The following is a 57054-nucleotide window of genomic DNA, read 5'->3' as shown; positions in this document are numbered from 1 at the left end:
AAATCATCTGATTTTTTGCCTAAATCGGAAATAAACCATACAAAAGCAAAGTCATTATCGCCCCACACTGCATCAGGTTATCTTATCCCAAACTTCTGCACTGTATTTACTAAGGTAAATGTTCCAGCGCCAGATAGTCATGGGATTGCATTTCGATTAATCGCGAACGACAACGCCTAAATTCAAAGTCGAGTTGCCCCTGGGTATAAATTTGTTCAAGTGAGACTTGAGCTGAAATAATCAGCTTTACGTTACGTTCATAAAATTCGTCGACCACGGCTAAAAAACGTCTGGCAATATCATCACCGGTTTGTTGGGCCCCCATTTGCACTAAGCCGCTGAGCAATACAGTGTGATATAGACGGGCAATTTCCATGTAATCACGTTGTGAACGTGGGCCATCGCATAGGGCCCTGAAATCCACTAACAATACCCCTTGGGATTGCTGCCTAATGGCAATCTTACGGCCATCAATATCCAAGGCGTGAGTGAAGACTTCAGATTCCGGCGCCAGTTGCTTGAAATACTGCAGTAAATTCACATCGGCTTGAGCATCTAATGGATGATGATAAATTTCTGCTTGTTCTAAGGTACGTAAACGATAATCTATACCTGAGTCGACATTCAAAATCTGACAGTGTTGATTAATCAGCGCAATGGCGGGTAAAAAACGTGCCCGCTGTAAACCATTTTTATACAGTTCATCGGGGATAATATTTGAAGTCGCGACCAGCACCACACCTTCTTTAAATAAGGCTTGAAACAGGGTCCCCAGTAGCATGGCATCTGTGATGTCAGACACAAAAAATTCATCGAAACAAATCACTTGATATTGCTTCGCCATCTTTTTGGCAATCGTCAGTAACGGATCCTGAACCCCTTTTAACTCACCCAAATCATGATGCAATTGATGCATAAAACGATGAAAATGCGCCCTCAGTTTATCCTCTGTCGGCAAGGCATCGAAAAAGGTATCCATCAGGTAAGTTTTGCCGCGTCCCACACCACCCCAGAGATATAAACCTTGCACACTGGCGCGCTTGTTCTTTCCTGTCACAGCCTTGAGTAAAGCAGCAATCCCTGACGCTGGTTTAGTCGCAGCAATCAGCTCTTCATACACGCGCTGAAGTGCTGTTACGGCTTGCTCTTGTGCCAAATCATGGGAAAAATCATCTCTTTTAAGGTCTTGCTGATAATGTTGCCAAGGGCTTAACTGTGACACTGCTTCACTCACTTAAACTTTTGATAAGCTGCGATCATAACATGAGAGCCTAGTACTCAGTAAGGTGTCAGCATTGCTAACTCACAGTTAAAATTAAGCTTTGTTAATAATGACTGAACCTTTTGAAATAAAAACCGCTCCGAATGTATAGTAAAACCATGAACCGATTTAGCAATTCTAGCAGCTTGTATTGAACTGACTGCCACCCTAATACAACTGCCTGCACTGCCACAAACACAATTAACCATATTATTGTATTTAACGCAGTCATTGCGAATAATATAAAGACGATAGGAGTTAGGAACTGATGAGAACCAAATTAACACTACTTTCAGCCGCATTATTAACGGCCAGCTTATCCAGCCCTTTTATTCCCGTGAGTGCCAGCGCCGCCATCCCCCAAAGCGTTAATGGCCAAATGCTACCAAGCCTTGCCCCCATGCTGGAAAAAACAACGCCTGCTGTGGTCTCAGTTGCCGTCTCTGGCACCCATGTCTCTAAGCAAAGAGTACCCGACATTTTTCGGCACTTCTTCGGCCCTAATGGCCCACAAGAACAAACCCAAGAACGGCCGTTCAGAGGATTAGGCTCTGGCGTTATTATTGACGCAAACAAAGGTTACATAGTCACAAACAATCACGTCATTAATGGGGCCGATGACATTCAAATCGGTTTGTACGATGGCCGCGAAGTCAAAGCTAAACTCATTGGTACCGATCCTGAGTCTGACATCGCCTTACTGCAAATTGAGGCTAAGAATCTCACCGCTATCAAACAGACTGATTCAGAAGAGATCCGTGTGGGTGATTTTGCCGTCGCCATAGGAAACCCCTTCGGCTTAGGTCAAACCGTGACCTCTGGTATTGTCAGTGCCTTAGGTCGCAGCGGCCTAGGCATAGAACAACTGGAGAACTTCATCCAAACCGATGCGGCGATTAATAGCGGTAACTCAGGCGGTGCCTTAGTGAATTTAAACGGCGAATTAATGGGGATAAACACCGCCATTGTCGCCCCAGGCGGTGGCAACGTAGGTATTGGTTTTGCCATCCCAGCGAACATGGTCAACAATTTAGTCGCACAGATCATAGAACACGGTGAGGTTAGGCGTGGGGTATTGGGAATTTCAGGTAGAGACCTAGATAGGGAGCTTGCTAAAGGCTTTGGTCTAGATACTCAGCATGGCGGCTTTATTAATGAAGTCATGTCAGGCAGTGCCGCGGAAAAAGCAGGCCTTAAAGCTGGGGATATTATTACTAGTGTTAATGGCAAAAAAATCAAAACCTTCCAGGAGCTTAGAGCCAAGGTTGCCACCCTTGGCGCAGGTGCCAAAGTTGATTTAGGCATCATTCGCGACAATAAGACTAAGAGTATCACTGTGGTGCTCGGTGAAGCCGATGCTACCGTGAGCTCAGAAGCTGGCGGGATCCATCCTATGCTACAAGGGGCTAATTTAGAAAACAGCAAAAAATCCGGCATAGTGATCACAGAAGTAGCCCAAGGTTCACCCGCTGCCATGAATGGTCTTAAGAAGGGTGATGTGATTGTTGGCATTAACCGCGACAGAATAAGCGATCTTAAAACCTTAAAAGAACAGCTTAAAGACCCTAAAGGCTCTGTGGCACTTAAGATTTTACGGGATGGCAGCCTGCTTTATCTCATCTTAAGATAAGGACGTCACTCAGGTGATGCTCGTTAAGATGTGACAAGCATTAACCCTGACGGAGCGATTTAAATCATAAAGCATCTAATTGATAAGCATCGAATTCACTCTTCGATGCTTATCTTTTTTAATCATGTTAATCTAATCCCCCCTAATTGCTGTTGAAACTGCTATGAACATAAAAGCGCTCCTTCTGTATTTAACTAAAGCCGTATTGTTCGGTCTAGTCATGGCCGCCGTTTTCTTAGGTGCCACTAGCATCATCAATGGCGACGGTTTTGGCAGTAACCTTACGGGCAATAATCACAGCAGTAAAACACTCTCCTTTGCTGCGGCAGTGCGTAAAGCCGCCCCTGCCGTGGTCAATATCTACAGTTTGAGCATAGCCGAAGACCAACCGCTAAATTCAGGTTCACTCCAAGGTCTTGGCTCTGGCGTTATAATGAGTAAAGAGGGTTATATCCTCACCAATTATCATGTGATAAAAAAAGCCGATGAAATTGTGGTCGCGCTGCAAGATGGCCGCAAATACACTTCAGAAGTCGTAGGCTCAGATCCAGAAACAGATTTAACCGTGTTAAAAATTGATGGCGATAACTTGCCCGTAGTCCCACTTAATCTGTTAACTCCGGTGCAAGTGGGCGATGTGGTACTCGCCATAGGTAACCCTTACAACATAGGCCAGACCATCACCCAAGGGATCATCAGTGCCACGGGCCGTAACGGATTGAGCTCAGGGTATCTCGATTTCTTACAGACAGATGCCGCCATCAATGCCGGAAATTCAGGTGGTGCACTGATAGACACAGATGGTGAATTAGTGGGCATTAACACAGCGGCATTTCAGGTCGGCGGTGAGGCCAGCGGCAATGGGATTAGTTTCGCCATTCCAATAAAACTGGCCCATAGCATCATGGGCAAATTGATCAAAAATGGCCGAGTGATCCGCGGAGCCATTGGCGTTTCCGGTGAAGCCTTAAGTCCAGTATTGGCGCAAATTTTAAACCTGCCGAACCAAAAAGGGGTTGTAGTTACCGGCGTCGATCCCACAGGTCCTGCCGCACGAGCTCAACTTAGGGCTAGAGATGTCATCATTGCCTACGAGAATGAAGAAGTGCCAGGGGTTGAAATGCTAATGGATAGAATTGCCGAAACGCCTCCCGATTCCAGAGTGACCTTGACCATTATTCGTGAAGGCAAAGTTCAGGCCTTGCCTGTGGTTATTGCTGAGAAGCCCTTGCCTGAATAATACCAATCACAGCGAGCATAAAAAAAGCCATTCCCAAGGAATGGCTTTTTTGTTGTTGACCTTTATTGTCCGTCACGGCATCAATAGCTAATGACTGAAGTCAAAGTCCTAGAGTTATTTCACTCGAATTACTTCAGCACCTAGGCCTTGGAACTTAGATTCAATATGCTCATAGCCGCGATCTAAGTGATAAATACGATCGACCAGCGTGGTGCCTTCAGCCATCAAACCTGCGATAACTAAGCTTGCCGATGCGCGTAAATCTGTTGCCATCACCTGAGCACCGTTAAGCTTGTCTATCCCTTGAATGATGCAAGTATGGCCTTCAAGCTCCATGTTTGCACCCATTCGAATAAGCTCAGGGACGTGCATAAAACGATTTTCAAAGATGGTTTCAGTGACACGTCCCGTGCCTTGAGCTAAGGCATTCAGCACACAAAACTGAGCCTGCATATCCGTTGGGAATGCCGGATAGGGCGCCGTTTTAATGTTAACCGCTTTAGGCTGCTTGCCATGCATATCAAGCTCAATCCAATCCTCACCACTCGTGACGGTAGCGCCAGCATCTTCAAGCTTGGCAAGCACGGCTTCCATTGAGGCAGGATCTGCATTTTCACAGCGAATTCTCCCCCGCGTTACAGCCGCAGCGACCAAGAAAGTACCGGTTTCAATACGATCTGGCATCACGCGGTATTCACAACCTTGTAAGCGCTCAACACCTTCTATCTTTAAGGTCGCTGTGCCCACACCGGTGATTTTTGCTCCCATGGCAATCAAGCAGTGAGCTAAGTCTGTGACTTCAGGCTCTTGAGCGGCATTTTCAATGATCGTTATGCCATCGGCTAATGCAGCGGCCATCAGTAAGTTTTCGGTAGCACCTACGCTTATCATGTCCATAAAGATGTGCGCGCCTTTAAGACGACCATCCACTCTGGCTTTGATGTAACCTTCTTTGACTTCGATTTTTGCGCCCATTTGCTCCAAACCATGCAAATGCAGGTTCACCGGACGTGCACCTATGGCGCAGCCTCCAGGGAGAGAAACATCAGCGGTACCAAAACGGGCCAATAATGGGCCTAAGATAAGAATGGAAGCGCGCATGGTTTTAACTAAATCGTAAGGCGCACAAAACTCATTCAAATTGGTGGTCGAAATACGAATGCGACCCCCACCCAGTTCATCAACTTCAGCACCTAAACAGCGTAATAATTTACAGCTGGTGCTGACATCTCTAAGCTCAGGTACGTTAGATAACACAAAGTCAGTTTCGGCGAGGACGCCGGCCATTAAAATAGGTAGTGCGGCATTTTTAGCGCCAGAGATCACTACACTGCCAGTTAACGGCTTGCTGGCTTGAATCGTTAATTTATCCACACTATTTCTCTAGGCTTACATGTTAAAAATTTTTTCACGCTTCCACTGGGTCGGCGTAAAGGTTTTGATTGTCAGTGCGTGCAATTCACCGCTGGCGATATACTCGTTCAAGGGGCCGTAAATCGCCTGCTGCTGTTTCACCCGGCTCATGCCGTCGAAACACTCGCCAACCGCAACCACTTTATAATGGCTACCATCTGCACTGGCATGGGCCTCTTCTAGCCCTAAAGCATCAATTAAAATCTGTTCTATCTGTTTGCAATCCATAAAATCTTTTTACCTTAAATACTACTGTCTATTGGGGTAATTGCATCATCAAGCCATAAGTTTATGGCTGCACAAATACCTCTAAATCATAAAGCTCAATCATCTTACTCAAGTGTTTACTAGGATTGGTGAGCATCCTTGGCATTTTACGTTTAGGTGAACCTTTGTGGGACAGACGTGCCAGTTCAAGCAACAAGGCAACGCCCGCACTGTCCACATAGGTTATCCCAGATACGTCTAGGGCCTGAGTGTCTGAATTAAACAATTTGCGTCTTTTAGGCCAAAGTTCAATCACCTGTTGCTGACCTAATGATCCTTGGATTGCGCAGGCATCACCTTGCTGAGTAAATTCAATCACGCGGCATCGGCTCCCGCTTTACGATCAATTTTTTCTTTGGTCTTCTCATTCAATAACACAATAACGGCATCTATGCCGTCTTTACGGATCAAATTAGAAATCTCTGACTGCTTAGACGCGAGTAAGCTTATGCCTTCGGCAATCAAGTCAAATGCCTTCCATGAGTCATCTTTAAGGCGGCGCACTTTGAAGAGGATCTTAATGGGTGGACGCCCCTCTTCAATAATCTGCACATTCACTTCAACCATCTTCTCTTTACTGAAATCAGTACCAGGGTCGTACAGCACTTTTTGATCTGTATATTGAGTAAATGCTTGGGCATAGGTCGCCACTAAATAGCCTTCAAAGGCGGTAACAAAACGCTCTCTTTGATCAACACTGGTATCACGCAGATACTGGCCCATGACTTTATAGGCGGCATATTTGTAATCCACATAAGGCATTAGCTCTTCTTTGACTATGACCTTTAAATGATTCAAGTCAGCATCAATCAGGGCTTTATCTGCTCGAAAGCGCGCAAAGGTAATATTGGCGGCTTGCTCAATTAAGAGGTATGGGTCCGTCGTGTTAACTTCCTCAGCCATGGCGAATGACTGCACACCTAATAACATGATTAAACCAGTAAAAAATCCACCTAAACGTGTTTTCATTGCACCTGCTCCTATTTATCTTTTGAGGACATGCTATAGAGTAACTGACCGATTAAATCTTCTAAAATCAAAGCTGAACGTGTATCTTGAATTTTGTCGCCATCCCCAAGCATGGCGATATCATCATCGACAAAACCTGGCGTTAAGCCTAAAAATTGCTCACCTAATAACCCTGCGGTTTGAATCGATAAACTGCTAGTCTCAGGAAATTGATTAAAACGCTTATCCATGGCTAAGGTCACAATCGGCACCAGTTTATCTGAATCCAAACTAATGTCAGTCACGCGGCCAACAACAACCCCACCGACTTTCACCGGAGAGCGTACTTTCAATCCGCCAATATTATTAAACTCGGCCACTAAAACGTAGCTGTTATCGTCAGCGTTGATTTTTACATTCGCCACGCTAAAGACTAACAAACAGAAGGCTACCAATCCAGAGAGCAAGAACATACCCACTAATAGCTCGATTTTCCGTGTTAACATAATTTAAAACCACTCATATATTAAGTTATCTATTATAAAATTCTGCGGCTCAATAGCGCCGATATTGTCATTCACACACTTAACGCTTTACTGGCCGAACATAATTGCAGTTAGCAAGAAGTCCAATCCAAGTACCGCTAAGCTCGCCTGCACCACAGTCGATGTGGTAGCGCGGCTAATTCCTTCAGGATTTGGGTTCACTTCATAGCCTCGATAGAGGGCAATCCAAGTGACGACCACTGCAAATACTGTGCTCTTGATAAGGCAATTAACTATGTCTTGGCGCCATTCGATAGAAGCCTGCAAGATAGACCAAAAAGTACCACTGTCGATGCCTTTCCATTCCACCCCAACCAAATGCCCGCCGTAAATACCCACCAAGCTAAACATCACAGCCAATAATGGCATGCTAATCACCCCCGCCCAAAAGCGTGGCGCTATGACTTGCCTTAACGGGTCTATCGCCATCATTTCAAGGCTAGATAACTGCTCAGTGGATTTCATTAAACCAATTTCAGCCGTTAAGGCTGAACCTGCACGACCGGCAAACAGTAGTGCTGTCACCACAGGTCCCATCTCACGTAGCAAACTTAAAGCCACCATAGGCCCAAGGCTTTCTTCTGTGCCAAAACCCACCAACACATTGTAACCTTGCAGCGCCATCACCATGCCGATAAACAAGCCCGACACTATGATGATGATCATAGAGCGTACACCTAGCACATAAATTTGCTTGAGCAACAAAGGGCCGCCCTTACGCACATTCGGTATATGAAACAGTGCGCCCCACAACATCAAACCCGCCTTACCAAAGCCACGCATAAAGGCGATTGCACTTTGACCGACTAAGGCGATTTGATTGAGTAATTGACTCATCTTATCCACGCATCAGCTCCTGTTGATAATTACCCGCTGGATAATGGAAAGGAACGGGCCCATCTGGCGCTCCCTGTATAAATTGAACTAGCTGCGGATTGTCAGATTGCTTTAATTGCTCAGGGGTGCCGTGAGCAACCACTCGCTTGTCGGCAACCACATAAACATAGTCAGCAATACCTAGCACTTCAGTCACATCGTGTGACACCACGATAGAAGTCAATTTCAATGAATCAGACAACTGACGGATCAGTTTCACCAACATCCCCATGGATATTGGGTCTTGGCCGGCAAAGGGCTCATCGTACATCACCATTTCAGGCTCCAGAGCGATGGCGCGGGCCAATGCTGCGCGGCGCTGCATACCCCCTGATAATTCATTGGGCATCATATAAGCGGCGCCTCTTAACCCCACGGCTTGCAGCTTCATGATCACAATTTTATGGATAATGGCTTCTGGTAGCCCCGAATGTTCACGCAGGGCGAAGGCGACATTATCGAACACATTCATGTCAGTAAACAGCGCACCACTTTGAAATAACATGCTCATACGCTTACGCAAATTAAATAATTCACTTCGCGATAGTTGGTGTACGTCGTGACCATCGAACAGGACTTGGCCGCTATCTGGGGTCAACTGACCACCAATGAGTTTCAACAAGGTGGTTTTACCAATACCGCTCGGCCCCATGATGGCGGTGACTTTACCTTGAGGTATGCTTAATGAAATGTCCTCGTAAATCACTCGAGAACCGCGACTAAAGCTGAGGTTTTTAATTTCAACCAAAGATGTAGGTTTGTTAGGCATGGTTAGCTCAGACATGGATGGTGAGGAGATGATAGCCTTCCTGGCAAAAAAATTAAGAAGGGAATTGTACGTAATTGTTGCTAAACCTACAACCAAATCCCATTGGCAAACCAGAATCTCACATCAATTGCTCCAGAGACTTTCAATTTGGGCTAAATCCAGCGAAAATGCTCCCCAATATCGACAATAGAGAATCCCATGTTAGTTAACATTTTATATTTAGTGGTCGGTTTAGCCGTTTTGGTCTGGAGTGCCGATCGTTTCGTCTACGGCGCCGCCGCCTTTGCCCGTAATCTTGGCCTTCCGCCAATGTTAATCGGCTTAACCATAGTGGCCATGGGCAGTTCAGCTCCTGAAATGTTTGTCGCTGCCACCGCATCCATGGAAGGCATGAGCGACACAGCCATAGGTAATGTCCTCGGATCTAACGTCGCCAATATTACCCTGATATTAGGTATTACCGCGCTACTGGGTGCACTTTCTGTCACCTCTGAAACGCTAAAACGTGAAATCCCACTTATGATAGCCGCCACAGTATTGGCAGGCTTTTTACTCCATGATGGTGTTCTCAGTCGCATCGATGGCTTAATTTTACTCGGCGCATTCTTCGCCCTCATGGGTTACTTAATTTATCAAGCCCTCAGTAATAAATCCGCCGATGCCTTTATCGATGAATCCGATGCTGAAATACCCAAAGGCGTACCGACATTGCGCGCCGTATTCTGGATAGTGGTTGGCATGGTACTCTTACCCTTATCGGCGGATTGGATGGTCGATGGTGCGGTAGGTATTGCCAAAACCTTTGGTTTATCGGATCTTGTTATCGGCTTAACCATTATCGCCGTCGGCACTAGCCTGCCTGAGCTAGCCGCTTGTGTGGCCGGCGTCATGAAAAAAGAGCACGACCTTGCCATAGGCAACATAGTGGGCTCTAATGTTTTCAATATTTTAGCTGTTATGGCCCTGCCAGGATTGATTGCCCCTGGCGAAGTGGATGCCCAGGCCAGCAGCCGAGATTTTTACATGGTATTAGCCACGAGCTGCGCGTTAGCCATATTAGTCTTATCCAGTGGCGCTAAAAAACAGCTCACTCGCTGGCATGGCGTGTTATTGCTGCTGACCTTTATCGCTTACCAGATCGTTATTTTTAGCTCAAACTAGTTTCTAATAAGCGCGTTGCCAGCAATGGTCTGTTTATTCACCCTTTAGCAAAAAAGAGAGCAATATGGTCAATCAAAACCAGTGGCGCCAATGGGGCTGCAAAGTCATTGATATAGAGAAAGCTGCCCTAGAGCACCTCTACCAGTTTGTCGACTCTGATGCGTTTAGTCAGGCCTGTGAATTGATCTTACAGTGTAAAGGTAAGGTCATCGTCATGGGCATGGGGAAATCAGGCCATATTGGCAATAAAATATCGGCAACGCTGGCCAGCACGGGCACCCCCGCCTTTTTTGTCCACCCGGGTGAAGCCAGCCACGGCGACTTAGGCGCACTGGCCAAAGAAGACATCATTTTAGCCATTTCAAACTCGGGTGAGTCCAGTGAGATCTTAACCTTACTGCCAGTCATTCAACGCATGGGGGTTCCGGTTATTGCCATCACAGGCAAGCCTGAGTCCAACATGGCCAAGCTTGCCAAGATACATTTATGCATCCAAGTGCCCGAAGAGGCCTGCCCCCTAGGACTCGCGCCGACGTCAAGCACCACGGCAACCTTAGTGATGGGCGATGCCCTCGCCGTTGCTTTACTGCAAGCTAAAGGCTTTACTCAGGACGATTTTGCCCTTTCACATCCTGGCGGCTCCCTAGGTCGTAAATTGTTATTGAAAGTCAGTGATGTCATGCATCAAGATGACAGGCTACCTTGCGTACCTCACGATATTTGCATCACTGAAGCCCTGTATGAAATCTCCAAGAAAGGTTTAGGCATGACAGCTGTCGTCGATGCTAACCAATGCTTAGTGGGGATTTTCACCGATGGCGATTTGCGCCGAGTCATAGACGCCGAAGTGAACTTGCGCACCACCCCCATAGAGCAAGTCATGACCAAGAACTGTGTCACCACCACGGCAGGCATTTTAGCGGCCCAGGCGTTGCAAGTGATGGAGAGCAAGAATATTAACGGCCTAATCGTGGTCAATGAACAGCAGCAACCGATTGGCGCATTGAATATGCTCGATATGGTCAAAGCAGGAGTGATATAGCATGGCGCAACAAGGTTTGTATGGCCCAGTTTCAGATTTAGTCTGGAACAAAGCACAGAAAATTAAATTGCTCATCTGCGATGTGGATGGAGTCTTCTCCGATGGTCGCATTTACATGGGTAACAATGGCGAGGAGCTCAAAGCCTTCCATACCCGCGATGGTTATGGGGTACGTTCACTGCTAACCAGTGGCTTTGCGGTTGCAGTCATTACTGGGCGTAAATCTAAAATTGTCGAAAACCGCATGACAGCCCTTGGGATCAGCCAGATTTATCAAGGCATAGACGATAAGTTTGTGCCATTTAATGCCCTGATGCAACACTACCAAGTGAGCCCAGAAGAAGTCGCCTACATAGGTGATGACATGGTGGATTTACCCGTCATGAAAGCGGTCGGCCTTGCCGTGTGTGTTGCCGATGGTCACCCCTATGTTAAACAACATGCTCATATGGTGACTCAAATCAATGGCGGTCATGGTGCACTGAGAGAACTGGCAGATTTACTGTTATTAAGCCAAGATAAGTTCAACTCGGCTCACGGTATGAGTATATGAATCGCGTTACCTTAGCCATTATTGCCTTTTTTAGCGCCTCGCTGTTCTTGTACTGGCAAGTGCAAGTCAAGCGTAACGCCATGGAACAAATTCAAGTTGATGTTATCGAAAGGCCCGCATTTATTGCCGATGAGCTACGAAGCGCCGAGTTCGACAAGCAAGGCTTGTTAGTCAGCAAAGTCACCGCAACCCACATGGAACACTATGAGTCGACTCAGGTGACTCATTTCACTGAGCCTGTGTATTTGGTTTATCCTGAGTCGGGTAAGGCCCAATGGCAGTTACAAGCCAATAAGGGCAGATTAAACAAGCAGACTGGCAAAATGCTTTTAGAGAACAATGTAATAATTGATGCTATTAACATCGAAGAACCAGTACAATCAATCTCAACTCAGTCATTGGCATTCGACATGAATACCATGATAATGACCTCCGATGACATGCTATATGTCAAAGGGAAAGACTTTATTATTCAAGGCTTAGGCCTGTATGCTGACCTAGAAGCAGAAGAATTGACCTTACTAAGTCAGGTAGAAGGAACATATGAAGCAAAGTAACATACTCTTGATAGGCCTATTAATGGCAACTTGCCATAGCGTTCACGCTAAGCAAGGCGATTTACAACAAGAGCTTAAGGTTGAAGCCGTTAGCCAGAAAGCCGATATCAAGAACAATCAAATTATCTTCTTTGGCCCAGTTAAGGTAGTGCAAGGCAGTATCAATATTCATGCCGATGAACTGCGCGCATTTAGCACGGCTAAGAGCCCAAGCAAAGTGATGTTGGCCATAGGAAATCCTGCGACTTTTAGCCAAGAGTTAGATGATGGCAGCACAGGTACCGCTAGCGCTAAAGAGATCCGCTACGATCTTGCTTCCCGTACCTTGACGCTAACAGGCGAAGCCAAGTTAGATCAAGCCGGCAACCAAGTCACAGGTAACAGTATTCGTTACAATATCAAAGATCAGCAATTGATTGCAGAGAGTACGGGTAAGGGACAAGACAGGGTTATCACCATTATTCAGCCTGAAAATTATCAGGATAGCAATATCAAACCTAGCCTACCTGAAATCCCAGTTAAGAAGCAGGATGAGCAATGATCCAATCTAAGTTGACCGCTGAAAATCTTGCTAAGAGTTACAAGAATCGCCAGGTGGTAAAAGATGTCAGTTTATCCGTTAGCACGGGGCAAATTGTCGGTCTACTGGGCCCCAATGGTGCAGGCAAAACCACGACCTTTTATATGGTGGTGGGTTTAGTTAAGAGCGACAAGGGCCGCATTCTGATTGATGATGACGATCTCACCGGCGATCCCATGCATTTGCGTGCCCGTAAAGGCATAGGTTACTTGCCCCAAGAGGCCAGTATTTTTCGCAAGCTCACGGTCAGAGACAACATCATGGCCGTATTGCAGACCCGTAAGTCGTTATCAAACGACGAGCGTGAGGAGCAACTCGAGCATTTGTTAGAAGAATTTCACATTACCCATATTCGTGACAGCCAAGGCATGTCATTATCTGGTGGTGAACGTCGCCGGGTTGAGATAGCCCGCGCACTAGCCGCCGATCCCCAGTTTATTCTTCTGGATGAGCCTTTCGCTGGTGTTGACCCTATCTCAGTTATAGATATAAAAAAAATAATCCAACAGCTCAAGAGTCGCGGCCTTGGCGTATTGATTACCGATCATAATGTCAGGGAAACCTTGGATGTTTGCGAACGCGCTTATATCGTCAGCCACGGCAATTTGATTGCCGAAGGCACACCTGCTGAAATCTTAGATAATCAGCAGGTTCGGGCAGTGTACTTAGGCGAACAATTCAAGCTATAGTTAATTAAAATGACGTTCAGGGGCACAGATAATGCTCCACCAAGATCTGTCGCACTCATGGAATAGACACTAGGGATATGCGGTAAATGAAAGCGTCACTCCAACTTAAAATGGGTCAACATCTGACTATGACCCCTCAGCTGCAACAGGCGATTCGCCTGCTGCAACTTTCTTCATTGGAGCTACAGCAAGAAATTCAACAAGCCCTTGAGTCCAATCCCTTATTGGAACTAGAAGACGAGTTCTCACAAGAAAAACCCCCTAAAAAAGATGACATCCAAGGTGATACCGATTTCAGCGACAATAGCCAAGTCAGCGTCGAGAAAGACACCTCCTCTGTGGACACAGCAGAATCCTTAACCAAGGAATCCATGCCCGATGAGTTACCCATGGATACCACCTGGGATGAAGTCTTCACCGCAGCGCCCAATTCAGGTTCAGCCAGTGGTGGCAGTTTCGATGATATGCCCTTTCAAGGGGAAACCACCGAAGGCTTATACGAGCATCTAGAGTGGCAAAAAAATCTCACCCCCTTCTCTGAAACCGATCGGGCCATCGCCACCGCCATCATAGATGCCATCGATGAGCGCGGTTATCTCACTCAGTCCACCCAAGATATTCTCGAAGCCATGGGCAACAGCGATGTTGAACTGGATGAAGTCGAAGCCGTATTAAAACGAGTACAGCATTTCGACCCTGTGGGCATAGCCGCGAGAGACCTGCGGGAGTGTTTGTTGATCCAGTTGGCCCAATATGCCGCCGACGTGCCTCATTTAAACAATGCACGTATGCTCATCGATGAGTATTTAGACTTGATCGCAGGCCGCGATTTTAGATTGTTAATGCGTAAAACTCGCCTTAAAGAAGACGAACTCAGGGACGCCATCGCCTTAATCCAATCCTTAAATCCAAGGCCTGGGCTTATTGTGGCCCATAATGAAGATGAATACGTGATCCCTGATGTGACTGTACTCAAGAAGAATGGCCGCTGGATGGTTGAGCTCAATCCCGATTGTATGCCAAAAATCAGCGTGAATCAGCAGTATGCCGCTATGGCTCGCAGCAGCAAGAGCCAAGTCGATAGCCAATTTATTCGTGGTAATTTGCAAGAGGCCAAATGGTTTATTAAAAGCTTAGAGAGCCGTAACGATACCTTGCTCAAAGTGGCTAATTGCATAGTTCAATATCAACAAGGGTTCTTCGAGTTTGGTGAAGAAGCAATGAAACCTATGGTTCTCAATGACATAGCAGAAGCCGTTGAGATGCATGAGTCGACCATTTCTCGTGTTACCACCCAAAAATACATGCACACCCCCAAAGGCTTGTTTGAACTCAAGTACTTCTTTTCAAGCCATGTGAGTACCGATGATGGGGGTGAATGCTCATCTACCGCAATCCGCGCTTTCATTAAAAAGCTGGTTGCCGCAGAAAACCAGAAAAAGCCATTAAGCGATAGCAAAATGGCTCAACTTCTGGCGGAACAGGGGATTAATGTTGCCCGTCGTACGATAGCAAAATATCGTGAAGCAATGCTCATCCCCCCCTCAAACCAACGTAAGAGTTTATAACCTACTAGGCTATTGGAGGATGTGTAATGCAGATCAATGTAACTGGGCACCATATAGAGATAACCGAATCACTGCGCGAATACATTAGCGGCAAATTTTCTAAACTTGAACGCCACTACGATCAGATCAATAATGTCCATGTGGTGCTAAATGTTGAGAAATTACAGCAAATTGCTGAAGCAAGAATTAGCTTAAGTGGTACAGAAGTGTTCGCAACATCAGAGCATGCCGACATGTACGCTGCCATAGACATCCTGATCGATAAACTCGATCGCCAGGTCATTAAACACAAAGAGAAGTTAACAAAACACTAACAATGGAACTTTGTAGCATACTGCAGCCGGAATGCACCACCTGTGCCACACCGGGCAGTAAGAAAAAGGTACTGGAACTCATCAGCGAACTTGTCGCTGCCCAGTACCCACCCCTCTCTGCGCAAGCAGTTTTCGAAAGCCTAGTGGCCAGAGAAAAAATGGGCAGCACAGGAATTGGGAATGGCATTGCGATACCACATGGCCGTTTAGACAATATCACTCAACCAATAGGCGTATTTATCAAATGCGATGAAGCCATAGCATTCGATGCTATCGATAAGCAACCTGTTGATCTACTATTTGCCTTATTGGTACCCGAGGATCAATGTAAGCAGCATTTAAGCACCTTAGCGGCCATGGCTGAAAAACTATCGGACAAACACATTTTAAAACAGCTGCGTAAAACCCAAGATGCAGCCGAACTTTACCAGGTAATAACTCAATGAAACTTGTGATCGTATCGGGGCGTTCTGGCTCAGGAAAATCCGTCGCCCTTAGGGTATTGGAAGACCTAGGTTATTACTGCGTCGATAACCTACCACTGCCTTTAATTGGTAGCCTGCTGGCACAACTCAAGAGCAGTAATGACTTAGTGGCCATCAGTGTCGATGTGCGTAATATTGCCGAGCAGGGCAAAGTACTCGAGCAGCAACTGGCCCTACTGCCTCCTGAAACAGAAATCAGCAGTTTCTTCTTAAATTCAAGTGACAAAGTATTACTTAAACGCTTCAGCGAAACCCGCAGACTGCACCCACTATCGAGAAGCCAGATGTCGCTGCAAGAGGCGATTAAACTCGAGGGCCGCCTACTTGAGCCTATCGCCAAGATGGTCGATCACCACATAGACACCTCTTTACTCAATGTGTATGAATTAAGCGATCAAGTCAGGCAAATTTTACTGGGCAGCGTCGATAAGGAACTGGTGATCAACATAGAATCCTTCGGTTTTAAACATGGCATGCCCACCGAAGCCGATTTCATGTTCGATGTGCGTTTCTTGCCAAATCCTCATTGGGAAACCGAGCTGAGACCACTCACAGGGCTCGATGTCCCTGTGCAAGAGTTCTTAGCGCGCCAGCCCCTAGTGCATAAATTAATTTGGCAGATTGAAAACTTATTCGAAACCTGGATGCCACACCTTGAGCGTAATAACCGCAGCTATTTAACCATAGCCATAGGCTGTACGGGTGGCCAGCACAGATCTGTCTACATTGCCGATCAGCTCGCCAAACGCTTTGCCAATGGCAAACATGTGGTCAACGCGCGTCATCGTGAATTAGGTGACGTCAAAGCCTAATGCCAGCAGGGAAATTGCGCTATGCCTAGACTCGAACGCAAGATAACCATAGTCAACAAGCTAGGTCTTCATGCCAGAGCGGCCACTAAGCTTGCTGTTTTAGCATCTGAATTTGAGGCAGAAATCAGTTTGTTTCAGGGTGATAAACAAGCCAGCGCCGCCAGTGTGCTTGGGCTATTAATGCTAGAAAGCGCCATGGGTAAGGAAATCACTATCGTCGCCCAAGGCAAAGATGCACAAGCTGCACTCGATGCCATCTGCAGTCTTATCAATTCAAAATTTGATGAAGCCAGCTAAACCTCTCTTTTTCCCCTAGCTCTTGCTATAATACTTCCTTGATTTTTGGGAGGGTTAATGGACGTATCAAGATTACTAGACGGCTTAAATGATGAACAGCGTGAAGCCGTAGGCGCACCACTATCGAACATGTTAGTGCTCGCTGGCGCAGGCAGTGGTAAAACCCGTGTATTAACCCATAGAATTGCTTGGTTAATGCAGGTTGAACAGCAAAGCCCCTACTCCATCTTAGCCGTGACCTTCACCAATAAAGCCGCTGCAGAAATGCGCGAGCGCGTTGAAAAAGTGGCAGGCTCTAACATGGGCCGCATGTGGATAGGTACCTTCCATGGCCTAGCCCATCGTCTACTGCGGACCCATTTCCAAGATGCTAACCTGCCCCAAAGCTTTCAAATAATCGACTCTGACGATCAGCTTCGCTTACTTAAGCGCATTTTAAAAAGCCTAAACCTCGACGAAAAACAATATCCACCCCGTCAAGCCCAAGGCTATATCAATGGCAAGAAAGACCAAGGACTGCGCCCTAAGCATATCGATGCTGGCGGTTTCCCCATTGAACAAAACCTGCTAAATATCTATAAAGTTTACCAAGAGTCTTGCGATCGCGCGGGCTTAGTAGACTTTGCTGAAATCCTCTTGCGTGCCCACGAGCTGTGGCTCAATAAACCCCATTTACTGGCGCACTACCAAGAACGCTTCAAACACATCTTAGTGGACGAGTTCCAAGACACTAACGCCATTCAGTATGCGTGGATCCGTGTATTGGCAGGTAACAGTGCTAATGTGATGATAGTGGGTGATGACGATCAGTCCATCTACGGCTGGCGTGGCGCTCAGGTTGAAAATCTACACAAGTTCCTACAAGACTTTCCAGGTTCTAGCACCATACGCTTGGAACAAAATTACCGTTCTAGCGCCAATATTCTGAATGCATCCAACGAATTAATTGCCAATAACCCAGACAGGTTAGGCAAAAAGTTGTGGACCGAAGATAAAGACGGCGAACCCATTTCCATTTATTGTGCCTTTAATGAAATGGACGAGGCCCGTTATATCGTTAGCCGTATCCAAGACTGGCAAGAAAAAGGCGGCGCCTTAACTGATTGTGCTATTCTCTACCGTTCAAATGCCCAATCTCGGGTATTGGAAGAAGCTTTCTTACACAAGGGCATGGCTTACCGTATTTATGGTGGTCTGCGCTTCTTCGAACGCCAAGAAATCAAAGACGCCATGGGTTACATGCGTCTTATCAATAATCATAATGATGATGCAGCCTTTGAGCGTATCGTTAACACCCCCACTCGCGGGATTGGTGATCGCACCTTAGATATTATGCGCACCACCGCCAGACAACACCAGCTCACCCTATGGCAAGCGAGTTTACGTTTGTTGGAAGAGAAAGTCTTAGCGGGTCGTGCGGCCAATGCGGTGCGCGGCTTTATGGACTTAATCGTTGACCTTAAAGTCGACACAGAAGCAATGCAGCTGTTCACTATGGTCGATACTGTAGTGAATACTTCTGGCCTTAGAAGCATGTATCAAGCCGAAAAAGGCGAGAAAGCCCAATCTAGGATCGAGAACTTAAACGAACTCGTGACGGCGGCCCGCAGCTTTGAAATGCCAGAAGAACTTGAAGACATGGGCGAGCTCAATGCCTTCTTGTCCCACGCCGCGTTAGAAGCGGGTGAAGGTCAAGCCGATGCTTTCACTGATGCGGTACAGTTGATGACACTGCATTCTGCCAAGGGACTCGAGTTTCCCATGGTGTTTATGGCTGGCGTCGAAGAGGGAATATTCCCCAGTAAAATGGCGTTGGATGAAGGCGATAGACTCGACGAAGAACGTCGCCTTTGTTATGTGGGCATGACCCGCGCCATGGAAAAATTGACCATTAGTTACGCCGAATCACGACGCATTTATGGTCGTGAAGATTACGCAAGTCCATCACGCTTCATTGGCGAAATTCCCGCTAAATATGTTGAAGAAATTCGCCTTCGGGCAAAGGTAACAACCCCAACCATGAGTTCTAAAATTAGCAAACCAAGAGCCACCATAGCCCAAGACACAGGCTTTAAAATAGGTCAAACGGTTAAGCACTTTAAATTCGGCCAAGGCGATATCACCAGCTTTGAAGGCATGGGGGATAAAGCTAGGGTTCAAGTAAACTTCACCGATGTAGGCAGTAAATGGCTGCTGGTCACACTTGCCAAGCTTGAGGCCTGTTAAACGGCAACATTTAATTTATAACCGACAAAGTTAACATTGGAAATGACGGGCATGACCTTTGGAAGAAATATGACAGCACAGACTCAGCAAAGCATAATGGCTAAATTAGCCCTCTATGCCCAGTTGTCTCGCATCGATAGGCCCATAGGCACATTACTGCTGTTGTGGCCTTGTCTGATGGCGCTGCTCTTTGCTGCCAAGGGTATGCCCGACATCAAGGTCTTGCTCATTTTCATCTTGGGTGTGGTCATCATGCGCGCTTGTGGCTGTATCATTAATGATTATGCCGACCGCAACCTCGATGCCCATGTCGAGCGGACCAAACAAAGACCGTTAGCCTCAGGCGCCATCAGCAGCAAAGAGGCGTTAAGCTTGTTTGCGCTGTTAGGTCTGCTCGCTTTCGCCCTAGTGTTACTGCTCAACCCCTTGGTGGTAAAACTCTCTGTGGTTGGGATAGTACTGACCATAATGTACCCCTTCATGAAACGGGTCACCAATATGCCACAGATGTTTCTTGGCATAGTCTGGAGCTGGTCAATTCCCATGGCCTACGCCGCACAGCTAGGTGAAGTCCCTGTTGAAGCTTGGTGGTTATTTGCCGCCAACTGGTGCTGGACTGTGGCTTACGACACCATGTACGCCATGATCGATAGGGATGACGACCTTAAGGTCGGGATTAAATCTAGCGCTATTTTGTTTGGTAGATTTGATAGGCAATGGATAGCTGTGTTTCAACTCATGGCCTTTGGCTGCTTTTTGATGGCAGGGCTTAGCGCCGAACGTGAGTTTATTTATGCCTTAGGTTTATTGGGGTTTATCGCCTTTAGCGTCTATCAACAGCGGCTAATTTTCAGCCGAGAACGCCCCGCCTGCTTCAAGGCCTTCCTTAATAACAACTGGGTCGGCATGTTGCTGTTTCTGACGTTAGCCGCAGATTACCTGCTTTATTAGCCCTATTAATCCAAACTAAACCCTTGGCATTGAATGTCTCTTTCTATGCCTGATATAGGGTCAACAAATTTAAGCCTTTGTGCCAACAATTTCAGCGGCTTATCAAAGTTATCCACGCCTTTAGGTTGCAGTTGTGGGTAAAACCTATCATTGAGGATCGGCACCCCTAAGCTTTGCATATGTACCCTCAGCTGATGGGTCTTACCGGTAATGGGGCTTAAGGCGAATAAGCCCATATCCTCTTTTATGGCAATCAATTGAATTTCTGAGTGACTGTTAGCCTCCCCCTCCACCAGCTGCATTAAAAAGCTCGGTGTGGCAGGGCCGAGACGATTTTTAACCGTCCAAGTTAATGGAAGACGCAATCCTCCCCCTTGATGTGCGGCGTGGATCTCAGGGGTTAATTTAGCTAAGGCATGATAGTGCTTACTTATCTGGCCTTGAGTAAATAAATTATGATATTGATGGCGAACCTCAGGGTTTAGGGTCAATAGCACTATGCCTGCAGTATCCTTGTCTAGCCTATGGGCAGGCGCTATGGTGTCTATCCCGGTTTTAATCCTTAATCTGTGCACTAGGCACTCATTGACATAGTTTCCACTTGGAGTGACAGGTAAAAAGTGCGGCTTATAGGCTATGATGGCATGCTCATCTTGGTGCAATATGACTTCATCAAACGGCACCTTAGTTTCCAAGGCCACTTCACGATAATAATAAACCCGCGCCATAGGCCGATAGGCGGTGTGCTCATTAATTAACTCACCATCTTTCCAATGCACTTTACCCTCACTTAAGCGCTGCCTCCAAACCTGTGGCGCAATTTGTGAAAAATGCTGCATAAGAAAATCAGCCACGGTAGCGGGTGCCAGTTCATTTTTGGGGAGAACTACATAGGAAGGCTGAGCGGCGCGGGCGGCATTATTTGTCATAGTCAATGTAGGCATTTAAAAGCGGCTAAGGTAAGCCGCCCATAATAACAAGCTGATAATCTTGACTCAAGCCATACACGCAACAGTGGCTCAACCGCTAAGCCCCTACATGAGACTTAAGCAATTGCAGTACAAAGTTCATCGTCTTATGGCAGTTGGGCTGCTCCACCAAAATCAACTTATCTTTATTGTACATGGGCAAGACCTCTAACCAACGCTGGCTCACCCAAGTGGCATCTTCAAGGTGTGTCTGGCTGTATAAGCCCAAGAGATCGGGATTCACCTCATAGAATTGTTCCAGTGCCGCACTGATGATTTCAAATTCACCGGCAATAGGTTCATTGCGCCAATTCGCACAAGGTAAGGTTCTGGCAATCCATATCTGGTTACGTTGCTGCGCCGCCGATAATATCTTCACCCTCTGCCTACCCTCGAGCACTATGCTAAGGGAGTCATCTTCCAGTTGATTAAAATCAATAATGTCGCACTGGGTAGCAGTAACATAACAAGGCAGTGGACTGTGGGCTTTGGCGGCTGCGAAGGCCAAGGGGTATTGGCCCTTGAATACATTAGCAATCATGGAGAGCTGGCTTGGGGAGGCGATACGCACTTCAATACGGCCATCGGGCAGCAAGACAGCATCTTGAACCAGTAATGCCATTTCTGTTGTTTTCATAGCAACCTCCCTCACCACAGGTGGTACTTTTCACGCTCATTGTCATATGAGTGTAGCAGTTAGGTTTTTATCGAACATAAAACCTCTGCAATATAATGCTTAATTATTAGACAGGCCTCAGTGTGAATTTGTTGCACATGAAGTGAATATTTTTACAGTCGCTCGAGTTTCTGCATAATATTGCCACTGGCCACCAACTTGGCAAATTCATCGGCCAAACTTTCACTCCACTTGACCGCCTCACGCCAGTAAGTCATTCGACTGGCACTACTCATGGTACTAAAATCCTCTCTATCGGGAATTTTTCCAAAGGGCAGATTGGCGATATGCTCACTGGAAGGGGCTAAAATCAAGGCATTGTGATAATTGGCCTTAGCCTTGCGCCAACCTAAGGACTTATCGAACCAGCCCGGGCTCATATGAGGATAAAAATGGGGGTAAAGCGTGAGCCCTTTCGGCAACTTTAAATCGAAGTGGTAATCGGTTAGGCCGCCATCATAATAATGACCCGCTGCCAGCCCCTGTATCTGTTTTACCGGAGCCAGTAACAAGGGAATCGAGCCACTTGCCAACAAGGCTTGGCTCAGATTCTGCTTATTCAGCAAGGCTTGATGTGTGGGTAAATCCTTGAGCGCACCAAAGGGTGAATGCGGGTCTTGATGCCCAAGCACCACTCGCTCAAAATGCCAGCCTAGGCTACGACGACTGAACATATTAGTCATGGCTGTGGTGGCAAGCCCCGCTGCTAAGGCTAATCTATGATTACTGCGATTAAGGTGTCTAGCGCGGCAGACCACAAAGTGGGAGCGGATCACCCTATTATCGACAATATCTTGCCCCGCCTTAGGGCCCAAAATAGCGCGAATAACATCTTGAACTTGCTCGGTAACGGCTATGGGTGACGGCCGGTTCTCATAGCGCTGGCCGATATAAAACTTCTCCAATCTCTGATAGGCCGCCAAGGGATCTTCTTGCGCAAAACACGCGAGTCGCCATGCGCCAGATGACGCTCCTAAAGTGTATAAGGGAGTTGTTCTATCCTTAAAAAACTCACTGAATAGATACTTATCGAGTCCCGCTATGCTTAACCATTTAGGACCACCTGATGCGGCGAGTATTTGACTAAAAAGCTCGGGGTTCAAGCCATGTTCACTGATAGCCTTAAAGGCTGTGGGACCGGCAATCAATCTAAGGGCAGACAAGAGGTTTTCCTTAACATCATAAGAGATCGAATAAATATAGCATCTAATCAGCGCATTGCAGCGGCAACATTGTCAGATAGAAGACTGACTTCTACACTTGCAAGCAGACCATTATCGGCAGCGCTGATGATTACTGAAGCTGGCTGTTACTCCCTTGAATCATAATTTGCAACGAGCTTACCTAGAAGCTAAATACACTTATTAACTACAAAGTTATTCATATTGCGTGTGTTACAAACCATCATTGATGGCCTGTTTTTTTAGTTCGGGTTATGATTTGCGCAAATTGACAGCAGCAAGAGCATTCCATGATAGTAGATACCTTAGCCAACCATCATTTATACCATGGCCTTCACCCAAGGCTTGAGGTTGCATTGAACCATATCGCCAGCACGGATTTTAGCCCGCTGCCAGTGGGGAATTACCCTATCGATGGCGACAACATCTTTGTTATCGTCAATGACTACCACACTAAACCTAGGCAAGTTGAACCCTTCGAAGTGCACCAAAAATATATCGATGTGCAGTTTGTAGTGAGCGGTGAAGAAGAGTTTGGCTATTTGCCATTAGCAGATCAAACCCCCTCTAAACCTTATTATGAGAAACACGACTACGCCGAGTTTGATTACGAGTCCAACAAAGCCAATGCCGCCTTTATCCCATTAAAAACCGGCATGTTTGCGCTGTTTTTCCCTGGTGACATGCATATGCCAGGCACCAGCAGCGAACCCGCTCTTGTGCGTAAAGTGGTGATCAAAGTGAAAATAGACTAAACCTCGGCACCTAAGCCCAGTTTTAGCAACAAATAAACCCAGTTATCATTTTTGAGTATTTCCGAATTGGCTCAATACTTGATAAAATCGAGCCAAATCTATAGGAGAGAATTTACAATGCCGATGTATGTAGTGGGTCACAAGATCCCAGATTCTGATTCAATTTGTGGCGCCATCGCCCTAGCTTACTTAAAGAACCAAATCGACGAGCCAGCCATTGCTGCACGTCTTGGTGAACTGTCCCCTGAAACTGCCTTTATTCTCGAGCGCTTTGGCTTTGAAGCACCGCTTTTTAAAGAAAGCTACGCTGGCGAAGAAGTCTATATTGTCGACCATTCAGAGTTAACCCAAGCCCCTGATGACATAGCCGAAGCCACAATTGTGGGTATTGTCGATCACCACAAGTTAGGTGATTTAACGACGTCTACGCCGCTTGAATGCTGGATCCGCCCAGTGGGTTGCAGCAACACTGTCATTAAAATGATGTATGACTTCTACAAGGTCGACATTCCAGCCGATATCGCAGGCATCATGATGTGCGCCATTTTAAGTGATACTGTGATATTCAAATCACCAACTTGCACCACGGCTGACATTCGCTGCGTCGAAGCACTAGCTGAAATCGCCGGCATTGAAGACTTTAAAGCACTGGGCATGGAAATGTTCAAGGTTAAGTCTGCCGTTGAAGGCACGCCGGCGCGCGACTTAGTCATGCGTGACTTTAAAGACTTCAATATGAATGGCAATCTAGTGGGCATAGGCCAACTTGAAGTCATCGACTTAGCGGTATTTGATGCCATCAAAGCCGATTTAGAGGCAGATATCAAAGCCCTGAAACAAGAAGGTAAGCGCCATAGTGTATTGTTATTGCTCACAGACATTATGAAAGAAGGCTCAGAAATGTTAGTCATCAGTGATGACAGCGAGCTGACTAAAAAAGCCTATGGCAAAGCCACTGTCGATGGCAAAGTGTGGCTAGATGGCGTACTTAGCCGCAAGAAACAAGTGGTGCCTCAGCTGCAAAAAGCCTTCGCTTAACACAGCTCCCTTAGATCTAAGCCCTAGTTAAGTTTAATTTGAGTAAAAACCGGAACTCAGTTTATTGATTTCCGGTTTTTTTGTGCCTCATAAATTAATAATGTAATCACGCCTTCAGCGTTAACTCACAGAATGCAACAAGATAAATCCTTCGCATCAAAGGGGCAAGGCCAGATCGTGAACGTTATTTGAGCGATTTTAGAAGAATATTGACCTGATCACGTGCTTGTGATCTTATACTCCTTTTTCAGGAGTCAGCTCATGTATATCGAATCATTCAAGCAGCATTTTAGTGCCATTGACGACCATCGCCAAAGTGCAAAAGTTACCTATCCCCTGTTCGATGTACTGTTCGGTTCGCTGTGCGCTGTTATTGCGAGTTCCAATGGCTGGTTCGAGATCCGAGAATACATTCTTGGTCACCATTCTTGGTTCAAAAAACAAAAAATGTTCATCGATGGGATCCCTGCTGACGATACCATTGCTAGGATAGTTTCTATGATTGAGCCAGATAGCTTTAATGCGTGCTTTCTCGCATGGATGAAGTCGGTTCATCAGCTGACTAATGGAGAAGTCATTGCGATTGATGGAAAGACGCTACGTGGGTCATATAATCGCGATGATCGAAGCAGTACTATTCACATGATAAGCGCTTATGCCTCAGCGAATAAGTTGGTACTTGGTCAATTAAAAGCAGAGCAAAAAAGTAATGAAATCACAGCCATTCCAACCCTATTAAAAATGCTAGACCTGCGCGGAGCGCTAGTGACAATCGATGCTATGGGCTGTCAAACGGCTATTGCTACAACGATTATCGACAAAGGTGGTGACTACCTATTGGCGGTAAAAAACAATCAAGGCAACTTAGCTAAAGCAATAAATAAAGCCTTTAGTTCGCATCGTTCGGCTGGCTTAAGTGATGACCATGTCAATATAGAAAAAAGCCATGGTCGTATAGAAAATCGAGCCTGTTTTGTGTTGAGCTCAGCAGAGCTTGACGGTGATTTTACACATTGGGAAGCACTCAAATCCATCGTTATGGTTGAAAGCTTTAGGGCTGTTAAAGGTAAGACGGCGAGCCTTGAATATCGTTACTATATCAGTTCGAAAGTGTTATCAGCAGAGCAAGCCTTAAGTGCGACTCGCGAACATTGGGGGATCGAGTCAATGCACTGGGTCTTGGATGTCAGCATGAACGAAGATGAATGCCAGATCTACAAAAATAACGGCGCTGAAAATCTCGCTTACTTAAGGCACATGTCGCTAAACATGCTGCAAAAAGAACCGACAAAGCTCAGTATTGTTGGTAAACGAAAGCGTTGTTTAATGAATCCAGCATTTCTGGAGAAGGTGTTAATCGCTGGATTATGCGCACCGACTAAATAATGAACACTCATGCGGTTGCCCTGATCAAAGGGGCCACAAGCCTGAAAACTTATGTTTAATATGAATACACTTTTTATAACCTGCACGAATAACTTTTACGATGAATGCCAATCTTAAATCTTTTAAAGGGAAAGCCATTAACTAAAAAAACAAACCAAAAACAAACCAAAAACAAACCAAAAACAAACCAAAAACAAACCAAAAACAAACCAAAAACAAACCAAAAACAAAATAACAGCAATAGAATAAAAGGCAAGCATTCAACATGAAAAATAAGGAATTTACATTTATTATTAACACTTTCTGTTGAATGACATTAGCTTGTAGGCATAGAATACAGCCAATAAATAGTTAGCAGCGATTTCACTATGATTCGCAAGTGTTAACACCAATAACCAATAAGATTTGGTTAGTATTAATGTATATGGACATGCTGTGTCAGATTTATTCAGAAAACAAGTTTTAGAGAAAAACAAAACCACATACTATGGCAAAGCTGTAGTTGCGGTACCTGTACACTACTCTATTATTTTATTTTTCCTCTCAATCACAGTTATTTCGATATTAGCTTTCTTATTTTATAGCGACTATGCAAAAAAAGAAAAGGTGAAGGGCTACCTTGTCCCAACTAATGGTCTTGCTAGAGTTTATTCCCATACCAGCGGTGTCGTTAGTCAAATAGCAGTAAAAGAAGGGGATATTGTAACTAAAGGTGATACCTTGCTTTCTGTATCCAATGATAAGTTCCTACAGAATTCACTAAGCTCTGATCAAGAAAAAATTAAGCAAATTGACAAGCAAATAAACTTAGTCAAGGGGCAGCTGGCGCAATACGACAGTTTATTTAAAGAAAGAGCATTAAGATTAAATCGTATCATTCATTTCTTGAAAAAAGAACAAATTGAACTAGCGCTTCAAGGCTCTCTGCTGAGAGACAGAGTCCAACTTGCCAAAGACCGTCTCGATAATATTAAAACATTACAAATAGATAACTTCGCCAGTCAAAGCGAAGTAAAAACTCAGCTTGATCTAGTGCTAGACTTTCAGCAACGAACTCAAGAGCACAATACTATAGTACTAAAATCTGAAACCAATCTTGCTAACGCTTTAAATGATAAAGCAAGGCTCCCCTTTGAAAAGCAGCAGCAAGTGGATCAGCTCAACATTGAACTTTCCAAGCTTGCCAATAATAAAACAGCTATTTTAGAGAATAATAATCTAGTATTAAAAGCACCAATTACTGGAACCGTATCCTCGATAAAATTTAATATCGGCGAGTTTGCCTCATCAGGGGATTACCTAGTTATCATAATTCCATCAGACTCTGAATTAGAAGCTGAAGTGTTTGTTCCCACCCGTGCCATTGCTTTTATCAAGGAGGGGGATGAGGTAAATATCAAGCTCGATGCCTTTCCCTTTCAAAAATTTGGTGTTACTCACGGCGAGGTCTCACATGTAGCAAAAAACATTATCTTTTCTGCCGAAACGACCAGCAAACTCTCATTCAATGAGCCTGTTTATAAAATCAAGGTACGATTAGCGCAGCAATACATTAAAACTTATGGCAACAAAACCGCATTAATTCCTGGTATGTTGTTGCAAGCGGATATCAATACCGGTAAGAGAACTCTAATAGAGTGGCTACTCGAGCCACTATTCATTATTAATGGATATTAACTTTAATCACTAATAACTACTGACCCTAACACTTACTTTATAACAAGGTTTTAAAATGAAGAAAACATTACTTTTTCTCGCAGCATCACTTTCAATCGGTTTAATAATTGACATATATAAATGGTATGAACTACCCGATGTAGACAAACTTTCTTCAGGAATTTTATTTATTTTTATATATGTTTCCATAGACATTATCATGATGAATAAAATTTTAGATTTAGACCTTGATGTATGTTTAGATAGGTATTTCTCACCCACTAAAGATTGCTTAACAAGCATAATGTGTTTTTTACCATTCTTTATATCAACCTATCTGTACATCTGGAAAGATCTTTCATTATTTTCGATAGTAATAATATGTATTGCTGTTGGTGATTTGTACTTTTTTTATAACAACACTCAAAAAGGAGAGTAAAATGCGAGCACTTAAAACATCTGAAATGGAAATCGCCACAGGTGGTGGTTCAAGAGCAAATGATGCATTACTGGGAGCTGCGGGTACAGCCCTAGGAGGCGGCTCTTGCGGACTCCAAGGAGCTGCTGCAGGCGCTTTAGCTGGTGCTGCCATGGGACCGTTATTTGGTAATTTTATTGGTCAAGCAGTATCTGGCGCATGTTCAAATGGTTACACTAGGGTACCTTTAAGCGGGGGGGGGACTGCTGAAGGCAGATCTGGCGGGTCTGCGGGTTACTGGCCATCAAGTGGTGGTGCAGGCGGTCGTGGTAGTGGTGGTTTGGGAGCTTTTGGTGGCCGTATTCATAAAGGCAATGCAACTTTTAGCATGGAATAACCATTATATCGAGTGCCTTCGGGCACTCTTTTTTAACCCGAGTCATTGTTTGTATGTTTGCTCTTTTCCCCCAAAAAAAATGCCCTTTTATCTTCCAGTCGGAAAATAGTGAGTGCGGTTTAGCTTGCCTCGCCATGATCTCCAGTTTTTATCAAAGAAAAACCGATTTAATGACCCTCAGGAAACAACTGGGTTACAGTGAATCTGGGATGTCGGTACGCACCTTGTGTGAATATGCTGAGCAGATAAACTTAGACTCTAGGCCGCTACAGGTCGATGTTCACGAGATAGATCAACTTCGCTTACCCTGCGTATTACATTGGGACTTGAATCATTTTGTTGTGCTCACACAGTGCAGTAAAAAATCTGTAACGATTCACGATCCTGCTATTGGTAAAGTGACCTACTCAATTGAAAAATTTAAACAACATTATACCGGTATTGCAGTAGAACTTTTCCCAGCGATAAATTTTAAAAAAGAAAACCGTGATACAGGCCTTAAACTAAGCCCTTTCTGGCAAGCGAGTGTAGGCTTAAAAGCGGGCCTATTTAAAATATTTATCGCTTCAGTATTGTTACAGCTATTTTCACTCGCTTCTCCTTATTATATGCAACTCGTGATTGATGACGTAATAGTCAATCAAGACAGTGAGCTGCTGACGTTATTGTTCATTGCCTTTTCTATGCTGGCACTCGTCTCTCTTGTAACCAGTATTTTACGAGATTTAATTGGTTTACATATACAGAACCATTTAAATATTCAATGGAGTTCAGGGTTATTTTCTCATTTGGTTCGATTACCCATTAGTTGGTTTGAGAAACGTCATATCGGCGATATTGTTAGCCGCTTTGGCTCCCAAGGGGAAATTCAGTCATTTATTACCTCTACGTTTGTCAGTGTTGTGCTTGATGGCTTAATGGTCACGACAACCTTGATAATGATGTACATCTATAGTCCAAAATTGACAATAATCGCCATTATAGCTGTGTTAATTTATGCATGTTTGAGATGGATATTCTATCGGCCATTTAGAAGAAATGCTGAAGAGGTCATAACAGCCTCAGCTAAGGAAGACAGCTTTTTCTTAGAGGGTATACGCTCGATTCAAGCTATACGTTTACACGGTCATGAAGATAAGCGTAAAAACGAATGGTTATCCCTGCATTCTAACGTCGTTAATTTGGGGATCAAAGGTTCGCTGTGGTCTTTAGGCTTTTCGTCAGTGAATACGATTGTGTTTGCAATTGAAAATATGTGTGTAATTTATTTTGCAGCAAACTTTGTGATGGAGGGTGTTTTTTCCATAGGGATGATGATGGCTTTTATGTCTTATAAAGGGCAGTTTTCCTCAAGAATTAATAGCCTTATCGACAGTTTTGTTTCGTTTAAAATGCTCGACATTCACTTATCTAGGCTGTCAGACATTGCATTAGAACCCCAAGAGGCCCATCGTAAGGGCTTGGGATTGGCAGAAAATATAGTGGGTTGCATCACACTTGAAAACATCAGCTTTAGATATGGACTCAAATCCAAAATCTTGTTTGATAATGTTAATCTCACACTCAAATTCGGCGATAATATTGCGATAACAGGGGTTTCAGGCAGTGGTAAAACCACCTTGCTAAAAATAATCTTAGGATTACTAGAGCCTACCTCAGGAAGAATACTTTTTGATGGGGTAGATATCAAAAAAATTGGCTTAGTGCAGTACAGAAAACTGATTGGTAGCGTTATGCAAAATGATTCGTTGTTATCGGGCACTTTAGCCGACAATATTTCGTTTTTTGATGAAGCCTACAACCCCTTGAAAATTGAGCAGTCATGTAAATTAGCGTCAATACATGATGATATAGAAGCCTTACCCATGGGATATCAAACACTCATTGGCGATATGGGCGTTCAGTTGTCTGGTGGCCAAGTACAACGTGTATTACTGGCCAGGGCCTTATACCTTGAACCCTGCGTACTAGTATTGGATGAAGCAACCAGTAATTTAGATATAGACAATGAACAGCGCATTAATTCAGGTATTAGTAGCCTTCCAGTGACTAGGATCCTTGTGACTCATAGACAATCAACCTTGGAGTACGTGGATAAAGTGTATAACCTAACGACCCAAGGGCTTGAACCTGTTTCATAAAAGGTAAATGCCAGCCTGTTGGAAACGACCCAAACACAATCCTCTTGCATTCATATATGACTTTGGATGAACATCAAAAAGAATCGGCCAATTGAGCCGGTTTTTTATTGGCCTCCCCCCTCCCCAGTAGATCCCCAATTTCCCCCTCCACTTATACAAAGACTAAATAAATGACTTACATACCTTGCAATACTATGTAGCTGTGTTAATAATATGTACACATACCTTGTAATGCTATGTATGTAGTAAACAATAAAAGGATCCAAAGATGGCTATCGAACGTTGGCAAAAACAAATGCGCAAAGGCTTGCTGGAGTTCTTAGTGCTCTTATGCCTTAAAGACAATGAATACTACGGCTATAGCTTATTAGTTAAGCTCAAAGCCTTGGCGGATATCGATCTCGCCGAAGGCACGATTTACCCACTTCTCAGCCGGTTAAATAAAGAGGAACTCATTGATTTTAGATGGGAAATAATGCCATCGGGTCCTGCACGTAAATATTATCAAATCACCCCTTTAGGGTTAGAAACCGTTAATGAAATGAATACCGCGTGGCAACAGATTAATGCCTCGGTGAACCAAGCTTGGAGCAAATAACAATGAATAATAATGGCTACTTCAACTGTCCGCATACCAACAGCTTATGGCAAGACTATTTTGCTAAGGTCGATAAAGAATTAACCAAAGCCCCTTACTCACTGGCGATGACCCTACGTCAAGAATTAGAGTCTCACGCGTTTGAAGCGGCAGAGGCAAGTGCTGGTGAGTCTGAATTACACAAATTAACCCACGCATTAAATGAGCTGGGTGAGCCAAGCCGCATAGTACCGCCGCTACTGTCAGCGTCTTTTGTCAGTAATGCCCAAGATTCTGGCACCCCGATGGCAATGAGCAGAGCCTTAATCTATCAATCAGGGCGTAGTCTCAAGAAAACCTTGTTAGCTATCCTGATTGGCTTTATCGCTATATTGGCACTGCCGTTAGCCGCCTTAGCAATACTTAAGCCTTTTTTCTACGACAACATTGGTTTCTTCACCAAAGATGGCGGCACCATGATGGGCTTCTTTGTAAACACGGATGGCTGGGAAGAGCATTTAGGTTATGGCTTTATCCCTGTGGCGCTCATAGCCAGTTTTGTGCTCTATAAAATCGCCATGGTGATGCTAAAGCTCATCAAGTAACGCATTAAATACATGACTTAAATAAAAAATAAGCTCAAACGAGATAAGGAATATCATAATGTTAAAGCAGATATTAACCGCAACACTGATCAGCCTGATGCCCATGTGTCTATCAGCCAATGATAGCTGGCAGCAAAGCAGCGACTGGCAGGCATTAGAGCAAGAAATTGATACCCTAAGACAAGAACAAGGCATTGCCTTAGCAAGCTCGGCGGCCGACAGGGATGGCATATTATGGCAATACACTAAGGGCCCTATTAATGCTAATAATAACAACCAAATAGATGCTGACAGCCTATTTCGCGCAGGCTCAGTGACTAAAGTATTTACCGCCATTGGGGTTTTACAGCTTATGGAGCAAGGCAAACTCAAGCTCGATGACCCTGTAAGTTTGCATTTACCCAATGTGATTATTGACAACCCTTGGGCCGAGACAGATCCTGTTCGTGTAAAAGATCTCTTGTCCCATACAGCCGGCTTTCGTGATGCCGGTGTCACTGAACTCTATGTAGAGAAAGCTGATGCCAGCGCCCCTCTTAGTCAAGTTATCAATAAGTACCAGCTCCAAGTCCGCTGGCGCCCTGGGACTCGCCAGGCTTATTCGAATTTTGGCTATCTTATCGCGGGTCATCTAATCGAGCAGCTTTCTGGCGAGCCTTTTGAAGCACGCCTAAATCACACCATATTGCAACCACTTAAGATGGACAGCTCGAATTTCTCACAGCAAGAGGAGGTATTAAGTACTTTAGTAGCAGGTCATGGGTCAGCGCTCACTGGCGGCAAAGATAAGGTTCCAGCCATGCCTATCTCTGTGCGGCCCGCTGGCAGCTTGGTCACTAGCCTAAACGACCTTACCCGCTTTAGTCGCATGCTGTTAAATGAAGGCGAGCTCGACGGTGCGCGCATTATCAGTAAAGCCAGCTTTGATGTAATGCTCACCAGTGCCATGGATAAAAACAGTGGGCTTCACCAAGCAGCCTACGGCTTAGGTCTGTACCCTGTCAGCAGAGAAAGTGGCCGTTATTTTTGTCACTCAGGCGGTATCGATGGGTTTCTCTCTAATATTTGCTTTTCTAAGCAGCAAAACATGACCTTTGTCGCCCTAAGCAACGCCATGACTTTATCCGGGGGCCAAGTGTTTAATAAGGCACTGCCTTTTCTTGCCAAGGCGCAATTACCCGAAGTTCAGCCGCTTGATTTTGATATCAAGCCTTGGTTAGGTTTTTATCGCCCACAGAGTTCACGCCAACAGAGCATGGCAAGCATGGATAGCCTAATGAAAGGCAGTACACTTAGCTTTGAAGAAGGCAGTTTAACGATTAAACCCTTATTTGGCAGTGCTGATAAGTATGTCTATGTGGCTGAGCAAGGCTTTCGCCCTGTGGATAAGGCTGCGGTCACTTTAACCTTAGTGTTAGATAGCCAAGGGCAGCCAATGATACAGGAAAGCTGGGAGACCTACCTGCCAGACAATAGCTGGTACGCGTCAATGCTCAATTATACTTTTCTCACCTTTGCCATCATCTTATTAGTCACCAGTGTGAGTGCCCTGCTGTTGGCCATCTATCTCCTTATCCGTAAGTCATTAGGTAAAAACATTAGCAGTAATCCTAAACTCGCTTTAGCGCTACTGCTGCTACCGATAACTTTATTTGGTCTGTACCTGTTTTTCACTCAGCTTGCTATGTGGGAGCTCAACCATGTGACATTTGCGGCGCTAATCTTGTGGCTACTCAGTTGGAGCTGGCCAGTCGGCATCGCTTACTTTAGCTGGCTGGTATGGCAGGAGCGTAGCAAGTTAATCCTTAAACGTTCGAAAGCCTTTTGGGGATTAGCCTTAACCAGCCAATGGGTGATGGCACTTTACCTAGTTCACTTTGGTGCCTACAACATGATGTTGTGGTCATAATGCGGTAAAAAAATGACACTGGCATCCCTGCCAGTGTCATTGAAGTTAGCTTAAGTGTGATACCCCATCCCACCAGCTAGGTGCTGCTTTGCCTCCTTGCAAAAATACGTATCTCAGCCTGCCTGAACCGCTTAAAACTCATAAGTCAATTTAGCCCAGAAGTTACGGCCTGATTCGTTCACTTGGAACATAGGCTCACTGCCGGGTAAGTCATTGCCACCCGCCGCTTTACTGATGTGCTCGGCGTAAGCAATATCAAACAGGTTCTCTACCCCTAAAATTAACCGTAAGTGGTCGTCATAATTCCACGAAGCATTGATGGCAACTGTACCAAAACCACTAGACTCGGCTAAATCTTGACCCACTATGTTGCCATGGCCGATTGTCACTCGATGTTGAGAATCAACCACTCGCCACAAGAGTCCTGCAGCCCATGCATCTTTTTGATAGTTCAGTGAAAATTTAGACTCAAGCGGTGACACCTGACCTAAGTCAACATTATCAGTGTCGTTATCACCTAAGGTGTAGCTTAAGGTCACTTGGGCCGAAAAGTGTTCGTTAACATCATAATCTATGCTGGCTTCACCGCCGTACAAGGTCGCATCGATATTACGGGCCACTGTCATTGGGCCGGTTGAGTCAACTAAGATGTAGTTATCTAACTTGCCGTAGAATAATGAGCTTGAAAACACTAAGCCATTGTCATAGATCCAGCCGATATCCAGCTGATTGGTTTCTTCAGGCTCAAGATCAAAGGATTTTTGCATTGGATTGCTGGCACTGGTTTTCATGATTTCCCAGTAATCAGGCACCCGCTCAGCGTGACCTACACCGGCATAATATTGGCTGAAACCATCACGGTACTCATAACGGGCGTAACCGCTAAATACATCGTCAGCTCGATTGCCTTTTTGACCCACATAGAGATCGGTATCCCAATTGTCATAACGCATACCAGCAAATACCTTGCTGTGGTCAAGATGATAGACAGATTCAACAAATAAGCCCCAGTTGGCGTATTCCATATTCTTCATAAACGGCTTACGCAGCAAATCATCCAGGCCTTTATCTTGCATCATATTGATGCCGCGGCCTTGGTGATCGCTTTGCATATGATCGACCCCCAGGGTGAGATCCCAATTCATCATAGGGGTTAACCCTAACCAGAAATGGCCGCCACTGGTACTGCGCATCACATCCATGCCCATGTTTACGCCGCGATCAAACTGATCCATGATGTGATCGTTTTCATTGCTATAAACTTGAAAATCAACATTTTTTAGTAGCTCTGAATCGAAATCATGCTGCACTAACAAGGTATAACTTTCGTTATCGATTTGGCGCGCCTTGTTAAGGCGATCCGCATATTCAGCCTCACCTTCTGACTGACCCATTGCGAATTCAATCACAGTATTTTCTGACGGTGTCCAACCCAAGGCGACCTTGATATTGTCTCTGTCGTAGCTTGATTGCACTGGATTATCGTTACCGTCCTTGTAGTGATCGCTGCTGGAGCTGTCCATATCAAAATCGACATAATAATCGGCATTACCCGCCACAAATTCAATGATGCTGTCTTTTCTATCAAAACTGCCGCCAGTGATGCTGGCGCGGCCAATAATGCCGCGTTCGGTAAAGCGATGGCGATTTTTCTCAAACAAGACAGTGCCCGCTGAGCCCACGGGACCATATTTCACCGTTTGCGGACCTTTTATCACGGTAATTTCATCATAGGATTCTGGATATATGTAATTAGTGGGTGGGTCCATACGGCCACCACAGGCGCCATACACGTGCTGACCATCATCGACTATCGCAAGACGTGATCCTCCCATACCGCGAAATGAGGGGTCGCCGCCCATGCCGCCTTTACGAGTCACACTAAAACCTGGAATGGTTTTCAAAAAACCTGAACCTTCAAATGCGGGCAGTGGCAAACGTGGCTTCTTGGGATCGCTAACCACGTTAACAGGCTCGCGCATCACATCCCCTGTGACCACAAGGTAATCGTTACACTTTTCATCTTTAGTGCAATTGTGCTGCTCTTGTGCCTGCACGCTGGGTTGCATCGCCATCACTAACGCGCCCGCTAATAAGCTTAATTTGAAGTTGGTCTTTCCCATTACATCACCTCGATTTTGTATTACTGCTTTATTTTGAGGTGATTATTCACTTTCATAACCAGCATTCAATATGAATGTTATGGTTTGCGACACTTTGTCGCACCTAGCTTAAGCTATTGTTATTAAATGGCTAAATGTGTGACAGACTCGATGATTTCACTGGGTTAATTGGGCTATGATTGCAAAACTTTTGTGCTAAATATGATTGATGTAACACTGACAAAAAAGCCTGCGTTAAGCAGGCTCTGTATTGAGCTAATCTTCAAGCTATCACTTTGTCACCAGCCCCTGAATTCGTCATCCATGACCTGAATGATCTAGACCTATGACTTCAGACTGCCCTAGCTTTTAGCCATGCAATTAGCATAGAAGGCCACTGTGGCTGGCCAATCTGAAAATACCCCTATCACCCCAACCTCAGTGGTAAGCACATGCAATAACTCAAGGGCATTCCCTTCATCATTGATTGCTTCGGTCACGCTTTGGTAATACCAACCGCCGCCCTCTTTTAATAAACCTGAGCGCTCTAAGGTCCAGCTAATAATCTCAAGTTCAGCAGCCTTTGCCGCTTTAGCATACTCAGAAGGGACTAATTTGTTATTCTCATCTAAGGTCACTAATACCCACAGAGGCGGTGCAATAATCTTCACTCCAGCATTACTAAGCTCACTCATACTCGGTGACCAAGTGCGGCTGTCCTGCGGGTCAAAATCAGCCAAATCGTATCTGTCATCTAAGTACACAGCTTGTGCTGCAAACTCTGGGGCGTTAGCAATCCAGTATTTAACATCCTCTAAATTAAAAGATTGTGGCATGACGTCAGTGGCCGCAACCCCAGCCTCTGTGTATTCGTCTAGCATTTTCTGGGCATAATCCTGCTGACTAAAACCATCAAAAGGCATCACCACATCCGCAGACTTAAGCTCTGGCGTCATCTTAATGCCAGCGGCTTTAAACATAATGATACTCTCAGCATGGGTCATTAAGGTGCCGCTGCCTGAATATAAATTTGTGCGCCAATCTGGCGTACCTTGCATGTAAGCTTCAACAGTCGTGGCTTGGGGGTTGGCGCCATCCATCTTGCCGCTCAAACGCTTAAAATCAGCCAAAGTTATGTCACTGGTGCAACATTTAGCCGATGCTGGTACTCCGTTAGCCGCATCTGCGGGGCTAAAGGGCACACTGCATTTATTGGCTAATTCTGGAATGGCTAAAATATTGGTGGTGGTTGCCAAATCGCATTGAGAGTGACGACAAACCAAGACTTTATCTGAGGTAAAGGTCACGTCGCACTCTACAACACCGGCGCCAGTATCTATGGCCGCTTGGTAAGATTCACGAGTGTGCTCTGGGAACTGCATGGCAGCGCCGCGATGACCGATAGCAAAGTCGCTGCGATAAGTCTCATCCCCAATACACTGGGCTAAGCGAGTTTTTAACTCACTGTCTTGCATTTGATTCACTAAAAAAGCCGGTCTTGGTCCAACACTGACAGGTTTCTCTGCATTTATCCCCATGGTTTCAGCAAGCTTAGTACTCTGTGCTGGTGGAGTTGGCGTTAGTGTTTCAGCCGCCTTTGCTAGGGGTTTATTATCGCTATTACAGGCTGAGAACAGCGGTATTAGCAGTAAAAGCGAGGCCAGAGTTAATGAGGGATTGAGAGTCGAGTTGAACATACTAACGGGCATCTTGTCGTCCTTGGTATTGATTAATAAATCTTGCAGAGATAATTAATACGATTGGTATAACCCATAGATTAATGAGAACAAATGACACCTTTACTAATTCTTGATGACAAATTTAAGGCAAAAAAAAAGCGAGCTCTAAGCTCGCTTCATTCAGATAAAGGTACCTATTTAGGGTACATTTTATTTAAGATGTTTTTACTTATGGTACTTTTAGCTACTTATGATACTTTTAGCTACTTATGGTATTGGGGCGACAACTCATGCACTGAGTTGATAAAGGCGCCAGCGTGCTCTGGATCAACATGCTGATGAATACCATGGCCTAAGTTAAATACATGGCCAGTCCCCTTGCCGTAGCTTGAGAGGATTTGACCCACTTCCTGATGGATGCGCTCTGGGCTTGCATATAACATAGAAGGATCCATATTGCCTTGCAGGGCAACTTTATCGCCCACACGGCGACGAGCATCACCAATATCCACAGTCCAATCAAGGCCTAAGGCATCACAGCCAGTTTCAGCCATAGACTCAAGCCATAAACCGCCGCCTTTAGTGAATAAAGTCACAGGTACTTGGCGGCCATCGGCAAAACGAGTCAAGCCATCAACAATTTTCTGCATGTAACGCAGTGAAAACTCACGGTAGGCATGGTGAGACAATGCACCGCCCCAAGAGTCGAAAATCATTAGCGACTGAGCACCGTTAGCGACTTGAGCATTCAAATATAAAATCACCGAATCGGCAAGCTTATCTAACAACATGTGCAAGGCCGCAGGCTCGGCATAGGCCATTTTCTTAATTTTCTCAAACGTCTTGCTAGAACCACCTTCCACCATGTAGGTGGCTAATGTCCAAGGCGAGCCAGAGAAGCCAATCAAAGGCACTTCGCCCTTAAGCTCACGGCGAATCGTGCTTACGGCACGCATCACATAACCTAATTCATCTTCAGGATCTGGGATACACAGCTTTTTAATGGCATCCACAGTGTCAGTTGGACGCTCAAAACGTGGGCCTTCGCCCTCCTCGAAATACAAACCTAAGCCCATGGCATCTGGCACAGTTAAAATATCAGAAAACAAGATGGCGGCGTCTAACTTGTAGCGACGCAGTGGCTGCAGTGTCACTTCGCAGGCGAGCTCGGCATTACGGCATAGAGACATAAAATCGCCGGCCTGGGCGCGCGTTGCCTTGTACTCTGGTAAGTAACGTCCAGCTTGGCGCATCATCCATACAGGCGTTGCATCGACAGGCTGTTTTAACAGGGCGCGTAGGTAACGATCGTTTTTTAATTCTGCCATTTGGCTATTTTCCTAGACTGTATGAATTCTGCAGGGCGCTAGTTTAGCACTTTGTCGATTAGTCTCACCAGCATTGGAAAATTTATCTGTTCGATTGAGTGTGATTTAAGTCACAGAGTAATTACTGAGTTTATCTTGTCAGCAGCTTCAAGAGGTGTTCAGTGGCTGCTCTCACCTTTGGGTATAAACTTGTTGATGAAATGTGCAAAACCTCAGGTATTTAACCTATAAAGCATGCTTTTGGGTGAATAACGTACAACTTGATGATAAATGTGTTGCGACTTTGATAGCCCTTTGATATAAAAAGTTTGCGCTAGCAAGAACAATCAAGAAGCTCTACACATTGAGCCCTTTAGAACTACATTCACCCAGCAATGGTCTGCCATTGCTGGGTTTTTTATTGTCCTAAAATAGAAACAACTGTACCGTTGTAACGAAAAAATCAGATTATCTGGTTGGTTCAGTTGCAAATTATCACAAAACAGTTGATCCATCAGGGCTTTCTCCCATACATTAGTTGCTATGGATAGGTTACCAACTGAGTAGAACAATAATGTTAACGAAACTTGAACATGCCGAAAAGAAATGGGGTGGATCTCACAAGCTTATCGATCAATGGCTTAATCACCGTAGGATGTTACTTATCCAATATTTTAAGATCGCAGGACTCGCGCCTTACACCCGTCCCGATAAGAAACTTCCACCGTTCCAAACGGTGAAAAATTTCTGCGCTCAACTGGTGGATTATGTCTCAGAAGGCCATTTTGAAGTCTACGATCAAGTGGTGACCGCCTGTGAAGAATTTGGTGAATCCAGTCGCGCCGTAGCTCAAGCCTTATTGCCTAAGATCAGCGACACCACAGATATGGCCTTAGACTTCAACGATAAATACACTGAAGCCGACGATGAACAAGTCTTATACCAATTGGATAAAGATCTTTCTAAACTCGCCCAATCCATGGAAACCCGCTTCGAACTCGAAGACGAATTGCTAGAGATACTGCATAGTCGCCACTCGTAACAGGCTGCTAAAGCGTCCGTTTAAACGTTAAGACGAACTCTCCGACTAAAAAGAACTCAGTGTCTACCCATTCCTGAAAGGTTAGTTGATGCTAGCTAACCTTTTACAATGCATGAATAAACACAGGTGAGGTTATCATTCTCACCCTGCTACACGGCTAACTATCGTCTCTGTAATTCCAATTATCCGGTAACTCAACCTGTGACCACAGGCTATCGCACAAGTCTTGGGGCCGCTGCCAATCACCTTGTGCCAACCAAGTCGCCAATTCATCACCTGTTCTGGGATAATTAATCGGCTTGGGTGAAGGGGCTTTTAACCAGCGTCTCAGCTTGCCAGTGTCTAATACCGACATAGATTGCCCCGCGGCTAATAATTCCAAAGCGGCGACATTGGCCCCTTGTTCAAACTGCCCTTGCAATGGTTTCACCATAAGTTTTTTGCCTAAGGTCAGTGCCTCGCTACTGAGTTCAAAACCTGCATTCGCCACCACACCACCACATTCGGCCAAATGAGCTTTAAATCCGAGTCGACTAAATCCATACCATCGAATATGCTCAGGCAATGGCTTTATGGGCTTAGCCCTGTGATAGACCAAGAACTGATAATCATCGAAAGGCGTAAGAAAATCGGCGACTTCGTCAGCGTCCTCGAAGGGCAGGTAAACCAGTATTAGCTGCCCATGTTGATGGCTGATAGCCTGTACATCGACAAACGGTGGCATGATGGGACAGGCGAAATGATGCCAATGGCAGCCCAGCGCCATGTCCACAGGGGCAAAATGTTTGAGCAGTAACTCATCTAACCAAGTGACCCCTTGTTTGGGGACTTTATGGCAAAGCGCCGACTGATGGCTAATGCCTATTGAAGGGACTTGTTGGCGCTTAGCGGCCCACGCCGAAATAGGTTCGAAATCGTTAAGCACGAGATCGTATTGAGAGACATCCAGCTCATTCACCTCACGCAGAATAGCGCTGGCAAGATTTTGCTTCAAAGTTTTAGCCAGATGCACCTTGCCTTGCTCTGTCACGAAAGTCAGCCCTTCGTTGACCCGAAAATCTGCAAAACAGCTCATGTCTGTATATTGCTCAGCAACCCGACCTGAAAACAAGAAATCCACTGTGACTCCTACCTTCTTCAACGACTTGGCCATCACCCTGGCACGGCTAATATGACCATTGCCCGTCCCTTGTACCCCGTACAAAATACGCATAACACCTCCTTTGATTTATACGATTGGTATTAGTCATATCTCATCTATAACCAGCACAAGACCACACTTGCACTGCCAAGCCCTAGTGCCATGCCAGCTATAATATCCAAGGGATAATGCACCCCCAGCGCGATACGAGACCAGCCAATGGCACTGGCCCAAATAAACACCCAAGGGTTAAGAAAAGGAAAAGTCACAGCGATAAAACTTGCCACCATAAAAGCCGCTGCAGTATGCCCAGAGGGTAAGCTGAATTTATCAGCCGGTTCAAAGCTAAACTTAAGTTCGAGTAAGGCATGACAGGGCCTTGGACGACGTAAACTGTGCTTTAGGCCTAAATACAAAGGCAATTCAATGGCGAAGCCCCAAAGTAACTGATTAAAAAAACCAGCTCCCTGAGGATGAAACACCAATAAGCTCACACCTAAGCCTACATAAATCGGCCCATCTCCACTGCGACTGACTCGCTTTGCTAGCGACGTTAACCCCCACTCACGGCTCCAGTGGAGTAGATAACAGAACAGCCATTTATCTAATTTGGTCCACATATACCCATCCCTATCAATACCTGAACAGTGCGGTGCTGGGTTAGCAGCTCGACAGCCTTCAAAGATTAAATTAATCTGCTGCAGTGACGCTAACATGACAGAGAGGGGAAGCTTTTATGACGCTAGAGGTGGCGATTTAGGCTTAATTTTGGCATCTGGGTTTGTCGGTTTTTGCTTGTTTGATGATGCTGGATCTTTGGTTGCTTGATACAGAGCGATTGGTGCATGTGTTAACAAAAAAACCATAAAAAAAGGGCCACTCAATGGCCCGTGTATTACACTCTTATGACGCCCTGTGGATGACATCATGTATCGCAGCTAAGCTTATACTTAAGATTATGCTTCAGCGTCTGCTTTCACTGGCTTTGGCGCGCGATAAATTTTCACTAAATGATAAATATTAATACCGGCCACAAACGCATTCATGCCGGCAACTGGCCATGCATCAATGGCATAACCATAGGCGGCAAATAAACCGCAACCGACGAAGTTGATCCATCTTAGTAAGATGATGTCTTTCATCATCAAAGAAATCGCTACCATTACCGAGGCCACATAGCCTAGGATTTCAATCCAATTTACATTTTCCATAAGAACCTCTTTAAGGCTCTCTGCCGTCCGTATGCGTAACGAGGGATCCGTGCCTCTAAAGCAAACATGTTAAGTTAACTCAGTTAATCATCAGCTATTATGCTAGCAAAGAGTTCAGATAAAATGTAATAAAAAAACGTAATAGAATGACTTATATCATGCATTATTGACTAAACGGTTAAAAATGAAGGAAAATTACCAACATAATGGCAATTAATCAATTTCAAGCTGGGTTTAACCCCCTTGGCCGTGATAAATACCTGAGCCATTGACATCAATCCTGTGATTAATAACGCTTTTATTTTCATGAAAAGCTCATATAATCCACTAAACTTTGCCTAACTCAGCAGTTACTGCCCAATAGGAGTGTCACCATGGAATACAACACCTCAGAACTTTGCGACATGTACATAGATGTTGTCGATGTCGTCGAACCTATGTTCAGCAATTACGGTGGTTGCAGCTCTTTTGGCGGCGCCATTAGTACTGTTAAGTGTTTTGAAGACAATGGTCTTATCGCAGATGCGCTGCAAGAAGATGGTGAAGGCAAGGTGTTACTGGTCGATGGCGGCGGTTCATTGCGTCGTGCACTCATCGATGCCAGCATAGCCCAGATTGCCGTTAACAATAATTGGGAAGGCATCATAGTTTACGGTTCAGTGCGGGATGTCGATGCCCTAGAAGAGCTAGATTTAGGCATTCAAGCCCTAGCGTCTATTCCTGTGGGCGCCGAAGGCAACGGTGTGGGCGAGATTGAGTTGCCGGTTAACTTTGGTGGGGTGACCTTCCTGCCGGGGGATCACATCTATGCTGACAACACCGGAGTGATATTGTCCCCTGAGCCACTGGATATTGATTAATCCTGGCTACCGATGACAAACCAACATCCACCCTCGTTCACAAATTGGCGCCGGTAGATGCAATAAAGCCAGCCATGCTGGCTTTTTTTATATGAGTACTTTTGCATATGAGTACTTTCGTATATGACCACTTTTTATTATATGAGTCTATGTGAGGAATGCCATGTTTACCGCCTTTGACCAACACGCCTTAGATGCACTCCTAAGCCCCCGAAGTGGCGAGACCAAGTTGGGGCAAACAGTTGCTATATTGGACAGTGCCCTCCCCTTAGAACAAGCCCTGAGTCACGCCAAACAACAAGGAGCTCGCTTCGCCATCTTGGGCATTAGCGAAGACCTAGGTCCAAGAGCCAATTTAGGCCGCGGCGGCGCCAATGATGCCTTCAGCGCCGCCATGAGCCAATGGCTGAACTTGCAGTCAAACCGTTTCTACACAGGTAAAAACTGCCTTATCTTAGGGGAAATCACCCCGCCAGCATTAGCCGCAGATGCAAGCCTTGAGCAACTGAGACAAGCCACGCAAACGCTAGACGAGCAAGTCATCGCCTTAGTGAGTCAAGTATTTGATGCCGGCCTTGAGCCTATTGTTATCGGCGGCGGTCATAACAATGCCTTTGGCTTATTGATGGCAGCAAAACTTAGCCTAGGTGAGCCTCTAGCTGCTGTGAACCTTGACCCCCACAGTGACTTCAGGCCTAAAGAAGGCCGTCACAGTGGCAATGGTTTCAGTTATGCCGCCGCCAATGGCGCACTGGACCATTACCATGTACTTGGCCTACACGAGCTTAAAAACAGTGAAACTACCCTAGAACAACTGAGCTTGTTTGGGGGTAAGTGGCACACTTATCAGCAAATTTGGGTAAGACAAGAGCTCAGCCTCAGTCAAGCGTTAAAACAAATCGCTAAAGATCTTAATCAGACTCAACTGGCAGTCGGGCTTGAATTGGATGTTGATGCTATCAACACTATGCCCAGTAGCGCCTCAACGGTCGCCGGTGTGCCCTTAGTCGATGCACTGCATTATGTTCACTATATCGCTAAGCATTGCCCAACGGCGTATTTTCACATTGCCGAGGCGGCGCCAGCCTGTCATAGCGCAAACCTCAGCGCAGGATACCGTGATGTAGGTCAAAGTATTAGCGAGCTAATCTATGCTTACATACAGGGCCGCTGCGTATAGCGCAAATGCAGCCCCCTTTTTGAGCCTATTCGTCTATTCAATAACGGCCAAGAATATGCTCTAATGCGCCATTGATAATTTCGCAACGAGAACAGGAAAAATCACATGTCTGAAGGCGATTCTAATAAGACACATTTTGGCTATAAAACCGTTGAAGCCGATAAGAAAGCCGATCTCGTCGCCAGTGTATTTCACTCAGTAGCCGCGAAATACGACATAATGAATGACGTGATGTCATTCGGTATCCATAGATTTTGGAAGCGTTTCACCATAGAAACTGCAGCGGCCAGACCTGGGATGAAAGTGCTAGACTTAGCCGGTGGCACAGGGGATCTTACCGCCAAGTTTTCTCATTTAGTGGGTGAACGCGGTCAAGTAGTACTGGCCGACATCAATGATTCCATGCTAAAAGTCGGCCGCACTAAGCTCAGAGACAAAGGCATAGTCAACAATGTCAGCTATGTACAAGCCAATGCCGAAGCACTGCCGTTCCCAGACAATCATTTCGATATCATCACCATAGCATTCGGTTTACGTAATGTGACCGACAAGGATGCGGCCCTGCGCTCTATGCTTAGGGTATTAAAGCCAGGCGGCAAACTCTTAGTCCTAGAATTTTCTAAGCCTCAGCACGAAATGATGCGCAAAGCTTATGATCTCTATAGTTTTAAAATTCTGCCTAAGATGGGTGAAATCATCACTAAAGATGCTGACAGCTATGAATACCTTGCCGAATCAATCCGCATGCACCCAGATCAAGACACCCTCAAGGAAATGATGCAAACCGCGGGGTTTGAGCAAGTGGACTACACCAATATGACCGATGGTATTGTCGCCCTGCATAAGGGATATAAGTTCTAATGCAGCCCAATCACCTTGCCTTGTTGGCCTGCGCCGCGGTTGAACTTGGGTTTGACAAACTGCCGCCTCAAGCCAAAGCCGACTATGCTAAGGCCAAGTCACTCCATGGCAAAGTGTTTAAGCTGCAATTAACCCAACTGCCCTTTCCACTTCATCTAGTGTTTGCCAAGCAAATTCAAGTGTTGAGCCACTATGATGCACCTGTGCATGTGCAGTTAACTGCCGATGTCGCGACCCTTTATCGGCTCACTGAAGGCGCAAGTCTCAGTGAGCTGATTAAACAAGACAAATTGTCCATTGATGGTGACACTCAACTGCTGCAAGACTTCAGTCAGTTTTTAAAGCAGATCCGCTTCGACTTTGCCGAGCCTTTGTCGCGCTACTTAGGTGATGCCGCTACCCATAAAATAGTCACTCAAGCTAAATCCCTTCATCTGAGTGCCAAGCAAATATGTAAAGACACCGCCGAACATTTGAGCCAGCTGGCAACCGAGGAATATGGCCTCACCCCCCATAGAGGCGAATATCACGCCTATCGAGTCAATGTGGACAACATAGCCCTCCATACCCTAGCACTCGAACACAAAATCGCCTTGCTAAGAGAAAAGATCACCCCATGAGCATTTCCAGCCTGCACCGAGGTTACCAAGTCCTGCGCACCTTGTTGCACTACGGCCTTGATGAATTATTAGCTAAAGATAAACGCCCAAAATTATTCCCTTTAATACGTGGCTGTTTTTTTTGGATTCGAAACCAACACAAAGATAAATCCGCCGCCGAACGCTTAAAGCTTGCGATGCAAGAGCTCGGGCCTGTGTACATTAAACTCGGTCAAATGCTGTCGACCCGAAGGGATCTGCTGGATGATGAATGGGCCTATCAGCTTGCCATGTTGCAAGACAGGGTGCCTCCCTTCGATTCTGCCTTAGCAAGAGAAGCCATAGAAACTGAGCTTAACGCCAGTATCGACAGCCTATTCGATGATTTCGATGATGTGCCATTGGCCTCGGCATCCATTGCCCAAGTTCATAGCGCGACCCTTAAATCCAATGGCAAAGCTGTGGTGCTTAAGGTGCTCAGGCCCAATGTTGAAGCCTTGATCTTGGCCGATTTACAACTGATGAGCCACTGCGCTGCGCTGCTGGAACGTATACTGGGTGATGGCAATCGACTGCGGCCCGCTGAAGTGATTGAAGACTATAGGCTCACCATTTTAGGTGAGCTTAATCTTAAGCTCGAAGCCTTAAACGCCATTAAGCTCAGAAATAACTTCTTAGATTCTGACGCCTTATACGTGCCTTATATCTATGAAGATTTAAGCTTCACTCGCTTAATCGTGATGGAGCGTATTTATGGTATTGCGGTGTCAGACTTAAGCGCCTTAAAGGCCCAAGGGACAAACTTGAAGTTGCTGGCAGAACGTGGCGTCGAGTTATTTTTCACCCAAGTATTTCGGGATAACTTTTTCCACGCCGATATGCATCCTGGCAATATTTTCATTAGCCGCGACCATCCTGACAACCCTTATTACATCGGCCTAGATTGCGGCATCATGGGCACACTCACGGATGTGGATAAGCGCTACCTCGCAGAAAATTTCCTAGCCTTCTTCAATCGTGATTATCAACGAATCGCTCAGCTGCACTTAGAGTCAGGCTGGGTCAGTGAACATACAGATATTGTGGCATTCGAGCAGGCTATCAAGATTGTCTGTGAACCCATGTTCAATAAGCCCTTGGCAGAAATTTCTTTCGGCCATGTGCTGCTGGCGCTGTTTAGAACGGCACGGCAATTTAATATGGTGGTACAGCCGCAACTGGTGCTGTTGCAAAAGACCTTGCTCTATATCGAAGGCTTGGGCCGTCAACTCTATCCCCAGCTGGATTTGTGGCAAACCGCTAAACCTTTCCTCGAGCAGTGGATGGCTAAGCAAGTGGGCCCTAAAGCCCTATTTGATAAATTTAAATCGAATGCCCCTTTCTGGGCCGAAAAATTGCCAGAACTGCCTGAGCTTGTGTACGACAACTTAAAGTTAGGTCGAAAATTGCTGGGCACCCAGCAACAAATGCTGGATAAATATCTTAAATATCAACATAAAGCACATAAGAGTAACTACTTGCTTATCACTTCAGCTGTATTCGTGATCTGCGGCACAATACTATTTACTCAAGCCGTTACACTGTGGGCTTCGCTCCTTTGCCTAGGTACTGGCGCAGGGCTTTGGTTGCTTGGGTGGCAAGCAAGACCAAAGAATAGAAAACTTTAGCTAGCACTAATTTATCAGAGGTTCATAATAGTTAAAGAATTCAAAGATACACTTAAGATTACATTTAAACGTATTATTGTTGATTTATTAAGAGGATATATTCATGGGCGGCATCAGTATTTGGCAACTTCTTATCATAGCGCTGATAGTAATTTTACTGTTTGGCACTAAAAAATTACGCTCATTAGGTGGCGATTTAGGTGGTGCGGTGAAAGGCTTTAAGAATGCCATGACATCAGAGACATCTGAGGAAGAGAAAAAAGCCTTAGAAGACAGTCAAACTGCACAAACCTCACAGCAGGCCGAAAAAAAGCCTGAGTCAAAGGACAAAGAACAGGCGTAATTGACTATGTTTGACGGTATCGGCTTTATGGAGTTGCTGCTGATCGGTATTTTGGGGCTTGTGGTTCTCGGCCCCGAAAGGCTACCGGTTGCAGTACGTAGTGTGACGGGTTGGATCCGCGCCTTAAAACGCATGGCTAACTCAGTCAAAGATGAGCTTGAGCAAGAGCTTAAAATTGAACAGTTGCATGCGGATTTAAAGAAAGCCGAAAGCAAAGGCTTAGCGAATTTATCCCCTGAGCTGCAGGAGTCTATCGATCAGCTTAAACAGGCTGCCCAGTCGGTGAATCGCCCCTATCAGCTAGATGAATCGAATGAGCAAGAACCTAAGATAGCACCGCCTCAGGCAAACATAGCCGAGACTCCCACTCAATCTGGCGATACTCACTCGAAAAACAACGGATAAGCCATGTCGCAACAGTTGCCACTCATCAGCCATTTACTTGAGCTGCGCACCAAACTACTCAAAGCCATCGCCAGCGTATTACTGGTGTTCATTGCCAGCGTGTATTGGGCTAATGATATTTACCATTATGTGGCCATCCCCTTAATGGAGTCATTACCTGAAAATGGCAGCATGATAGCCACAGATGTCGCCGCGCCCTTCTTCGCGCCGTTTAAATTAACGCTGATTTTATCCTTTTTCTTAGCAATTCCCTACGTGCTGTACCAAATCTGGTCTTTCGTGGCACCAGGACTTTATAAACATGAAAAACGCTTGGTCATGCCGCTACTCTTGAGCAGCACCTTGTTATTTTATGCTGGCATTGCCTTTGCGTATTACATTGTTTTCCCTGTAGTGTTTGGTTTTTTTGCCAGCGCAGCCCCAGAAGGGGTGCAAGTGGCTACCGATATCAGTAGCTATTTAGACTTTATATTAAAACTGTTTTTTGCATTCGGCCTCGCATTTGAAATCCCAGTCGCCGTGGTATTACTCTGCTGGGCCGGCGTCACCACTCCCGAAGATTTGCAGACAAAACGCCCTTACATAGTGGTTGGCGCCTTCGTTATCGGCATGCTATTAACGCCGCCAGATATCATCTCCCAGACTATGCTTGCGGTGCCAATGCTGCTATTGTTCGAAGCGGGCTTGTTTGCCGCTAAATTTTATCGCAACAATGCCGATGATAATCAGCGGGATACTACAGATATCCCCAAGGATGAAGACAGCAGCGATAAAGACGTAACTAAATAATGCGCCAAATAAAGAGCGCTCGCATAGCCACTAGGCAAAAATTAATTACAAGAAAGGAACCATCATGCGCTTAATTTGGACTGCAGCCACTCTAGTACTATTATCGGCTCCGGCATTTGCCAGCATAGAAACACAATTAGCGAACTGCGCTGCAGTAAGCGATAAGCTAGCCAGACTCATTTGTTATGATGACTTAGCCAGTTCGACTTCTGCAAGTTCCAGTGTGAGCGCTTCGGCTAGCATGGCTGTAGCCCCAGCAGTGGCCGCAACAAACAAAAATGAAACCTTTGGCCTTAAAAAAACCGCGGTTAAGAAAGAAGATTTTGGTCTAATTAAAAAAACTGAAATTGAAGAAATTGAAAAGCTTTATTTTACCGTCGCCGAGTTTGATAAAGATGCCTATGGTTCTCTCACCATCACCTTGAATAATGACCAAGTTTGGAAGCAAAGCGGTTCACAGAGATTTAAGCTTAAAACGGGCCAGAAAATCTTTATAGAACGTGGTGCATTGGGTTCATTTTTACTCGGCTCCGATGACCGTAACTCCACCATAAGAGTCAAGCGCCTAAAATAAATGTCACGCTATGTCGATATTGCGGTAAATTTATTGAGCCCAAGCTTAATTGAACATGCCGAAAACATAATTAACGATGCGGAGAAGCTTAACGTCTCTCCGCTGATTGTTATTGGCAGTGATTTAAGCGAAAGTTTAGCGGCCTATGAACTGGCGCAGCAATATCCTAACAAACTTTACACCACCGCAGGTGTTCACCCTCATCAAGCAAGTGGTTGGGATGAACACAGTCCCTTAACACTTAAGAAATTAGCAGAACTTAACTCTGTAGTCGCCATAGGTGAATGTGGCCTAGATTATAATCGTGATTTCTCACCACGAGACATGCAAAGAGCCGCTTTCGAAGCTCAACTAGTCTTAGCTGCCGAGTTAAACATGCCAGTGCTAATGCATTGCCGTGAGGCATTTGACGACTTCATTCGCATTTTGACGCCTTATCGTGCCGCCCTTCCCTATGCGGTATTACACTGCTTTACTGGTAATGAAGATGACTTAGCAAAATGCCTAGCGCTTGATTTACACATAGGTATTACGGGTTGGGTGTGTGATGAAAGACGTGGGCTTGAATTGGCTAAATTAGTGCCGAGCATTCCCGATGACCGCTTGCTGATAGAGACTGACAGTCCTTATCTACTGCCAAGAAGCCTGCGACCTAAGCCTAAATCCAGTAAGAATTTACCCCAGTATTTACCCTACATTTTAGATTACATCGCAACGCTTAGAGGCCAAGACAGCGCTGAACTGGCAAAAACTTGCTACTTAAATAGCTGCACTGTGTTTGGTTTGGAGCCTGCTGTATGAGCCTTAACTCGGGACGCAGAGTCAGTAGCAGAACCCTAAAACTACTCCCGCTATTATCACTATTATTACTATTGAATGTGGTTATGGTGGGCATGTCTTATGCGGCTGAGCACAGACCGACCCCGTTAAGGATCACCGCAACCTCAATAACAAAAATTGACCTCGCCGATTGGCTGTATATCAATACCGCAACCCAGGCTGAACAGCTTAGTCAAGTAAGGCAGTCGACCGCTGATCAATGGCGTAAGTATAAGCCTACGGATCTGCGTTATATTGGCGCTAAAAATATCTGGGTAAGCTTTAGTCTTTATAATCCCAATGATAACTTGTCCCGTATCATCGCTTTAGACAATCCATTATTAGACAGTGTCGAGTTATATCACCTTATCGATAATCGGGTACAAAAAGTCACTCACATGGGTGATAGTCTACCCTTTTATCAAAGACCTTTACTGAGCAATATTTTTCTCTACCCTATCGAACTTGAACCTAACGAGCTGCACACCTTTTATCTAAAAGTGAACACCAAGGGCAGCATTAATTTGCCGCTAGTCTTGTGGTCCGCCAATGATTTAACCCAAGAATCCGAAGCCCAAGGCCTCACCCATGGTTTACAAATAGGCATACTCGTGGCCATCGGCCTATTTAGTTTGTTTATTGCCTTAGCTTCTGGCTCATTTAGCTACAGCTACTACAGCGTCTATGTGATGGCGCTCACCTTGCTGGTCGCCAGTGTACATGGCGTCGCGTTTCGCTATCTGTGGCCGCAATTCCCTAGCATACAACAATATGTTATCCCCTTTACCATCCCCATTATCTTGGCTTTCTCATTGCTATTTACCGAGAAGGTGTTGCAGCTTAAATATCACAGTTTGCCTATGCTGCGCTGTTGCCGTGTCTTAGTCAGTTACTCTTTTGTGTTGTGCCTGCTGGTACCCCTTATTCCTTATGATATTTTATTGTATTTGCTGGTGCTGTCGGTATTTTTAATCTCACTTATTCTGCTGGCTTTCTCTGCTATTCAGGCCATTCGCGGGCAAAAAAATGCCCGCCTTTATACCTTGGGGCGTTTTGGATTATTAATCGGCACTATACTCAGCGGGCTGATTTACTTGGGACTTATCAATCTTAATATCATGCCGCAAACTCCGGTAATGATAGGGCTGACTTTTGAAGTTGTAGTGATGGCTTCAGTGCTCGCCATGCGCTACAGCGATGAGCGTAAAGCCAAGCAGAAAATCCAACAAGAAACCTTAGAGCAAGCCGAACGCATTCGAGAGACCCGAGAAGAAGCCCTTCGAGCGGAAGCCGAAGCCAATGCTAAACTCGAGCAAATGGTGCAAGAACGCACCTTAGAGTTAGAAATAACCTTAAGAGAACTTAACGACGTCAATCAAAAACTGCTAGAGCAAACCACCTTAGACAGCCTCACTGGGGTTAAGAATCGCAATGCTTTCGATAAAAGGTTGGTGGCAGAAGGCCGCATAAGCCGCAGGCAACAGACGCCGATGGCTATTCTGATGCTAGATATCGATAAGTTTAAATCCATCAATGATGAATTTGGCCATTTAGGTGGTGACCACTGTATCCAAAGTATTGCTAAAGTGCTGACAGAACAACTTAAACGACCAACAGATCTAGTATCCCGTTTTGGTGGTGAAGAGTTTGCCATTATTTTACCCAACACAGACTTAGATGGTGCCATGATCGTGGCCGAAACAGTCAGGGCCAGCATAGATGAATTACAGCTGGTGTGGGATGAAAAGCCCATGAAAATCAGCGCCAGTTTAGGCGTCAGCGCCGCCGTCATCGAAAGCGATGAACACCCCATAGAGCTTCTCGAATTAGCCGACAAAGCCTTATACCAAGCAAAACGTAATGGCCGTAATCGGATCGAGCAAGCTATCATAGAAAACGCCTAGTTTTTCAGGAGCCTCAAGTGAATTTAATTACCAGTGCCTTCCCATTACGCAGAATGCGCCGCATGCGCAAGCATGACTTTAGCCGCCGTTTGATGGCAGAGAATAGCCTAAGCGTTAACGACCTCATTTATCCTATGTTTGTGCTCGAAGGGGTTAATCGCAGCGAAAAAATCGCTTCTATGCCTGGTATAGAGCGCTATTCCATTGATTTACTACTCAAAGAAGCCGCCGAATTGGTCGAGCTTGGTATCCCCTTAATCGCTCTTTTCCCAGTCACTCCTGCCGACAAAAAGTCCTTATTGGCAGAAGAATCTTACAATTCAGATGGCCTAGTACAACGGGCAGTGAAAGAGCTTAAACAAGCATTCCCACAGCTCGGCGTGATGACAGATATTGCCCTCGACCCCTTCACCACTCATGGCCAAGACGGCATTATCGATGACACTGGCTATATCTTAAATGACATTACCACAGAGATATTAGTCAAGCAGGCCTTATCTCATGCCGATGCTGGCGCTGACATTGTCGCCCCTTCTGACATGATGGATGGCCGTATTGGCGCTATAAGGCAAGCCTTAGAAGCTGCAGGCCATATTAATACCCAGATCATGGCTTATTCGGCCAAGTATTCTTCGAATTACTATGGCCCGTTTCGTGATGCGGTCGGCTCTGCTGGCAACCTTAAAGGTGGCAATAAGCACAGCTATCAGATGGATCCCGCCAACACAGATGAAGCCCTACACGAAGTCGCACTGGATATACAAGAAGGTGCCGACATGGTGATGGTTAAACCTGGCATGCCTTACTTAGACATAGTACGCCGAGTAAAAACTGAACTTGCTGTGCCCACATTTGCCTATCAAGTTAGCGGTGAATACGCCATGCACATGGCCGCCATAGAAAATGGTTGGTTGGCAGAAAAGCCTGTGGTGATGGAGTCGCTGCTGTGCTTTAAGCGCGCGGGGGCCGATGGGATTTTAACTTACTTTGCCAAACGAGTGGCGACCTGGCTTAAGGAAGAGAAATAATGACCCAAGATATGCTAACCGGTGAATTAACTCCTGAGATGCTGCTGAGCCTAGCCACCTTTGCCGACAGCCATCAAGCCTACCAGCTCGATGAAGATAAAATTGCCGACTTAAGTGAATTAACCCAAGACACTGAAATTGTAACCTTAGTTGGCACATGGTGTCCAGATTGCTATCGGGAAGTGCCGCGGCTTATTAAAATCTTAGCCAGTCTGAACAGCCCGCACATTTCAACACGCTATATCGGCCTAGACCGTGACAAGCGCGATAAACAAGGCTTAGGGGCTAAGTTTGAGTTTAGCCGTATCCCAACCATAATCATAATGCAAAATAATCAAGAGGTTGGCCGTATCGTTGAACGTCCAAACACCAGTCTAGAACAAGCACTATTAGATATTTTGTTCTAAATTAACCCAATAAAAATGGCAGCTTAGGCTGCCATTGTTATGTCTGGGATACTACATTTTTGAAATGCGACTTTCACAGCCAGTACTTGCTAAACCCTGTCAGCTAGGCGTCATTTACTGCTAAGCTGAGTCGCTGTGCCAACATATGAATCACCCCTTCCCTGAGTGCCCCACCCGACAGATGCAAGGCATCGATAGATAAATGCTCGAACAAAGCGAGCAAAATAGCAACCCCTGAGACGAATGTCGGTCGCCTATCGGCCCTGAGGCCATCAATTTGAGCGAGCTTAGCATCGGACTGTGCCAAAATTTCATCCCTAAGGCCAGTCAATACCTCTAAGGTAATCACTTCTGACACTTCCCTATGGGCAAGTACTGACACCACAGATTGCACCGCACCTGACGCACCCACAACAGTGTGCCAGCCTAAATTTCTTAGCATCTCTAGATGGGGTTCGATAACAGTATAAATATGATGATATACATCATCAAAATCCAATTGCTGAAATGGCGCGGCGCTAAAAAATTGCTTATTAAACACCACACTGCCAATAGGTACGCTAGTTTTAAATAACACGCTGTGGCCATCACCGACGATAAACTCAGTGCTGGCACCGCCAATGTCTATCACTAATCGCCGCCCTTGGCCTGTGGTCGTTGCCATCATGCCTTGATAGATAAGCTCAGCCTCTCGCATTCCAGAAATCACTTCAATTGGGTGGCCGAGAATAGGCAAAGCCCGTCGATGAAAATCATCGGCATTAGCTATCATTCTAAGGGTTGCGGTGGCGAGTACTGCCAGATGGTCGGCATCGATATGATGTTTTTTAAGCATAGTGGCAAACATGGCAAGGCAGTCGAGCCCCCTTGCCATCACAGCTTCATTTAATATGCCATCCTTGGTGATCCCTTCGGCCAAGCGCACCTTGCGCTTATACTTAGCAATAATAACCGGCTGGTGACCTATGGTTCTGGCCACCAACATGTTAAAACTATTTGAGCCTAAGGTAATGGCTGCGTAAGCAGGTGTCTGCATCTAAGATGGTCTTCGGGTCCTGTGACGCGGTGGACGTGCACCACCACTTCTATGGGCACCTTTAGCGCCATCTCGTGTACGACTCGTTGGGTGTTTACGATGAATTTTGACTGGCGTTGGAATGTCATCCAATAAGGCTTCTCTGTCATAACGACTGACAGGCACTGAATGACCTATGTATTGTTCAATCGCCGGCAAATTAAGGGCGTAGGTTTCACAGGCAAAACTCACAGAGACACCTTTGTTGCCCGCGCGCCCCGTACGACCAATGCGGTGAACGTAATCTTCACAATCATCCGGTAAGTCATAGTTGTACACGTGAGATACATCAGAAATGTGTAACCCACGGGCCGCCACGTCGGTAGCGACCAACACGTCTAGATCACCACTGGTAAACTGCTCAAGAATGCGAATTCGCTTTTTCTGTGGCACATCACCGGTAAGTAAACCCACCCTGTGACCGTCCCCTTCAAGCCAAGACCAAAGGTTTTCACAACTGTGTTTAGTGTTGGAGAAGACGATGGCTTTTTCTGGCCAATCTTCTTCCATCAAGGTCAACAACAGACGCATCTTATCTTCGGTTGAAGGATAGAAAATCTCTTCTTTGATGTTCTTAGAGGTTTTCTCTTCTGGGGTGACTTCCACCTTTTCAGGATCATTCATGTGATCATAAGCCAGTTCTTGCACTTTCATCGACAAGGTGGCGGAGAACAACATGTTGAGACGAGAAGAGGCGTCTGGCATACGACGGAACAAGAAGCGGATGTCTTTGATAAAACCGAGATCGAACATACGATCGGCTTCATCCAGTACCACGGCTTGAATGGAGTTCAGGCTGATAACGCCTTGACGTACATAGTCAATGATCCGTCCTGTGGTACCAATTAAGATATCCACGCCTTTATCCAATACTTCACGTTGTACTTCGTAACTTTCGCCGCCATAGACTATGCCGACTTTAAGGCCAGTGTGCTTAGCAAGCAAGTTGGCATCTTTGGCGATTTGGATAGCCAATTCGCGAGTAGGCGCCATAATAATGGCCCTAGGTTGATTCAATTCACGGGCCTGAGGTGCAGGCGTGGTTAATAGGTGGTTAAAAGTGGCCACTAGGAAGGCCATAGTTTTACCTGTACCTGTTTGAGCTTGCCCTGCTATATCTTTTGCTTTTAATAAAACAGGTAAGGATAACGCCTGAATTGGCGTACAAAACTCAAAGCCATTTTCGTTTAGTGCCTGAATTACCTCAGCATGTAGAGGAAGATCGGCAAATCTTTGTGTAGATAAATGTGTTTCGCTCATAGCGGAAGCATACCTGTTGGGGTTGCAATAAAGGACTCGATGGTTTGAAATAGCTGCATTTAGTAAACTAAGGCTTGAAAAGCTATTTAACCAACCCAATATACATGGTAAGCCATTAATAAACTAGCAATGGAACCAAACTGGAGAATAACATGAGTGATAAAATTGTATACCTAAGCGATGACAGCTTTGAAAATGACGTCCTAAAATCAGAATTACCAGTATTGGTAGATTTTTGGGCTGAGTGGTGTGGCCCTTGTAAAATGATCGCGCCAATCTTAGATGACGTTGCCCAAGAGTATGCAGGCCGAGTAACGGTAGCTAAATTAAATGTTGACCAAAACAACGTTTCTCCAGCTAAATACGGTGTTCGTGGCATCCCAACTTTGTTGATGTTCAAAGGCGGTGAGTTAGTGGCAACTAAGGTTGGCGCACTATCAAAAACTCAATTAAAAGAATTTATGGATGCACAAATCTAAGCTTTATTATCGATTTTAGCGACCAGCGGCACAAATTGTGAACAATTTGTGCCTTTTTCTTACTAAAAATCTGGACGTCCCTGAAGTTAAGTGCTAATTTATTCATCAGCTTTTTCAATTAATCCTCTTCTCGCTTATCAATCATTATTTACTTACCACCAACTTTACTGATTGATCGCGGTAAGCTTTGTCGCGAACCACAAGACCCCCAAAATGAATTTAACTGAATTAAAAGACACCCCTATTTCTGACTTAGTTTCCTTAGCCGAAACAATGAAATTGGAAAATATGGCCCGTACTCGTAAACAGGACATTATTTTCTCAATTCTTAAAGCCCACGCCAAAAGCGGTGAAGATATTTTTGGTGGCGGTGTACTTGAAATCCTGCAAGACGGCTTTGGTTTTTTACGCAGTTCCGATGGCTCATACTT

Annotated in this window: 60 protein-coding genes (1 of these 60 running past the window's edge); 41 read left to right on the top strand and 19 right to left on the bottom strand. The window is 45.4% G+C overall.

Annotation, left to right across the window (positions count from 1 at the left end; genetic code table 11):
- Positions 1-109: 109 nt before the first annotated feature.
- On the bottom strand, positions 110-1222 hold the full coding sequence (gene zapE / locus SDEN_RS02655) for a cell division protein ZapE (protein ID WP_011494963.1): 1113 nt from the start codon (positions 1220-1222) through the stop codon (positions 110-112).
- A 307-nt stretch (positions 1223-1529) separates the two neighbouring features.
- On the opposite strand from zapE, the gene SDEN_RS02650 reads away from it, so the two are divergent.
- Together SDEN_RS02650 and degS are read left to right on the top strand one after the other, a co-directional pair.
- Positions 1530-2891, top strand: coding sequence for a DegQ family serine endoprotease (locus SDEN_RS02650; protein WP_011494962.1), 1362 nt, complete (start codon positions 1530-1532; stop codon positions 2889-2891).
- A gap of 163 nt (positions 2892-3054) precedes the next feature.
- Positions 3055-4131, top strand: a complete 1077-nt coding sequence (degS, locus tag SDEN_RS02645; RefSeq protein WP_011494961.1) for an outer membrane-stress sensor serine endopeptidase DegS — start codon at positions 3055-3057, stop codon at positions 4129-4131.
- 114 nt (positions 4132-4245) lie between these two features.
- On the opposite strand, the gene murA is transcribed toward degS, so the two are convergent.
- The 7 genes from murA to mlaF all read right to left on the bottom strand — a co-directional run bounded on the left by murA (position 4246) and on the right by mlaF (position 8949).
- On the bottom strand, positions 4246-5505 hold the full coding sequence (gene murA / locus SDEN_RS02640) for a UDP-N-acetylglucosamine 1-carboxyvinyltransferase (protein ID WP_011494960.1): 1260 nt from the start codon (positions 5503-5505) through the stop codon (positions 4246-4248).
- A 15-nt stretch (positions 5506-5520) separates the two neighbouring features.
- Positions 5521-5772: a BolA family protein gene (locus SDEN_RS02635; RefSeq protein WP_011494959.1), complete on the bottom strand. Its 252-nt coding sequence runs from the start codon at positions 5770-5772 to the stop codon at positions 5521-5523.
- Positions 5773-5833: 61 nt separating this feature from the next.
- Entirely contained in the window at positions 5834-6130 is a 297-nt protein-coding gene (locus SDEN_RS02630; RefSeq protein ID WP_011494958.1) for an STAS domain-containing protein, read from the bottom strand.
- The gene (locus tag SDEN_RS02625) at positions 6127-6780 is read right to left on the bottom strand and encodes an MlaC/ttg2D family ABC transporter substrate-binding protein (RefSeq protein WP_011494957.1); all 654 of its coding nucleotides are present in this window, start codon (positions 6778-6780) and stop codon (positions 6127-6129) included. Before SDEN_RS02625 ends, SDEN_RS02630 begins: the two co-directional genes overlap by 4 nt.
- An 11-nt stretch (positions 6781-6791) precedes the next feature.
- Positions 6792-7265, bottom strand: a complete 474-nt coding sequence (gene mlaD / locus SDEN_RS02620) for an outer membrane lipid asymmetry maintenance protein MlaD (protein ID WP_011494956.1) — start codon at positions 7263-7265, stop codon at positions 6792-6794.
- Positions 7266-7352: 87 nt separating this feature from the next.
- Complete coding sequence (mlaE, locus tag SDEN_RS02615) at positions 7353-8141, bottom strand: lipid asymmetry maintenance ABC transporter permease subunit MlaE (RefSeq protein ID WP_041405983.1); 789 nt, start codon at positions 8139-8141, stop codon at positions 7353-7355.
- A 1-nt stretch (position 8142) separates the two neighbouring features.
- The gene (gene mlaF, locus SDEN_RS02610; protein WP_041405982.1) at positions 8143-8949 is read right to left on the bottom strand and encodes a phospholipid ABC transporter ATP-binding protein MlaF; all 807 of its coding nucleotides are present in this window, start codon (positions 8947-8949) and stop codon (positions 8143-8145) included.
- Positions 8950-9147: 198 nt separating this feature from the next.
- Here mlaF and SDEN_RS02605 point away from each other — a divergent pair, with 198 nt between their 5' ends.
- The 13 genes from SDEN_RS02605 (at position 9148) to ubiA (ending at position 20184) form a co-directional block, all read left to right on the top strand.
- Positions 9148-10110 carry a calcium/sodium antiporter gene (locus SDEN_RS02605; RefSeq protein ID WP_011494953.1) on the top strand — a complete coding sequence of 321 codons (963 nt, stop codon included), beginning with the start codon at positions 9148-9150 and terminating at the stop codon, positions 10108-10110.
- 64 nt (positions 10111-10174) lie between these two features.
- Positions 10175-11152, top strand: a complete 978-nt coding sequence (locus tag SDEN_RS02600) for a KpsF/GutQ family sugar-phosphate isomerase (protein WP_011494952.1) — start codon at positions 10175-10177, stop codon at positions 11150-11152.
- 1 nt (position 11153) lies between these two features.
- Positions 11154-11705 (top strand): 3-deoxy-manno-octulosonate-8-phosphatase KdsC, encoded by a 552-nt coding sequence (gene kdsC / locus SDEN_RS02595; RefSeq protein ID WP_011494951.1) that lies wholly within the window; start codon positions 11154-11156, stop codon positions 11703-11705.
- Positions 11702-12262 carry an LPS export ABC transporter periplasmic protein LptC gene (gene lptC / locus SDEN_RS02590; protein WP_011494950.1) on the top strand — a complete coding sequence of 187 codons (561 nt, stop codon included), beginning with the start codon at positions 11702-11704 and terminating at the stop codon, positions 12260-12262. The genes kdsC and lptC overlap by 4 nt, the downstream gene beginning before the upstream one ends.
- Positions 12249-12803: a lipopolysaccharide transport periplasmic protein LptA gene (gene lptA, locus SDEN_RS02585; protein WP_011494949.1), complete on the top strand. Its 555-nt coding sequence runs from the start codon at positions 12249-12251 to the stop codon at positions 12801-12803. Before lptC ends, lptA begins: the two co-directional genes overlap by 14 nt.
- A complete protein-coding gene (gene lptB / locus SDEN_RS02580) occupies positions 12800-13531 on the top strand; it encodes an LPS export ABC transporter ATP-binding protein (protein ID WP_011494948.1) in 732 nt (243 codons plus the stop codon). Before lptA ends, lptB begins: the two co-directional genes overlap by 4 nt.
- An 86-nt stretch (positions 13532-13617) precedes the next feature.
- Complete coding sequence (locus SDEN_RS02575) at positions 13618-15099, top strand: RNA polymerase factor sigma-54 (protein ID WP_011494947.1); 1482 nt, start codon at positions 13618-13620, stop codon at positions 15097-15099.
- 26 nt (positions 15100-15125) lie between these two features.
- Positions 15126-15413 carry a ribosome hibernation promoting factor gene (hpf, locus tag SDEN_RS02570; protein ID WP_011494946.1) on the top strand — a complete coding sequence of 96 codons (288 nt, stop codon included), beginning with the start codon at positions 15126-15128 and terminating at the stop codon, positions 15411-15413.
- Positions 15414-15415: 2 nt separating this feature from the next.
- Positions 15416-15859: a PTS IIA-like nitrogen regulatory protein PtsN gene (ptsN, locus tag SDEN_RS02565; protein WP_011494945.1), complete on the top strand. Its 444-nt coding sequence runs from the start codon at positions 15416-15418 to the stop codon at positions 15857-15859.
- Positions 15856-16710 carry an RNase adapter RapZ gene (gene rapZ, locus SDEN_RS02560; protein ID WP_011494944.1) on the top strand — a complete coding sequence of 285 codons (855 nt, stop codon included), beginning with the start codon at positions 15856-15858 and terminating at the stop codon, positions 16708-16710. The genes ptsN and rapZ overlap by 4 nt, the downstream gene beginning before the upstream one ends.
- 21 nt (positions 16711-16731) lie before the next feature.
- Positions 16732-17007: an HPr family phosphocarrier protein gene (locus SDEN_RS02555; RefSeq protein ID WP_011494943.1), complete on the top strand. Its 276-nt coding sequence runs from the start codon at positions 16732-16734 to the stop codon at positions 17005-17007.
- 57 nt (positions 17008-17064) lie between these two features.
- The gene (gene uvrD, locus SDEN_RS02550; RefSeq protein WP_011494942.1) at positions 17065-19233 is read left to right on the top strand and encodes a DNA helicase II; all 2169 of its coding nucleotides are present in this window, start codon (positions 17065-17067) and stop codon (positions 19231-19233) included.
- 96 nt (positions 19234-19329) lie between these two features.
- The gene (gene ubiA / locus SDEN_RS02545) at positions 19330-20184 is read left to right on the top strand and encodes a 4-hydroxybenzoate octaprenyltransferase (protein ID WP_232279945.1); all 855 of its coding nucleotides are present in this window, start codon (positions 19330-19332) and stop codon (positions 20182-20184) included.
- A 5-nt stretch (positions 20185-20189) separates the two neighbouring features.
- Here the strand turns inward: ubiA and SDEN_RS02540 are convergent, their stop codons facing one another.
- From SDEN_RS02540 to SDEN_RS02530, 3 genes are all read right to left on the bottom strand, one after another.
- A complete protein-coding gene (locus tag SDEN_RS02540) occupies positions 20190-21128 on the bottom strand; it encodes an RluA family pseudouridine synthase (protein ID WP_011494940.1) in 939 nt (312 codons plus the stop codon).
- Between the two features lie 82 nt (positions 21129-21210).
- The gene (locus SDEN_RS02535; RefSeq protein WP_011494939.1) at positions 21211-21789 is read right to left on the bottom strand and encodes an LON peptidase substrate-binding domain-containing protein; all 579 of its coding nucleotides are present in this window, start codon (positions 21787-21789) and stop codon (positions 21211-21213) included.
- A 152-nt stretch (positions 21790-21941) separates the two neighbouring features.
- Positions 21942-22991, bottom strand: a complete 1050-nt coding sequence (locus tag SDEN_RS02530) for a patatin-like phospholipase family protein (protein WP_011494938.1) — start codon at positions 22989-22991, stop codon at positions 21942-21944.
- A 308-nt stretch (positions 22992-23299) separates the two neighbouring features.
- Between SDEN_RS02530 and SDEN_RS02525 the strand changes: the two genes are divergently transcribed.
- The 10 genes from SDEN_RS02525 to SDEN_RS02480 all read left to right on the top strand — a co-directional run bounded on the left by SDEN_RS02525 (position 23300) and on the right by SDEN_RS02480 (position 33891).
- The gene (locus tag SDEN_RS02525; RefSeq protein ID WP_011494937.1) at positions 23300-23764 is read left to right on the top strand and encodes a YhcH/YjgK/YiaL family protein; all 465 of its coding nucleotides are present in this window, start codon (positions 23300-23302) and stop codon (positions 23762-23764) included.
- A 117-nt stretch (positions 23765-23881) separates the two neighbouring features.
- Positions 23882-24802: a manganese-dependent inorganic pyrophosphatase gene (locus SDEN_RS02520; RefSeq protein ID WP_011494936.1), complete on the top strand. Its 921-nt coding sequence runs from the start codon at positions 23882-23884 to the stop codon at positions 24800-24802.
- 261 nt (positions 24803-25063) lie between these two features.
- A complete protein-coding gene (locus SDEN_RS02515) occupies positions 25064-26188 on the top strand; it encodes an ISAs1-like element ISSde9 family transposase (RefSeq protein WP_011494935.1) in 1125 nt (374 codons plus the stop codon).
- A gap of 435 nt (positions 26189-26623) precedes the next feature.
- Positions 26624-27865 (top strand): HlyD family efflux transporter periplasmic adaptor subunit, encoded by a 1242-nt coding sequence (locus SDEN_RS02510; RefSeq protein WP_011494934.1) that lies wholly within the window; start codon positions 26624-26626, stop codon positions 27863-27865.
- A 55-nt stretch (positions 27866-27920) separates the two neighbouring features.
- The gene (locus SDEN_RS02505) at positions 27921-28283 is read left to right on the top strand and encodes a hypothetical protein (RefSeq protein WP_041405645.1); all 363 of its coding nucleotides are present in this window, start codon (positions 27921-27923) and stop codon (positions 28281-28283) included.
- A gap of 1 nt (position 28284) precedes the next feature.
- Complete coding sequence (locus tag SDEN_RS02500; RefSeq protein ID WP_041405644.1) at positions 28285-28659, top strand: hypothetical protein; 375 nt, start codon at positions 28285-28287, stop codon at positions 28657-28659.
- Positions 28660-28712: 53 nt separating this feature from the next.
- Positions 28713-30800 carry a peptidase domain-containing ABC transporter gene (locus tag SDEN_RS02495; protein ID WP_011494932.1) on the top strand — a complete coding sequence of 696 codons (2088 nt, stop codon included), beginning with the start codon at positions 28713-28715 and terminating at the stop codon, positions 30798-30800.
- Positions 30801-31068: 268 nt separating this feature from the next.
- A complete protein-coding gene (locus tag SDEN_RS02490; RefSeq protein WP_011494931.1) occupies positions 31069-31398 on the top strand; it encodes a PadR family transcriptional regulator in 330 nt (109 codons plus the stop codon).
- 2 nt (positions 31399-31400) lie between these two features.
- Positions 31401-31982 carry an HAAS signaling domain-containing protein gene (locus SDEN_RS02485; RefSeq protein ID WP_011494930.1) on the top strand — a complete coding sequence of 194 codons (582 nt, stop codon included), beginning with the start codon at positions 31401-31403 and terminating at the stop codon, positions 31980-31982.
- Between the two features lie 58 nt (positions 31983-32040).
- The gene (locus SDEN_RS02480; protein ID WP_011494929.1) at positions 32041-33891 is read left to right on the top strand and encodes a serine hydrolase domain-containing protein; all 1851 of its coding nucleotides are present in this window, start codon (positions 32041-32043) and stop codon (positions 33889-33891) included.
- Between the two features lie 131 nt (positions 33892-34022).
- Here the strand turns inward: SDEN_RS02480 and SDEN_RS02475 are convergent, their stop codons facing one another.
- The 3 genes from SDEN_RS02475 to hemE all read right to left on the bottom strand — a co-directional run bounded on the left by SDEN_RS02475 (position 34023) and on the right by hemE (position 39000).
- Positions 34023-36014, bottom strand: coding sequence for a TonB-dependent copper receptor (locus SDEN_RS02475; RefSeq protein ID WP_011494928.1), 1992 nt, complete (start codon positions 36012-36014; stop codon positions 34023-34025).
- Between the two features lie 341 nt (positions 36015-36355).
- Positions 36356-37702: a glycerophosphodiester phosphodiesterase family protein gene (locus tag SDEN_RS02470; RefSeq protein WP_011494927.1), complete on the bottom strand. Its 1347-nt coding sequence runs from the start codon at positions 37700-37702 to the stop codon at positions 36356-36358.
- Positions 37703-37935: 233 nt separating this feature from the next.
- Positions 37936-39000, bottom strand: a complete 1065-nt coding sequence (gene hemE / locus SDEN_RS02465; RefSeq protein WP_011494926.1) for a uroporphyrinogen decarboxylase — start codon at positions 38998-39000, stop codon at positions 37936-37938.
- A 553-nt stretch (positions 39001-39553) separates the two neighbouring features.
- On the opposite strand from hemE, the gene SDEN_RS02460 reads away from it, so the two are divergent.
- Positions 39554-40021 carry an Rsd/AlgQ family anti-sigma factor gene (locus SDEN_RS02460; protein WP_011494925.1) on the top strand — a complete coding sequence of 156 codons (468 nt, stop codon included), beginning with the start codon at positions 39554-39556 and terminating at the stop codon, positions 40019-40021.
- A gap of 157 nt (positions 40022-40178) precedes the next feature.
- Here SDEN_RS02460 and SDEN_RS02455 read toward each other — a convergent pair whose 3' ends face one another.
- The 3 genes from SDEN_RS02455 to SDEN_RS02445 form a co-directional block, all read right to left on the bottom strand.
- On the bottom strand, positions 40179-41234 hold the full coding sequence (locus tag SDEN_RS02455) for an MJ1255/VC2487 family glycosyltransferase (protein ID WP_011494924.1): 1056 nt from the start codon (positions 41232-41234) through the stop codon (positions 40179-40181).
- Positions 41235-41278: 44 nt separating this feature from the next.
- Positions 41279-41782, bottom strand: a complete 504-nt coding sequence (locus SDEN_RS02450) for a phosphatase PAP2 family protein (RefSeq protein WP_041405979.1) — start codon at positions 41780-41782, stop codon at positions 41279-41281.
- A 336-nt stretch (positions 41783-42118) separates the two neighbouring features.
- Positions 42119-42373: a YgjV family protein gene (locus SDEN_RS02445; protein WP_011494922.1), complete on the bottom strand. Its 255-nt coding sequence runs from the start codon at positions 42371-42373 to the stop codon at positions 42119-42121.
- Positions 42374-42747: 374 nt separating this feature from the next.
- Here SDEN_RS02445 and rraA point away from each other — a divergent pair, with 374 nt between their 5' ends.
- From rraA to SDEN_RS02380, 13 genes are all read left to right on the top strand, one after another.
- Positions 42748-43233, top strand: a complete 486-nt coding sequence (gene rraA, locus SDEN_RS02440) for a ribonuclease E activity regulator RraA (protein ID WP_011494921.1) — start codon at positions 42748-42750, stop codon at positions 43231-43233.
- A 163-nt stretch (positions 43234-43396) separates the two neighbouring features.
- Positions 43397-44413: a formimidoylglutamase gene (locus SDEN_RS02435; protein ID WP_011494920.1), complete on the top strand. Its 1017-nt coding sequence runs from the start codon at positions 43397-43399 to the stop codon at positions 44411-44413.
- 105 nt (positions 44414-44518) lie between these two features.
- Positions 44519-45274 carry a bifunctional demethylmenaquinone methyltransferase/2-methoxy-6-polyprenyl-1,4-benzoquinol methylase UbiE gene (gene ubiE, locus SDEN_RS02430; RefSeq protein WP_011494919.1) on the top strand — a complete coding sequence of 252 codons (756 nt, stop codon included), beginning with the start codon at positions 44519-44521 and terminating at the stop codon, positions 45272-45274.
- Positions 45274-45894 (top strand): ubiquinone biosynthesis accessory factor UbiJ, encoded by a 621-nt coding sequence (locus SDEN_RS02425; RefSeq protein ID WP_011494918.1) that lies wholly within the window; start codon positions 45274-45276, stop codon positions 45892-45894. The genes ubiE and SDEN_RS02425 overlap by 1 nt, the downstream gene beginning before the upstream one ends.
- Positions 45891-47540 carry a ubiquinone biosynthesis regulatory protein kinase UbiB gene (gene ubiB, locus SDEN_RS02420; protein ID WP_011494917.1) on the top strand — a complete coding sequence of 550 codons (1650 nt, stop codon included), beginning with the start codon at positions 45891-45893 and terminating at the stop codon, positions 47538-47540. The genes SDEN_RS02425 and ubiB overlap by 4 nt, the downstream gene beginning before the upstream one ends.
- 103 nt (positions 47541-47643) lie before the next feature.
- Entirely contained in the window at positions 47644-47883 is a 240-nt protein-coding gene (gene tatA / locus SDEN_RS02415; protein ID WP_011494916.1) for a Sec-independent protein translocase subunit TatA, read from the top strand.
- A gap of 6 nt (positions 47884-47889) precedes the next feature.
- Positions 47890-48288 (top strand): Sec-independent protein translocase protein TatB, encoded by a 399-nt coding sequence (gene tatB, locus SDEN_RS02410; RefSeq protein WP_011494915.1) that lies wholly within the window; start codon positions 47890-47892, stop codon positions 48286-48288.
- Between the two features lie 3 nt (positions 48289-48291).
- Complete coding sequence (tatC, locus tag SDEN_RS02405; protein ID WP_011494914.1) at positions 48292-49077, top strand: twin-arginine translocase subunit TatC; 786 nt, start codon at positions 48292-48294, stop codon at positions 49075-49077.
- 64 nt (positions 49078-49141) lie between these two features.
- Positions 49142-49651 (top strand): hypothetical protein, encoded by a 510-nt coding sequence (locus tag SDEN_RS02400; RefSeq protein ID WP_011494913.1) that lies wholly within the window; start codon positions 49142-49144, stop codon positions 49649-49651.
- Positions 49652-50452, top strand: coding sequence for a TatD family hydrolase (locus SDEN_RS02395; protein WP_011494912.1), 801 nt, complete (start codon positions 49652-49654; stop codon positions 50450-50452).
- Positions 50449-52374, top strand: coding sequence for a sensor domain-containing diguanylate cyclase (locus tag SDEN_RS02390; protein ID WP_011494911.1), 1926 nt, complete (start codon positions 50449-50451; stop codon positions 52372-52374). The genes SDEN_RS02395 and SDEN_RS02390 overlap by 4 nt, the downstream gene beginning before the upstream one ends.
- 17 nt (positions 52375-52391) lie before the next feature.
- A complete protein-coding gene (hemB, locus tag SDEN_RS02385; RefSeq protein WP_011494910.1) occupies positions 52392-53402 on the top strand; it encodes a porphobilinogen synthase in 1011 nt (336 codons plus the stop codon).
- A complete protein-coding gene (locus tag SDEN_RS02380; protein WP_011494909.1) occupies positions 53402-53809 on the top strand; it encodes a thioredoxin family protein in 408 nt (135 codons plus the stop codon). Before hemB ends, SDEN_RS02380 begins: the two co-directional genes overlap by 1 nt.
- Positions 53810-53912: 103 nt before the next feature.
- Here the strand turns inward: SDEN_RS02380 and SDEN_RS02375 are convergent, their stop codons facing one another.
- A complete protein-coding gene (locus tag SDEN_RS02375) occupies positions 53913-54845 on the bottom strand; it encodes an exopolyphosphatase (protein WP_011494908.1) in 933 nt (310 codons plus the stop codon).
- The gene (gene rhlB / locus SDEN_RS02370; protein ID WP_011494907.1) at positions 54846-56144 is read right to left on the bottom strand and encodes an ATP-dependent RNA helicase RhlB; all 1299 of its coding nucleotides are present in this window, start codon (positions 56142-56144) and stop codon (positions 54846-54848) included.
- A gap of 152 nt (positions 56145-56296) precedes the next feature.
- Between rhlB and trxA the strand changes: the two genes are divergently transcribed.
- A complete protein-coding gene (gene trxA, locus SDEN_RS02365; protein ID WP_011494906.1) occupies positions 56297-56623 on the top strand; it encodes a thioredoxin TrxA in 327 nt (108 codons plus the stop codon).
- Between the two features lie 213 nt (positions 56624-56836).
- On the top strand, positions 56837-57054 hold the 5' portion of the coding sequence (rho, locus tag SDEN_RS02360; protein WP_011494905.1) for a transcription termination factor Rho. 1048 nt of this gene lie beyond the right edge of the window; the window shows 218 of its 1266 coding nt (coding positions 1-218); it begins with the start codon at positions 56837-56839; the stop codon falls past the right edge of the window.

It is taken from the genome of Shewanella denitrificans OS217, from assembly GCF_000013765.1.
In the GTDB taxonomy this organism is placed as follows: Bacteria; Pseudomonadota; Gammaproteobacteria; order Enterobacterales; family Shewanellaceae; genus Shewanella; species Shewanella denitrificans.
The sequence above is the reverse complement of the archived record's forward strand: the minus strand, read 5'-3'. Positions and strand labels throughout refer to the sequence as shown.

What these genes read in the sequence shown, in the direction of transcription:
- SDEN_RS02650 (WP_011494962.1), top strand. Translation starts at nt 1,530, where the DNA reads ATGAGAACCAAATTAACACTACTTTCAGCCGCATTATTAACGGCCAGC.
- degS (WP_011494961.1), top strand. Translation starts at nt 3,055, where the DNA reads ATGAACATAAAAGCGCTCCTTCTGTATTTAACTAAAGCCGTATTGTTC.
- SDEN_RS02635 (WP_011494959.1), bottom strand. Translation starts at nt 5,772, where the DNA reads ATGGATTGCAAACAGATAGAACAGATTTTAATTGATGCTTTAGGGCTA.
- SDEN_RS02625 (WP_011494957.1), bottom strand. Translation starts at nt 6,780, where the DNA reads ATGAAAACACGTTTAGGTGGATTTTTTACTGGTTTAATCATGTTATTA.
- mlaD (WP_011494956.1), bottom strand. Translation starts at nt 7,265, where the DNA reads ATGTTAACACGGAAAATCGAGCTATTAGTGGGTATGTTCTTGCTCTCT.
- mlaE (WP_041405983.1), bottom strand. Translation starts at nt 8,141, where the DNA reads ATGAGTCAATTACTCAATCAAATCGCCTTAGTCGGTCAAAGTGCAATC.
- mlaF (WP_041405982.1), bottom strand. Translation starts at nt 8,949, where the DNA reads ATGCCTAACAAACCTACATCTTTGGTTGAAATTAAAAACCTCAGCTTT.
- SDEN_RS02605 (WP_011494953.1), top strand. Translation starts at nt 9,148, where the DNA reads ATGTTAGTTAACATTTTATATTTAGTGGTCGGTTTAGCCGTTTTGGTC.
- SDEN_RS02600 (WP_011494952.1), top strand. Translation starts at nt 10,175, where the DNA reads ATGGTCAATCAAAACCAGTGGCGCCAATGGGGCTGCAAAGTCATTGAT.
- kdsC (WP_011494951.1), top strand. Translation starts at nt 11,154, where the DNA reads ATGGCGCAACAAGGTTTGTATGGCCCAGTTTCAGATTTAGTCTGGAAC.
- lptC (WP_011494950.1), top strand. Translation starts at nt 11,702, where the DNA reads ATGAATCGCGTTACCTTAGCCATTATTGCCTTTTTTAGCGCCTCGCTG.
- lptA (WP_011494949.1), top strand. Translation starts at nt 12,249, where the DNA reads ATGAAGCAAAGTAACATACTCTTGATAGGCCTATTAATGGCAACTTGC.
- lptB (WP_011494948.1), top strand. Translation starts at nt 12,800, where the DNA reads ATGATCCAATCTAAGTTGACCGCTGAAAATCTTGCTAAGAGTTACAAG.
- SDEN_RS02575 (WP_011494947.1), top strand. Translation starts at nt 13,618, where the DNA reads ATGAAAGCGTCACTCCAACTTAAAATGGGTCAACATCTGACTATGACC.
- hpf (WP_011494946.1), top strand. Translation starts at nt 15,126, where the DNA reads ATGCAGATCAATGTAACTGGGCACCATATAGAGATAACCGAATCACTG.
- ptsN (WP_011494945.1), top strand. Translation starts at nt 15,416, where the DNA reads ATGGAACTTTGTAGCATACTGCAGCCGGAATGCACCACCTGTGCCACA.
- rapZ (WP_011494944.1), top strand. Translation starts at nt 15,856, where the DNA reads ATGAAACTTGTGATCGTATCGGGGCGTTCTGGCTCAGGAAAATCCGTC.
- SDEN_RS02555 (WP_011494943.1), top strand. Translation starts at nt 16,732, where the DNA reads ATGCCTAGACTCGAACGCAAGATAACCATAGTCAACAAGCTAGGTCTT.
- uvrD (WP_011494942.1), top strand. Translation starts at nt 17,065, where the DNA reads ATGGACGTATCAAGATTACTAGACGGCTTAAATGATGAACAGCGTGAA.
- ubiA (WP_232279945.1), top strand. Translation starts at nt 19,330, where the DNA reads ATGGCTAAATTAGCCCTCTATGCCCAGTTGTCTCGCATCGATAGGCCC.
- SDEN_RS02540 (WP_011494940.1), bottom strand. Translation starts at nt 21,128, where the DNA reads ATGCCTACATTGACTATGACAAATAATGCCGCCCGCGCCGCTCAGCCT.
- SDEN_RS02535 (WP_011494939.1), bottom strand. Translation starts at nt 21,789, where the DNA reads ATGAAAACAACAGAAATGGCATTACTGGTTCAAGATGCTGTCTTGCTG.
- SDEN_RS02525 (WP_011494937.1), top strand. Translation starts at nt 23,300, where the DNA reads ATGATAGTAGATACCTTAGCCAACCATCATTTATACCATGGCCTTCAC.
- SDEN_RS02520 (WP_011494936.1), top strand. Translation starts at nt 23,882, where the DNA reads ATGCCGATGTATGTAGTGGGTCACAAGATCCCAGATTCTGATTCAATT.
- SDEN_RS02515 (WP_011494935.1), top strand. Translation starts at nt 25,064, where the DNA reads ATGTATATCGAATCATTCAAGCAGCATTTTAGTGCCATTGACGACCAT.
- SDEN_RS02505 (WP_041405645.1), top strand. Translation starts at nt 27,921, where the DNA reads ATGAAGAAAACATTACTTTTTCTCGCAGCATCACTTTCAATCGGTTTA.
- SDEN_RS02500 (WP_041405644.1), top strand. Translation starts at nt 28,285, where the DNA reads ATGCGAGCACTTAAAACATCTGAAATGGAAATCGCCACAGGTGGTGGT.
- SDEN_RS02495 (WP_011494932.1), top strand. Translation starts at nt 28,713, where the DNA reads ATGTTTGCTCTTTTCCCCCAAAAAAAATGCCCTTTTATCTTCCAGTCG.
- SDEN_RS02490 (WP_011494931.1), top strand. Translation starts at nt 31,069, where the DNA reads ATGGCTATCGAACGTTGGCAAAAACAAATGCGCAAAGGCTTGCTGGAG.
- SDEN_RS02485 (WP_011494930.1), top strand. Translation starts at nt 31,401, where the DNA reads ATGAATAATAATGGCTACTTCAACTGTCCGCATACCAACAGCTTATGG.
- SDEN_RS02480 (WP_011494929.1), top strand. Translation starts at nt 32,041, where the DNA reads ATGTTAAAGCAGATATTAACCGCAACACTGATCAGCCTGATGCCCATG.
- SDEN_RS02475 (WP_011494928.1), bottom strand. Translation starts at nt 36,014, where the DNA reads ATGGGAAAGACCAACTTCAAATTAAGCTTATTAGCGGGCGCGTTAGTG.
- SDEN_RS02470 (WP_011494927.1), bottom strand. Translation starts at nt 37,702, where the DNA reads ATGCCCGTTAGTATGTTCAACTCGACTCTCAATCCCTCATTAACTCTG.
- hemE (WP_011494926.1), bottom strand. Translation starts at nt 39,000, where the DNA reads ATGGCAGAATTAAAAAACGATCGTTACCTACGCGCCCTGTTAAAACAG.
- SDEN_RS02460 (WP_011494925.1), top strand. Translation starts at nt 39,554, where the DNA reads ATGTTAACGAAACTTGAACATGCCGAAAAGAAATGGGGTGGATCTCAC.
- SDEN_RS02455 (WP_011494924.1), bottom strand. Translation starts at nt 41,234, where the DNA reads ATGCGTATTTTGTACGGGGTACAAGGGACGGGCAATGGTCATATTAGC.
- SDEN_RS02450 (WP_041405979.1), bottom strand. Translation starts at nt 41,782, where the DNA reads ATGTGGACCAAATTAGATAAATGGCTGTTCTGTTATCTACTCCACTGG.
- SDEN_RS02445 (WP_011494922.1), bottom strand. Translation starts at nt 42,373, where the DNA reads ATGGAAAATGTAAATTGGATTGAAATCCTAGGCTATGTGGCCTCGGTA.
- rraA (WP_011494921.1), top strand. Translation starts at nt 42,748, where the DNA reads ATGGAATACAACACCTCAGAACTTTGCGACATGTACATAGATGTTGTC.
- SDEN_RS02435 (WP_011494920.1), top strand. Translation starts at nt 43,397, where the DNA reads ATGTTTACCGCCTTTGACCAACACGCCTTAGATGCACTCCTAAGCCCC.
- ubiE (WP_011494919.1), top strand. Translation starts at nt 44,519, where the DNA reads ATGTCTGAAGGCGATTCTAATAAGACACATTTTGGCTATAAAACCGTT.
- SDEN_RS02425 (WP_011494918.1), top strand. Translation starts at nt 45,274, where the DNA reads ATGCAGCCCAATCACCTTGCCTTGTTGGCCTGCGCCGCGGTTGAACTT.
- ubiB (WP_011494917.1), top strand. Translation starts at nt 45,891, where the DNA reads ATGAGCATTTCCAGCCTGCACCGAGGTTACCAAGTCCTGCGCACCTTG.
- tatA (WP_011494916.1), top strand. Translation starts at nt 47,644, where the DNA reads ATGGGCGGCATCAGTATTTGGCAACTTCTTATCATAGCGCTGATAGTA.
- tatB (WP_011494915.1), top strand. Translation starts at nt 47,890, where the DNA reads ATGTTTGACGGTATCGGCTTTATGGAGTTGCTGCTGATCGGTATTTTG.
- tatC (WP_011494914.1), top strand. Translation starts at nt 48,292, where the DNA reads ATGTCGCAACAGTTGCCACTCATCAGCCATTTACTTGAGCTGCGCACC.
- SDEN_RS02400 (WP_011494913.1), top strand. Translation starts at nt 49,142, where the DNA reads ATGCGCTTAATTTGGACTGCAGCCACTCTAGTACTATTATCGGCTCCG.
- SDEN_RS02395 (WP_011494912.1), top strand. Translation starts at nt 49,652, where the DNA reads ATGTCACGCTATGTCGATATTGCGGTAAATTTATTGAGCCCAAGCTTA.
- SDEN_RS02390 (WP_011494911.1), top strand. Translation starts at nt 50,449, where the DNA reads ATGAGCCTTAACTCGGGACGCAGAGTCAGTAGCAGAACCCTAAAACTA.
- SDEN_RS02380 (WP_011494909.1), top strand. Translation starts at nt 53,402, where the DNA reads ATGACCCAAGATATGCTAACCGGTGAATTAACTCCTGAGATGCTGCTG.
- SDEN_RS02375 (WP_011494908.1), bottom strand. Translation starts at nt 54,845, where the DNA reads ATGCAGACACCTGCTTACGCAGCCATTACCTTAGGCTCAAATAGTTTT.
- rhlB (WP_011494907.1), bottom strand. Translation starts at nt 56,144, where the DNA reads ATGAGCGAAACACATTTATCTACACAAAGATTTGCCGATCTTCCTCTA.
- trxA (WP_011494906.1), top strand. Translation starts at nt 56,297, where the DNA reads ATGAGTGATAAAATTGTATACCTAAGCGATGACAGCTTTGAAAATGAC.